The organism is Chroococcidiopsis sp. CCALA 051 (assembly GCF_003015105.1).
GTDB classification, from domain to species: domain Bacteria; phylum Cyanobacteriota; class Cyanobacteriia; order Cyanobacteriales; family Chroococcidiopsidaceae; genus Chroococcidiopsis; species Chroococcidiopsis thermalis.
Map to the genome: position 1 here is coordinate 1 of NZ_PYCI01000045.1, position 45205 is coordinate 45205.

The 45205-nt window shown below is 42.1% G+C and carries 33 protein-coding genes and 1 pseudogene; 28 read left to right on the forward strand and 6 right to left on the reverse strand.

Features of this window, described 5'->3' with window-relative positions:
- The first annotated feature begins 195 nt into the window (after positions 1-195).
- The 11 genes from C7Y66_RS13090 (at position 196) to C7Y66_RS13140 (ending at position 13455) form a co-directional block, all read left to right on the forward strand.
- A complete protein-coding gene (locus C7Y66_RS13090; protein WP_106545913.1) occupies positions 196-2514 on the forward strand; it encodes a polysaccharide biosynthesis tyrosine autokinase in 2319 nt (772 codons plus the stop codon).
- A 103-nt stretch (positions 2515-2617) separates the two neighbouring features.
- Positions 2618-3382 carry an aspartate/glutamate racemase family protein gene (locus C7Y66_RS13095; RefSeq protein WP_106545914.1) on the forward strand — a complete coding sequence of 255 codons (765 nt, stop codon included), beginning with the start codon at positions 2618-2620 and terminating at the stop codon, positions 3380-3382.
- 29 nt (positions 3383-3411) lie between these two features.
- Positions 3412-4473: a hypothetical protein gene (locus C7Y66_RS13100; RefSeq protein ID WP_106545915.1), complete on the forward strand. Its 1062-nt coding sequence runs from the start codon at positions 3412-3414 to the stop codon at positions 4471-4473.
- A 12-nt stretch (positions 4474-4485) separates the two neighbouring features.
- Positions 4486-5955, forward strand: coding sequence for an MOP flippase family protein (locus C7Y66_RS13105; RefSeq protein ID WP_106545916.1), 1470 nt, complete (start codon positions 4486-4488; stop codon positions 5953-5955).
- On the forward strand, positions 5952-6905 hold the full coding sequence (locus tag C7Y66_RS13110) for a glycosyltransferase family 2 protein (protein WP_106545917.1): 954 nt from the start codon (positions 5952-5954) through the stop codon (positions 6903-6905). The genes C7Y66_RS13105 and C7Y66_RS13110 overlap by 4 nt, the downstream gene beginning before the upstream one ends.
- A gap of 260 nt (positions 6906-7165) precedes the next feature.
- The gene (locus tag C7Y66_RS13115; RefSeq protein ID WP_106545918.1) at positions 7166-8437 is read left to right on the forward strand and encodes an O-antigen ligase; all 1272 of its coding nucleotides are present in this window, start codon (positions 7166-7168) and stop codon (positions 8435-8437) included.
- Between the two features lie 14 nt (positions 8438-8451).
- Positions 8452-9633: a glycosyltransferase gene (locus tag C7Y66_RS13120; RefSeq protein WP_106545919.1), complete on the forward strand. Its 1182-nt coding sequence runs from the start codon at positions 8452-8454 to the stop codon at positions 9631-9633.
- A gap of 364 nt (positions 9634-9997) precedes the next feature.
- Positions 9998-10270, forward strand: coding sequence for a Mo-dependent nitrogenase C-terminal domain-containing protein (locus C7Y66_RS13125; RefSeq protein WP_106168782.1), 273 nt, complete (start codon positions 9998-10000; stop codon positions 10268-10270).
- A gap of 88 nt (positions 10271-10358) precedes the next feature.
- Positions 10359-11567, forward strand: coding sequence for a glycosyltransferase (locus C7Y66_RS13130; protein WP_106545920.1), 1209 nt, complete (start codon positions 10359-10361; stop codon positions 11565-11567).
- A complete protein-coding gene (locus C7Y66_RS13135; RefSeq protein ID WP_106545921.1) occupies positions 11564-12322 on the forward strand; it encodes a WecB/TagA/CpsF family glycosyltransferase in 759 nt (252 codons plus the stop codon). The genes C7Y66_RS13130 and C7Y66_RS13135 overlap by 4 nt, the downstream gene beginning before the upstream one ends.
- Complete coding sequence (locus C7Y66_RS13140; protein ID WP_106545922.1) at positions 12319-13455, forward strand: endo-1,4-beta-xylanase; 1137 nt, start codon at positions 12319-12321, stop codon at positions 13453-13455. The genes C7Y66_RS13135 and C7Y66_RS13140 overlap by 4 nt, the downstream gene beginning before the upstream one ends.
- 38 nt (positions 13456-13493) lie before the next feature.
- Here C7Y66_RS13140 and C7Y66_RS13145 read toward each other — a convergent pair whose 3' ends face one another.
- The gene (locus C7Y66_RS13145; RefSeq protein ID WP_106545923.1) at positions 13494-14351 is read right to left on the reverse strand and encodes an SDR family oxidoreductase; all 858 of its coding nucleotides are present in this window, start codon (positions 14349-14351) and stop codon (positions 13494-13496) included.
- A gap of 1085 nt (positions 14352-15436) precedes the next feature.
- Between C7Y66_RS13145 and C7Y66_RS13150 the strand changes: the two genes are divergently transcribed.
- Positions 15437-15922, forward strand: coding sequence for an ankyrin repeat domain-containing protein (locus C7Y66_RS13150; protein ID WP_015154197.1), 486 nt, complete (start codon positions 15437-15439; stop codon positions 15920-15922).
- A gap of 93 nt (positions 15923-16015) precedes the next feature.
- Here the strand turns inward: C7Y66_RS13150 and fahA are convergent, their stop codons facing one another.
- Positions 16016-17332 carry a fumarylacetoacetase gene (fahA, locus tag C7Y66_RS13155; protein WP_106545924.1) on the reverse strand — a complete coding sequence of 439 codons (1317 nt, stop codon included), beginning with the start codon at positions 17330-17332 and terminating at the stop codon, positions 16016-16018.
- Here fahA and C7Y66_RS31080 point away from each other — a divergent pair.
- Positions 17306-17461, forward strand: coding sequence for a hypothetical protein (locus tag C7Y66_RS31080; RefSeq protein ID WP_158265918.1), 156 nt, complete (start codon positions 17306-17308; stop codon positions 17459-17461). The two genes, fahA and C7Y66_RS31080, sit on opposite strands and share 27 nt — an antisense overlap.
- Here C7Y66_RS31080 and C7Y66_RS13160 read toward each other — a convergent pair.
- Positions 17442-18305 (reverse strand): hypothetical protein, encoded by an 864-nt coding sequence (locus C7Y66_RS13160; RefSeq protein ID WP_106545925.1) that lies wholly within the window; start codon positions 18303-18305, stop codon positions 17442-17444. The two genes, C7Y66_RS31080 and C7Y66_RS13160, sit on opposite strands and share 20 nt — an antisense overlap.
- 314 nt (positions 18306-18619) lie before the next feature.
- On the opposite strand from C7Y66_RS13160, the gene C7Y66_RS13165 reads away from it, so the two are divergent.
- A complete protein-coding gene (locus C7Y66_RS13165; protein WP_015154194.1) occupies positions 18620-18892 on the forward strand; it encodes a Mo-dependent nitrogenase C-terminal domain-containing protein in 273 nt (90 codons plus the stop codon).
- A 326-nt stretch (positions 18893-19218) separates the two neighbouring features.
- On the opposite strand, the pseudogene C7Y66_RS13170 reads toward C7Y66_RS13165, so the two are convergent.
- Positions 19219-19402: pseudogene (locus C7Y66_RS13170) on the reverse strand (hypothetical protein).
- A 285-nt stretch (positions 19403-19687) separates the two neighbouring features.
- Here C7Y66_RS13170 and C7Y66_RS13175 point away from each other — a divergent pair.
- The 13 genes from C7Y66_RS13175 to C7Y66_RS13240 all read left to right on the forward strand — a co-directional run bounded on the left by C7Y66_RS13175 (position 19688) and on the right by C7Y66_RS13240 (position 41442).
- Positions 19688-20596 carry an NmrA family NAD(P)-binding protein gene (locus tag C7Y66_RS13175; protein WP_106545926.1) on the forward strand — a complete coding sequence of 303 codons (909 nt, stop codon included), beginning with the start codon at positions 19688-19690 and terminating at the stop codon, positions 20594-20596.
- The gene (locus C7Y66_RS13180) at positions 20593-20952 is read left to right on the forward strand and encodes a translocation/assembly module TamB domain-containing protein (RefSeq protein ID WP_071925431.1); all 360 of its coding nucleotides are present in this window, start codon (positions 20593-20595) and stop codon (positions 20950-20952) included. Before C7Y66_RS13175 ends, C7Y66_RS13180 begins: the two co-directional genes overlap by 4 nt.
- 257 nt (positions 20953-21209) lie before the next feature.
- A complete protein-coding gene (locus tag C7Y66_RS13185) occupies positions 21210-22661 on the forward strand; it encodes an efflux RND transporter periplasmic adaptor subunit (RefSeq protein ID WP_106545927.1) in 1452 nt (483 codons plus the stop codon).
- A 52-nt stretch (positions 22662-22713) separates the two neighbouring features.
- A complete protein-coding gene (locus C7Y66_RS13190) occupies positions 22714-25890 on the forward strand; it encodes an efflux RND transporter permease subunit (protein WP_106545928.1) in 3177 nt (1058 codons plus the stop codon).
- A gap of 1259 nt (positions 25891-27149) precedes the next feature.
- Positions 27150-29483 carry an NACHT domain-containing NTPase gene (locus tag C7Y66_RS13200; protein ID WP_106545929.1) on the forward strand — a complete coding sequence of 778 codons (2334 nt, stop codon included), beginning with the start codon at positions 27150-27152 and terminating at the stop codon, positions 29481-29483.
- A gap of 645 nt (positions 29484-30128) precedes the next feature.
- On the forward strand, positions 30129-31517 hold the full coding sequence (locus C7Y66_RS13205; RefSeq protein ID WP_106545930.1) for a hypothetical protein: 1389 nt from the start codon (positions 30129-30131) through the stop codon (positions 31515-31517).
- 88 nt (positions 31518-31605) lie between these two features.
- Positions 31606-32847, forward strand: a complete 1242-nt coding sequence (locus C7Y66_RS13210) for an O-antigen ligase (protein ID WP_106545931.1) — start codon at positions 31606-31608, stop codon at positions 32845-32847.
- A 136-nt stretch (positions 32848-32983) separates the two neighbouring features.
- Entirely contained in the window at positions 32984-33988 is a 1005-nt protein-coding gene (locus C7Y66_RS13215) for a glycosyltransferase family 4 protein (RefSeq protein ID WP_106545932.1), read from the forward strand.
- Entirely contained in the window at positions 33952-35235 is a 1284-nt protein-coding gene (locus C7Y66_RS13220) for a lipopolysaccharide biosynthesis protein (protein ID WP_106545933.1), read from the forward strand. Before C7Y66_RS13215 ends, C7Y66_RS13220 begins: the two co-directional genes overlap by 37 nt.
- Positions 35236-35257: 22 nt before the next feature.
- Positions 35258-37126, forward strand: coding sequence for an asparagine synthase-related protein (locus tag C7Y66_RS13225; RefSeq protein ID WP_106545934.1), 1869 nt, complete (start codon positions 35258-35260; stop codon positions 37124-37126).
- Entirely contained in the window at positions 37108-38970 is a 1863-nt protein-coding gene (locus C7Y66_RS13230) for a hypothetical protein (RefSeq protein ID WP_106545935.1), read from the forward strand. Before C7Y66_RS13225 ends, C7Y66_RS13230 begins: the two co-directional genes overlap by 19 nt.
- 52 nt (positions 38971-39022) lie before the next feature.
- Positions 39023-40081: a glycosyltransferase family 2 protein gene (locus tag C7Y66_RS13235; protein WP_106545936.1), complete on the forward strand. Its 1059-nt coding sequence runs from the start codon at positions 39023-39025 to the stop codon at positions 40079-40081.
- A gap of 548 nt (positions 40082-40629) precedes the next feature.
- Positions 40630-41442, forward strand: a complete 813-nt coding sequence (locus C7Y66_RS13240; RefSeq protein WP_106545937.1) for a family 16 glycosylhydrolase — start codon at positions 40630-40632, stop codon at positions 41440-41442.
- 92 nt (positions 41443-41534) lie between these two features.
- Here C7Y66_RS13240 and C7Y66_RS13245 read toward each other — a convergent pair whose 3' ends face one another.
- Both C7Y66_RS13245 and C7Y66_RS13250 read right to left on the reverse strand, forming a co-directional pair.
- Positions 41535-42500 carry a glycosyltransferase family 2 protein gene (locus C7Y66_RS13245; protein ID WP_106545938.1) on the reverse strand — a complete coding sequence of 322 codons (966 nt, stop codon included), beginning with the start codon at positions 42498-42500 and terminating at the stop codon, positions 41535-41537.
- Positions 42501-42598: 98 nt separating this feature from the next.
- Entirely contained in the window at positions 42599-43759 is a 1161-nt protein-coding gene (locus C7Y66_RS13250) for a WecB/TagA/CpsF family glycosyltransferase (RefSeq protein WP_233222668.1), read from the reverse strand.
- 1265 nt (positions 43760-45024) lie between these two features.
- Here C7Y66_RS13250 and C7Y66_RS32465 point away from each other — a divergent pair.
- Positions 45025-45205 (forward strand): hypothetical protein (locus C7Y66_RS32465; protein WP_233222669.1); only part of this gene is annotated, 181 nt, incomplete at its 3' end.

Genomic DNA, 45205 nt, shown 5'->3' on the forward strand with positions numbered 1-45205 from the left:
GATTAAATCTCATCCCAACTACCAAAGTCTACGTTCCTACGGCACTATCGCCGCCTGATTCTGTCCGATGTATTGATATAGAAAACTGGTCTTTGTGGTTGGATTTACAGATTTTGCTAAAAACGATTGTGACTGTAGCTCAGAAAACAGGAGCTTACTGAAACATACTTATCGCTCGTGTATTAAAAAGATCTTATGGAATATCAAGAACATCTTAATTTAGATTTGCAAAAGTATTGGGAGAGCCTAAAACGCAATTGGTTACCTGCTGTAGCTACTTTTGGATTAGTTTCTGTCCTTGCAACCTTAGTAGCATGTTTGCAACAACCTGAATACGAAGCTCAAGGAAAACTACTATTAAAAGTTAGCCGTACTCCTTCTCTAACAGGAGTAGGTCAACAATTTGAAGAATTAGATCCTCCTCTAGCAGCAAAGAGCAGTCCTCTCAATACAGAAATAGAGATTATTCGTTCTATTCCTCTGGTACAACAGACGATTAGTACCCTTAACTTAAAAGACCAAAATGGCACTTTTCTAGACCCACAAACAATTATCAAACAACAGCTCGATGTAAAAAATATTGGAGCAACAGATGTGTTAGTAATTTCTTATAAGAGTCATGATTCTACACAAGCTGCGGTAGTAGTCAACAAACTCATGAACCTTTACATCTCTAGAAATTTACTTACTAATCGTACTGAAGCTGTTACGGCGAATAAATTTATTGCCAAGCAATTACCTATAGCTGAAGCTAGTGTCCGCCAGGTAGAAGCAGCTTTGCGCCAATTTAAGGAAAAAAATCAAGTCGTAGCTTTGGATGAGGAAGCTAAATCGGCAGTCAAAATTATTGAGGAGTTAGAAAACAAAATCAAACAAACTGAAGCTGACCTTGCTGATGCTACTACTCGGTCGGTAAATCTTCAACAGAAAGTAGGTATGACTTCAAAGGATGCCTTAGCTATAAACTCTCTCAATCAGTCTTTAGGGGTGCAAAAAGTTCTGGAAGAATTACAACAAGTAGAAAGCCAAATAGTAGTCCAACAAAATCGCTTCTCAGATAATAATCCTACGATTATCAATCTAAAGCATCAAAGAGATAGCCTCAATTCATTATTACACGATCGCGTTCAACAAGCGCTTGGGACTCATACGCAAATATCCAATCGGAGTTTACAAATTGGAGAAAGTCAACAAAAACTGATTGAAGATTTTGCTGCTACGGAAGGAACGCGCTTGGCTATACATAGTCGTTTGACTTCATTATCTAAAGCTCAATCTAGCTTTAAAAAACGACTCACGACTCTACCCAAATTAGAACAGGAACAGCGAGAGCTACAGCGAAGACTAGCAGCAGCTCAGTCTACTTACCAAACCTTATTGCAGAAATTTCAAGAAGTGCGGTTGGCAGAAAACCAAAACACAGGTAATGCTACTATAATTGAAAACGCCTTAGTTCCTACAAAAGCTTCTATTCGCAAACCAGCTTCGATCGTCATTTTAGGAATTTTATCAGGAATTTTTCTTTCTACAATCGCCGTTCTAATTTTAGAAATAACGGACAAATCTATTAAATCGCTTCAAGAAGTCAAAAAAATTTTTGGCTACGCAGTAGTAGGTGATATTCCTCAGTTTGGGCAAAAAGTTAATAGTCATCGTCAGGATGAACAGCAAAATATTCCACCAGTTTTTGTAAGAGAAATGCCTGATTCTTCTATCAGTGAGGCATTCAATATCCTTCAGGCTAATCTAAAATTCTTTCATCTATTACATCCAGCAGATAGTATATCGATTCAAGCCACTCACGCAAAAAGGAAAATTAAGCCATCTCTCAGTCTCGGAACTTTTATCAGTAGTTTGAAAAATTCCAATAAAGCCTTCAAAACAATTGTGGTAACAAGCTCTATCTCTAGAGAAGGTAAATCTACAATTTCAGCTAATTTAGCCGCAACCATGGCAGAAATAGGACGTAAAGTTCTGCTAGTAGATGCAAATATGCACCATCCAATACAGCACCAAATTTGGAGATTATCTAATACATCTGGTTTAAGCAATATTCTAAGCGGTCAAGCTGGATTTGAGGTCATAGAAAAGTCTGATGTGGCTAATTTAGATATTTTGACCGCTGGAGTCATACCTCCTAAACCTATAGCTCTGCTAGACTCTCCACGGATGGCTTTATTAATTGATTATTTTGCTGCTCGCTACGATTTTGTAATTATCGATGCGCCTGCTTTCAGCTATGCGGCTGATGCTCTCACTTTGAGTCATATGAGTGATGGCGTTTTATTTGTAGCACGACCTGGATTACTTAACTACGTCAGTGCTGATGCTGCTAAGGAGTTATTAGAGCGTTCTATTCAAAAACCTCTGGGTTTAGTCATTAATAATTGGAGTAAAGAAGAAAAATTCAATCATTCCTTAGTCTCTTTCAGAAAAATGAATTTAAAAAACAATAACATATCCTCTAAAAAAAATCCTTTTAAATACAATGGCTATACTCATAATTCTACATGAGGATTGACAAAGTTTTGGAAGACTAAGTACTCGATCGCAAAAATCATTGCCAACTAGTAAAACAAGCAAAATTGTTGAACCTTAGAAAAAAGTTGAGGAGCGTATGAAAAAAGTTTTAGGAATATTGGGGGGAATGGGTCCTCTTGCGTCTGCGGAGTTTTTAAAAACAATCTATGAGTTTAATCTTGCTGATAGAGAACAAGAAATGCCTGCATGTTTTCTTTACTCCGATCCGACAATTCCCGATCGCACAGAAGCGATCGCTAATGGCTTAGATGATTTATTACTTAACGATCTAATTACAGTTCTAGAAACACTTTATTTATTGGGTGTTGATAAGATTGTCATCCCTTGTATAACTATACATTATTTTCTTCCCAAGGTTCCATCAATTTTGAGAGAGAAGATCGTGTCTTTGGTCGATTTAATTCTAGAAGAAGTCTTAAATAGGCAAGAACATCAACTTTTACTCTGTACGCAAGGAACGCTGAATACATGTATTTTTCAACAACATAGATTGTGGAAATGGGCTGAACCATACATAATTGTTCCGCAAGCAGAGCATAAACAGATTCATAATCTGATTTATCAAATAAAAAAAGAAGGTATTCAGAAATCTGCTTTGGTTTTCCTCAATACATTACTAAATAAATATGAAGTAAATTCTTTTATTGCCGGATGCACTGAATTTCACTTGCTTGCAAAGTACCTTATCCAACATAATGCTCGATATTATCGCGTCGTAGATCCGCTCTTAATTATAGCAACAAATTTAAGAAGATTCATCGATTTACAACCACACGATGCAGATTTTACAACTATCGATTCGAGAAGGCGATCGCCTATTTATTCCTTCAATGAGCGTTAACCAAAACCAGTTTTTATTGGACGGTCAATATGTCACAAATACATAAATCACAGGGTAAGTATGCGAAGGCAGCTTTTGCTCTACTACGCTTGTTTGGGTTCAAATCAATCCCAGCGATCGCCAAAATACTACAAACATACATACCTTTTCCCTTACTTCATTTATATAGAACGTACAAGTATAATCTTTCTACCGTAATAGATCGGCAGCTATCAAATTTTTTCCGAAATCAAGTAGCAACAACTAAAAAGTTAATTGCTAATAGAAAAACAATCTTGTTCTACCCAGAGTTTCCTACTTCTGGGGCAATTTACTATATCTGCCTCTTTCTAGGTTATAACGTCACTAATAACCCCGAAGCAGCTTTCGATCTATGCATTAAGTGGAAAGATGCAACTTTTTCCCCAAAGGATTACGTACTATTTCGATTATCAGTTCAAAATCCAATTCTTAGCATTGTCAATATAAACTGCGAAAATATTAGCAAAACATATGTAGATCGAGTATTTCACACTGTGTTTGGTTACAGCGTCACTGTAGATCCGCTGACATATACCGGACAATGCGTGATGAAGTCCGACCTAAACGGTCAGCACGACGGCAAGATAATTTCTTGTCCGATTGACGCAGTAGAACCAGGTATTGTTTATAACAAACTCATCGATAATGAAGTAGAAGACGGCAAAGTACTACTACTAAGAGTTCCGGTATTTAAATATATAATTCCCTTTGTTTATTTAAAATACTTCCCAGTCGAACATCGCTTTGGTAGATCTTTTGCTCACCTAATTTCGGTACGGTTAGCGGAGGCTCAAGACATTTTTTCTGAAGTAGAAATGAGTAAAATTTTATGTTTTTGCCAAAAATTAGGTCTAGATTATGGCGAATTAGACATACTCAGAGATAGAAGAGATCGACGATTGTACATTGTTGATGCTAATAATACTCCCTCTGCCACTATGATTTACAATCCTCTCGATCTACCTCTCGATAAGCAGAAATGTTTTCTGTCTCCCAGCGATCGCCTAATTGCTCTGCAAAAGCTAGCTCAAGCCTTTAAAACAGCACTGTTAAATCCATCAAAATTGTAACTAGGGTATCCTATGATGGACATCCGGCAAAAAGTAGTCAAAGGTGTAGTTTGGTCTGTGATTCAGCACTGGGGTAGTCAGACAATCTCCTTTGCTGTATTTTCTCTCCTAGCTCGCTTACTTAAACCAGAAGAATTTGGTCTGGTTGCTTTAGCTAGCGTTTTTATCGCTTTGATGGAAATCTTTCTCGACCAAGGATTATCTCAGGCGATCGTTCAACGCCAGCAATTAGAGCCAGAGCATCTAGATTCTGCTTTTTGGGCAAACTTGACAGTTGGTATATTACTAACTATATGCAGCATCATTTTTGCTAAACCAATTGCTAATTTATTCAACCGTCAACAACTAGCACCAATCTTGCAATGGCTGTCGCTGAGTTTTTTGTTGAACTCCTTCGGTTGCGTACAGCAAGCAATTTTTCATCGCGAATTGGCTTTTAAGTTTGTCGCAGCGCGATCGCTCTTGGCAACTCTAGGCGCTGGTACGATTGGCATTACTATGGCGGTTGCTGGCTTTGGTGTTTGGAGCCTTGTCGGTCAAAAGTTAGTGGGTGCTTTAGTAGGAGCTGTGGTTTTATGGAGTGCTAGTGGCTGGCGACCAAGATTTTGTATTTCTGTAAAACACTTCCAGGAATTGTTTGCTTTTGGTATTAATGCGATCGGATTAAACGCAATCAATTTCTTTAATCGCCGCACTGACGATTTTTTAATCGGATATTTTCTCGGTCCTGTAGCACTAGGGTATTACACCATTGCCTATCGAGTGTTATTGGTCATGACGCAATTACTAATTACCGTCACTAACCAAGTTGCATTACCTACTTTTTCTAAACTGCAAGCAGAACCCGAACGATTGCAACGTGCGTTCTACACTGTGACGCAACTAACAAGTCTCGTCGCTTTTCCAACCTTTATCGGTATGGCTGTGTTAGCGCCTGAAGTCGTACAGATATTATTTGGCAGTCAGTGGCGATCGAGTATTCCAATTATGCAAGTATTAGCATTTGTTGGCATTCTCCACTCGATGTTTAACTTCAATTCCACTGTAATGATGGCTAAAGGTAAACCAGCTTGGAAATTGGGGGTAAACTGTCTGACTGCTGTAGTTAATATTTTAGGTTTTATATTAGTAACTCGTTGGGGAGTTGTAGCTGTTGCATTAGCTTATGTCATTGGTAGCTATTTGACTTTTCCAATTTCTATATATGTAGTGCGTAAATTAATTCCTTTACAACCGATCTCCTATCTACGTCAATATGCGATCGCGATCGCGGCAACCTCGGTTATGGTAAGTGCTATTTTGGCAGCCAAATATTTTTTGCCTAGTTTGCTCTCTCTACCAGCCTCACTAGCGATCTATACGCTAATCGGTGCTGTTTTTTATGCTCTAACAATTTTCATACTCGCTCCAAAGTTATTTTGGCACATTCTGAGTTTCATGCGTCAGCTGATTCGCTCTGACAGAGAAGGTAATGAGATATGAACGATCGACCTTTAGTTAGTATAATTATCAATAATTGCAACTATGGTTGTTACGTTGACAAAGCAATTGAAAGTGCTTTAAATCAAACTTATTCTCATCTGGAAGTTATTGTAGTTGATGATGGTTCTATCGATGATTCTCGCGAAGTCATCGCTCGTTATCAAGATCGAGTCATTCCAGTTTTGAAAGAGAATGAAGGTCAGTCATCAGCATTGAACGTCGGATTTAACATAGCTAAAGGTGATATTATTTGTTTCCTTGATGCCGACGATCTGGCTCTATTAGAAAAAGTTTCAGAAGTTGTCAATGTATTTAAAAATAACCCAGATATCGGTTGGTGTTTTCATAGCATTAAGGTAATGGATATGAAAACGGGTAAGTTGCTAAAACGAATATGCCATGACAATGTATATGTAACTATCACAGAGGAAACAAAGCAGTCGCGATCGCAAAAATGCGATTTTAGAGCGTCAATGCTCGAACAAGGAAAAGTAGATTTTATTATACCTCCGACCTCTGGTTTGTGCTTTACACGTTCTCTGCTCCAGCAAATTTTTCCCTTGCCTCAGTATAAAACTCATAAAACCTCAGCTGACCGCTGCTTGAAATTTTCGGCGATCGCGTTAAGTCCAGGTTTTTTCTTAGATCGAGAGCTAACTATTCAAAGAGTACACGATTGTAACGCTTACACTGCTAGGAGCGATCGACAACAATATATGGCAAGATCGATTTTAATTATGGCTAACTGGATGAGAGTTAGATTTCCAGAATTAGCAAAGTTTACTAATAAATCTTTCGCCAAAGGACTTAGCATTTACTGGCGCACTGGCGGAGTGGAAGCATCAGCTAAAGAACTTGTCAAAAAATATCTGGCTTCAATTTCAATTCTAGAAAGGCTGGGAATTAGTTTAAGAGCAGTTTACTATAGTTTAAAAATTTGGGAGCGATAATAATTCATGTGTTCGTTGTTGCAGTCGCTTGGTAGTCGATCCCCCAACCCCCTTAACAAGGGGGCATTAGTTCCCCCCTTTTTGTTGCAGTTGCTTGGCAGTCGATCCCCCAACCCCCTTCAAAAGGGGGTATTAGTTCCCCCCTTTTTTAAGGGGGGTTAGGGGGGGATCGAGATCTGAAACTTCAAACGTTTAACTTCTATATTTTTAACTACAAATCTGTAAGAAATAAACATCAATTAAACTCAACTCAATAGAAGATGAAACTACAGATTGCCATCCAGAAAAACTTATTTGAAAAAGGATTTGTAGTTTTAGCTCTACTACTTTTCTCAGATGCTTTGATTTCGCTTTTCCGCCGTCAAGAAGGATTTGTACTTGATGCGACTGAAGGCGATCCAGTCATGCAAATTTTTTTATTTGGGGTCTATGCAGTCACCTTCTTCCTGATTCTGCTGCGGTGGAAAAGTGTTATGCAACTCGTACTTAAGGAAAAGCTATTAATCCTGCTAGTCGCGATCGCGCTTTTCTCCGTGCTTTGGTCTGTTGCACCAATAGTCACTCTTCGCCGTAGTGTAGCACTCGTCATGACAACTTTATTTGGGGTGTACTTAGCGACGCGCTACAGTTTAAAACAGCAATTGCAGTTGCTCGCGTGGACTCTAGGTATAGCAATAGTACTCAGTTTTCTGTTTGCGATCGCCCTGCCAGCTTACGGAGTTCACCAGGAAGGGGGACACATCGGCGCTTGGCGAGGAATCTTCGTGCATAAAAATGCCTTGGGTCGAGCTATGGGTTTAAGCGTGGTGTTGTTCTCGCTTTTTGCTCTTTATAGCTACAGATATCGATGGATTGCATGGACTGGTTTTGCACTTTCGGTTGCCTTAATGCTGCTGTCAACGTCAGCAACACCCCTTTTGTCTTCCCTAATTGTTCTCGCTCTATTCCCACTCTACAGCCTGTGGCGGTGGCGCAATCCTCTATTCATGCATTGTGTTGTCATGACAATGACGCTTGGCGCAGCTATGGTTCTATGGCTTTTGAGTCAAGTGGAAGCAATTCTCGCTGCTACCGGACGGGATTTAACTTTTACCGGACGCACAGAATTGTGGTCTGTTTTGCTGCAAGCAATCCAAAAATCTCCCTGGTTGGGTTATGGATACAGTGCCTTCTGGCTGGGTTGGCAGGGCGAATCTGGAAGGGTATGGAACGTACTGATTTGGGAACCTACATACGCTCACAATGGTTATTTACAATTAGGACTCGATTTAGGCTTACTAGGTATTGCAGTATTCGTCTTGGGATTCTCGATTTACTTTGGGCGATCGCTAATCTGGGCGCGTACTAACCAAACTGCCACAGGAATGTTTCCATTAGCATTTTTAACATTCTTGTTGCCGTATAACATGACCGACAGCATTATCTTGCAGCAAAACAATATTTTTTGGATTTTTTATGTTTCCACGGTTTTCTCAATGACGATTCAGCCTCAGCCAGCTAAACCGCCTGCAACTCGGAAATTTTCAGCATAGGAAAACAATCAAATATGCTTCACAAACCCGTCGTCCTAATTTATAGAAATAATCTCCTGCCAGCCTCAGAAACCTTTGTGCAAAAACAAGCAGAAGCCTTACGGGATTTTATTCCTTATTACGTAGGCTCTCGTCTCGTACAAGGTTTGCAACTTCCTCAAGAGCGCCGGATCGCCCTCAACCAAGGTGGATTGTTAGGCTTGACAAATGAGCTGTCTTATAAGTTATGGGGGAAAACATCTGTCGATTTTGTGCGATCTTTACAGCGACTTCATCCCGCACTGATTCACGCTCATTTTGCCCCAGATGGGGCGATCGCTTTGCCACTAGCGCAATGTTTACAAGTCCCGCTCGTAGTTACGTTCCACGGTTATGACGCTACTATGCACGATAAGTATGCAAAAGCCTCCTTCTGGAGTCACCGCGTTTATCTGCGTCGTCGAGAGCTACTAAAGCAGAAGGCACGGCTATTTATTGCGGTTTCTGAGTCTATTAAGCAGAAGTTACTAGAGCAGGATTTTCCGTCAAATAAAGTAGTTGTACATCATATTGGTGTCGATACAGAAACTTTTCAACCCGATCCATCCGTGCAACGTCGTCCAATCGTGCTGTTTGTGGGACGGCTAGCTGAGAAGAAAGGGTGTAAATATCTGATTCAAGCTATGAATCAAGTACAAGCAGTAATGCCAGATGTGGAACTGGTGATAATTGGTGATGGACCGTTAAGGGTTGATTTAGAAAACATGGCAGCGATAAAACTGCGTCACTACCGTTTTCTCGGAACGCAACCGCCACAAGTCGTAAAAAACTGGATGAATCAGGCGCTTTTGCTGGCTGCACCAAGCGTAACGGCTGCTACAGGAGACTCAGAGGGGCTTCCTATTGTTCTCATCGAAGCTCAAGCAATGGGTTTGCCAGTTGTCAGTTCGATGCATTCTGGTATCCCTGATGCTATATTACACGGTCAGACAGGTTTCCTGGCTAGAGAACGAGATTGGAGGACACTAGCTGAATATATTTTGCTCTTACTTAACGACCGAACCTTATGGCAGCAACTTAGCCAAAACGGTCAAGAACGAGTCCGCACCCGATTTAATCTTCGCAGTCAAACTAGTATTTTGGAAGATATTTACTACACTACTTTGCGACCCAAGGTAAGGACACAAATAGTTCATAACTCAATCTCGCAATCCTAACTTTTCCCAATTTGTTACCTTTTTGTTCCTAGTTTGACACTTTTGTTGTTGTAAATTAAACATCAAGGTTGAAGATAACAGCTTCTGAGATTTACTATCAGGTTTGCCAGTTTATTTTCACCGAAAAACATCGAGTTGGATGTAACACTCTTCCCACCATGTAGTAGGGTGGGCATTGCCCACCTTTCCCTAAAGCTTAAATTGCTAAACACTAGTATTAACCATCTATAGCATTCCGATCGAACTGTACAACACGCAAAATGAATGTCATTACTCGTTTGTGATTTCGTAATGACAACTTACGACTTACAACTTCCAAATCTTATGCATCGATCGCAAGTGCTACAGATAACAAGGAGTGAAAATGATGATGAAACTTATCAATCTAAAAGAACTAGTTTGCTCTTGGTTGGATGGAATTGAGATTCGTGACTCTAAAAAAGCCCATTTATTGTGTAAGGCAATTCCATCCAGTTGTCCGTTTGAGCGCGAAATCAAGTTCTTCAATCGCATCCTAGTTCATATTCCGCCCCTATGCAAGTTAAATCCTTTTTACGAGCAAGTGGTAAATCTTCGCTTTAAAGCCCTATGCTATCTAGCGGACGAATGCGGAGAGGATATAGCAATATATTGCTAGTACTTAACGCTGTCAAAAAATTAGTTAAGCAGTCATTGCAATTTTTGCAGAATTTAAGGACTAATGACAGTGTTTTAGAACTGTAAATATGGAACACAAAAGTGTGATATGCAGGCTTGGCTACTTATCTGCTGCCCCACGAGCCTCTACTCGTCCTGACGCTGAAGCAGGCGGACCGCGATCGCATATGTTGGGAGTGATGAGAGCTTTTGCAGCTCTCCAATGGCAAGTTCATCCTTTTATTGTAGGCGATCGCGTCCCGCGTAGTTGGGTGACAAAAGGCTCGGAGCGCGCCGTAACAGCAGGATTTGTTCGGACTCTTGGATCGGATTTAATCCGCTTGTACATGAGTAACCTCAATGCAAGACGAGCTTGGCAAGAATTAGCTCAAAAGGTAGATTTGGTTTACGAGCGTCGTGCTGCGTTGCAGTCTCTAGGTTGGATCTTCAAGCAGCACGGTATTCCCTGGATTTTAGAAACTAATTCCCCTTTATTCTATGAGACAAAAGCAGAGCGCAAGAATGTTGTTTTAAGCGATCTCGAACGTCAATTAGAAATTCAAGCCTACCGAGAGTGCGATCTGCTGGTCTGCGTTACCCAAGCACTCAAAGAAATTATTGTTCGAGAAGCAGAGATCTCACCAGAGAAAGTCATTGTCTTACCCAACGGCGTAGATACTAGTGTTTTTGACTCCGAGGGTCGTCATCCCAAACGCATATTCGATAACTTCACAATTGGATTTGTCGGTAATCTTTACCCTTGGCAGGGTTTAGACGATTTGCTAGAAGTCCTTAACGACTTGCAAACAGATGGCTTCGATCTGTCTCTGGTCGTTGTAGGAGACGGTCAGATGCGACAGGAGTGGGAATCTAAAGCTCGTAGTTTGGGTTTATCAAACCGGGTCGAGTTTGTCGGTCAAGTTTCCTGGGACGAAGTACCCGATTATATCGCCGGATTTGACTTAGGATATTCCGGTCATGTCAAAATGCAAATCGGTACAATGTATCATTCGCCGCTCAAAATCTATGAGTACATGGCGATGGGCAAACCAGTTTTAGCTTCGGCTTTTGAGGATGCTAAGTTCGCGCTGCGAGATGGGAAAACTGGATTTTTGTTTCCTTCTGGCGATAAACAGGCGCTTAAATCGGCATTGGTCAGAGCTTATGAGTCGCGGGTAGCGTTACCAAACATGGGAGAGCTAGCTCGACAAGAGATCCTCACTTACCACAGTTGGACTGCCCGCGTTCGGACATTAATTGAAACAGTTGAGCAAATCTTTAGGGATAGGGAACAATGAAGCAGTCCTATTACCTGCTTGGAGTGTGGGTGAATGCATTGACAATCTCGGATCTCAATCGCCTCATTGCCGAGGCTGTTAAGCGTGACGAACGATGGATTATTGCCAATCACAATTTACACAGTCTTTGCATCTACCACAAAGACCCAAAGATGCGTGCCTTCTACGATCGCGCTGACTACATACATGCTGATGGTATGTCTCTAATTTTGCTGGGGCGGTTGCTGGGCTTGCCTCTTAGACGAGAGCATCGAGTTACATATGTAGACTGGACAGATCATTTGATGGCGGTAGCCGCGCAGCAAGGTTGGCGCATATTTTATTTGGGAGGTAAACCAGGAGTCGTCGAGCGGGGTGCTAGTATACTACGACAGCGATTTCCTGGCTTGCAATTAGCTACAGCTCACGGTTATTTTGACGTGCATCCGAGCAGTTCAGAAAACCGAGCCGTTTTGGACGCGATCGCCGCTTACCAACCGCACGTACTGATGTTGGGTATGGGTATGCCTCGACAAGAACACTGGATACTAGATAACCTCGATCGACTGTCTGCCAATGCGATTTTGACTGCTGGAGCTGCTATGGACTACGTAGCAGGAGCCGTACCAACTCCCCCTAGATGGGCGGGACAATTCGGTCTAGAGTGGCTGTTTCGTTTGCTGGCTGAACCGCAACGGCTCTGGCGGCGCTACTCAATTGAGCCTTTGTTGATCTTGAGGCTATTAGCCACCGAGTTATTAGTTAAAGAACGATGACTGGGAGACGTAGGTTTTTGTTAGGTTTGGGTGCTTTAGCAGGTGTAGGTGCTGGCGCTAGTCAAGCTCAGTCTGGGTACGATCGGCAGATATTAGCGGCAGATACAGACGCGGCGATCGAGAATGCTTCTTTACGCGAATGGGCAGCAGCGAAGGGATTAGTCTATGGAGCCGCTACGCAAGAATACATGCTGTCATCCAATCCGCAATTTGCCAGCAGCTTTGTTCGAGAGTGTGCCATGCTCGTGCCAGAAGACGAATTGAAGTGGAAAAGTCTTCGCCCTAGTCCAAACCGTTTTGACTTTACGCGCAGCGATCGCCTAGCTCAGTTTGCCAAAACTCACAATCTACTTTTTCGCGGACACACCTTGTTATGGCACGCCCGATTACCATCATGGTTTAAATCGACGGTCAACCATCGGAATGCCAGACAGATAATGCTGGAACACATCACAAAAGTTGCTGGGCATTATGCCGGACAGATGCATTCCTGGGATGTGGTCAACGAGGCAGTTTTTCCCGAGGATGGACGGTCTGATAGTTTGCGAATTACGCCGTGGTTGAGGTTTTTGGGTTCCGATTATCTCGACATAGCATTTCGCGCCGCCTTCGCAGCAGACCCGCAGGCATTGCTAGTTTACAACGATTATGGTATGGAGTATGACACACCTAAAGATGAAGCAAAGAGAACTGCTGTTTTAAAGTTACTAGAGCGTTTGAGATCTCAGGGAACTCCCGTGCAGGCTCTTGGTATTCAAGCTCACTTATGGGGGGGAGAGACTCGCTTTAACCCTAGTCAATTAAGGGCTTTTCTGAAGGATGTTGCAAGTCTCGGTCTGAAAATTCTAATTACCGAACTGGATGTGACAGACAAACACCTGCCATCAGATATTCATCTCCGCGATCGCCTAGTTGCCGGAGTTTATCAAGATTATCTGTCCGTGGTATTAGATGAGCCAGCGGTCATTGCCGTCATCACTTGGGGACTGAGCGATCGCTACACTTGGCTGTCCCAGAAGCAAGCACGCCGAGATGGGGGAGCGGTACGTCCCTTACCACTTGATGCAAACATGAGACGCAAGGAGGCGTGGAAGGCGATCGCCCGTGCTTTTAAGCAAGCGACACCTTTATAGCAGGGTCTCATTCTCAATTACAGTTGGTGCTGGCTTTGTCACATCCAACTGGCTCGATAATCCCGCACGAACTCTTCCATACTAATAGGCGATCGCTGCAACAAATGTCTGACATCTTCGGTAACTTTTGCTGCCAACCCCAAACGTGCTGTAGTGTAAATTCCCAGCATTACCACAATCAACTCAGGCTGTAACCCTCGAATATACATTTTCCGGGCAAATTTTAAGATAGAAGGATGAGTGTAAACGATTTGTCTTCCTAAAACATTTGTAAAGATCTCGGCGATTTCATAATAGTCCAGTGCCTCGCTTCCAGTCAGCGGATATGCCCGATCCTCATGTCCTGGTTCAGTCATCACTTTTACGGCGATAGCGGCAATGTCCCGCACGTCAATAAAACTTGTCTTACCTTTACCTGCTGGGACAAAAATCTCGTTGCGATCTCTAATATCCTGACAATGCGTTGTACTCAAGTTCTGCATGAAGAAACTTGCCCGCAGAAAGGTATACGCTAGACCAAGAGATTTAATGTAGGCTTCGATCTTAGCGTGGGGAACGATCGCCATGCGTTCTGCTCCCAGGAGAGATAGAAAGACAACGCGATCGACACCTGCTGCTTGGGCTATTGTCAGCGCGGGATAGATATATTTCTTCACCTGCGAAATCGCAGGTGGTCTGACCAAGAACAATGTATTAATTCCCCGAAAAGCAGGCTCAAAAGTCTGGGTTTGCTCAAAATCAAAAGCAACAGACTCTACACCAGAAGGTAGGTGAATGCGCGAATCAGAATGACTTCGTACAGCAGCTTTGACTGAATATCCCCGTTTGCTCAGCAAACGCACAACTTCAGAACCAACATTGCCTGTAGCGCCCGTTACCAAGATGTTATTACTCATTCCCGCATTCTCTCAAATGTTTGGAGAAACTGCAAATGATGATGTGTTGTCTTCACAGCATTAAACTTTGGAATGTCTATAGTAAAAATATTGAAGATTGCATTACTTCTCTATTGAAAATTCAGTAATTATATTGTATTTATCTATTGAGTAAGTTGAATTACTCATAGTGCAGTTTTGCCTTGCAGTATGGTTATCTTTCCTATGATTTAAATTCGATTGCAGGCAGAGAAGAAAGCAAAAGAATGCGAACTTACTCCGAAAGATTTAGCCTTGCGATCGCTTTTTATAAACTCTAAACTTATGAAAAGAAACAGCACTGTATGAGCGTTATACCGTTGTGGCTCAGGAGCGCGCATTGAAGGAGAGCGATGTCAAATGTGCGAACAGTGCAAATTAAGGACATCGATGGTGTGGAGTTTTTATCGCTTCCTCCACTTTGTTACCGTCGAGGGGAGGCGCAATCCTCCATCAGAGCGGTCTTAGATGGTTTACGTCGAGTGTCCTCCTTCATTAATCGTTAAAAGCCGAAAAGATTGCCTTGCTGACTGGAAGCAAGCGATCGCATTCCATTGGAATCTCCCTGAACAGTTTTGCAACATTTACTGCTGACGAGATAGACCCTGGTTAACTGCTCGTACAGCAGTTTGTTTGTTTCGGTCGGTAGGTAATCAAGGTAATAAATTTCAAGTTCGCTGCGGAATTCTTCATATATTGCAGTCGAACTTCAATTGAGTCTTCAGTTCTTTTAAATCTTTAGTTCTAGAGGAATCCGGTTTGATTATCGAAAAAACCTCAATATGGGTAGGGTGTGTTACGCGCTTGCGTAACACACCAAAAACTGAGAGTGATGCGTTAGCCTTTGGCGTGACGCATCCTACGTAGATTTCAAAAATTAAATATGAGTTCTATAGTTATCTACTTTTCGTCTTTACTGTATACCGCATACAGTCAAAAGAATGCTAACTCACTCAAAAAGTTTCACCCTAGCAACCTGGCAATCTTCTGTCTTAAGATTTTTTTAAGATTTAATTTGCACTCTTAAATGTGTAGTGTAAAAATTCGTCAAACATGAGGACAAACTGATGAAAACTAATTTAGTTACGAGTACCAGTCTGGTTGCTGCCGTGAACGACAATAACCTCGAATTAGCAAAAAAATTGATTGCTAGCGGAGCGGACGCTAACCAAACGGACAGTTATGGAAATAGCCTGCTCATAATTAGTGCTGCCAATGGTGACTCTGAAATGGTCAGGCTGTTGCTTAACTCTGGTGCTAATATTCGTGCGGTTGACTCTAGCATGAAAGGAACTGCACTTCACGCCGCTTCTTATCTGGGGTATCCAGCAGTGATGAAAGTTCTAATTGAATATGGGATCGATCTCAATGCTCAGGGTCCCTACAACGGGTACTCTGCTCTCCACGATGCGGTTGTGCAAAATAATATTGAAGGGGTTAAGCTACTCGTAGATGCGAGCGCACAGTTAAATACTAGAAGCAAGTATGGGGATACCCCTTTGGAGCTAGCAATGAAATGTAGGCGTAGAGAGATTGTTAGCATTCTCGCATAGGTAAAAACCCAATCAATGCTCGAATGGACAACTGTTAACTACTCTCAAAGATACGTCGCCATTCCAGCAAATAGACATAGTATCAATGGAATGTCAGCTAGTTGAGAGAATTCTACCTCGACACTCTCCAAAACCAACTCTGGCATAGCCTTCCTGCTCGCAGTATCCGCGCAGCTCAATTTCATCTCCGTCATTTAGGTAGGAACTTACCTCGCCTGTTGGCAGTTGAATCAACTTTGAGCCACGCTGAGTGATTTCGAGTAAACATCCTTGCGTTCCTGCTTCAGCGCCAGAAACTGTGCCACTGGCTAGCAAATCTCCAGAGCGGAGATTGCAACCATTACTTGAGTGGTGAGCAAGCATCTGAGCTAAAGTCCAATACATCGATTTGAAAGAAGCGCGACTTAGGCGCAACGGCTGCATTCCCATAACACGCATTTGCTCTGAGCAGACTAGTGCTTCTACCGTAAGGTCAATGCCACCTAGTTTAGTATCATGCGCTGAGGAAAGATAAGGCAGTGGTAGCGGATCTTCCTGGGGACGTTGAAAAGATGCACAACGGAATGGTGCTAGAGCTTCTAGGGTTACTACCCAAGGAGAAATTGTCGTTGCGAAGCTTTTGGATAAGAAGGGACCGAGGGGCTGATATTCCCAAGCTTGAATATCTCTTGCCGACCAATCATTCACCAAGCAAAGCCCAAATATGTGTTCCTCCGCATCATCAATTGAGATGGGGTGACCTAGCTGATTTCCATTACCAATGAAGAAACCAACTTCCAGTTCGTAGTCCAAATGTTGAGAAAATCCGAAACTTGGCACTGACTCCCCAGAACTTCTCCTCTGACCCTTGGGACGCGCGATCGCAGTCCCGCTAGGCACGATGGAAGAAGCACGACCGTGGTAAGCGATCGGGACGTATTTGTAGTTAGGCAGGAGTGGATTGTCGGGACGAAACAACTTACCAACATTAGTGGCATGAAAGATCGAAGCATAGAAATCAGTATAATCGCCGATATCCGCAGGTAATAAAAGTTCTGCCTCAGACATCGAGTAAAGAATTTTGCTTTCTAAGGGGGGATTTTGGGCATCGGCTCGTAAGAGCTGACTCAAGCGATCGCGCAATGCTGAGGCTGCTCTACTTCCCATCACCATCAATTGATTTAATTTAGGTGCAGTACATGCAGCTTGTAGTTCCTGGGGAAGTTCTTGCAGCAATCCAGCTTGGCAACACGCAGTTAAATCTAAAATTCGATCGCCAATCGCCACCCCAATTCGGGAATTATTGCTGTTCCGAGGTCGAAACACGCCAAACGGCAGGTTTTGGATCGGAAAATCAGTGTCCTTTTGATTTGCCGATTCAACCCAACTGCGTAAATTTGGATTGTGGGTGCGATTGATGGGACGGATCATGCGGGAGACAAGGGAGACACGGGGGACAAGGGAGCAATTCAAAATTCAAAATTAAATCGCGCACCACACAATTACCAATTACCAATTACCAATTACCAATTACCAATTACTAATTTAAAACATGCTTGAGGTCGTTGACTGGCTCTTGAAAGGAGCAGGAACCGAATGAGCGGAAGAAATGTTGTCGAGCTGCTTCTATCTCTAAAATATCTAAACAGCGATCGCGCCAGCAAATACTATCTTGTTTGAATTGGAAAGTGTTGCTGGATGCTTGGAGAAGTTCTAAGGCTTCTGTTGGCGTGACTTTTTGCCAGTATGCGAGTGCTGCTAAAGTTGCCACATTCAAGAAGCCATGCATTAATGTGGCAGGACTGTCTGGTTCGCTAGTCAAGGGATATTGAGCTGGTAAGGGGTGGTGCAAACCTGCGGTTGCTTTAAAAGGAACTTGGGCTTCGGCAAATGAAAAGATGCATTGGCTCAATTGAGTAACGCTGGGAAAAGCATTGATGGTTGCGCCGCCAGTGCGAATTTTAGCTGCTGCACCAGTATGCCGCAGAACCTTTAAATATGGCTTTAAGTCGCTATTAAAGGGAATTTCAAAAAATGCTTCAACTTCAGTAGGAAGATCGGACGACACTCTTTCTATTTCTGGAGGTGAAAGAGCAGAAAATTCAAGAGCTGCGATCGCTACCTTGTTGCCAATGTGAAGGGATTGCACCTGCTCGATTTCCGATTCCAGTCCCGAAAGAATTACACTGAGCGACCAATGCTTTAAAGAAAACGCCGACAATAGTTCCGCGAACTCCGACAAACGGGAAATTGGGATGACAAAGCGACTCAGCATCCAAGCGTAGGGTGATGCCGAGTCTTGGACGTAATTTTCCATTGCTTGTCGCAAGTCAAGCTTTGCTGGGGGAAACAGTCCGGCATAGTCTACAACTGAGGTGAGAAGTGCTTTTAGTGATGCGAGCATTAGATCTCATTTCCTCCTGACGCTCTGATTTAAAACGCGCCTCTGTTGCTGTCCGCTGCTGTGTAATCTCTACTCTTAAATTATCCCCTACCGCTGGCAGAAGTTATACACGAAGTTATACATCTGATTGAACTCGATCGCAAACAGACAGCTTTCATACTATGAATACTAATCAATAATTGATTAGTATTCATAACTCAAGGAGTGTAACGCGAAAAAGTGGAGTCAGACCAATTTTTCGAGAGTATGCATCTTGATATGAATAGGCTCAAAAAACCAAGCATGATTCAACTGGATTACAAGGAGCGATCGTTATGGTGAAACTTCTCAATCTACGGGATTTGGTTGACCAATGGTTTGATAAGATAGAAGTGCGCGATCGCAAGATTGCCAAATTATTATGCCAGTCGATCCCAGCAAGTTGCCCTTTTGAACGAGACATTAAGCTTTTTGGGCGTACTTTATTTCACATTCCACCTCTGTGCAAGCTAAATCCTTTTTACGAGCAATTGGTTAGCCTGCGGTTCAAAGCTCTGTCCTATCTAACGAATGAATCTGATAAGCATAAAGCACTATATTGCTACTAATGAGAGTGCCTTACGGCAAACAAGTTTTACTAAGCGATCTTTTGAAGCAATAAAGATCTCCCCAAGCTACTGCCGCAATTGTAGACAGTCAGTCGGTAAAACTGGAGTTTAGACTAAATAGCCGAAAACAAAGAAAGATAGGGGATGCACTTGAACACAGTTCCCCTATTAGCAGAATCGCCAGAACAGTATGATGTGCGTTAGCGCAGTTATCACTATTCTTCTGACCCCTACCGCTAATCGAAAAGTCCCAGTTGCTTCACTGGGACTACGCTCGGATTTACCTAATTAGCTGTAGCGTATAGATATAGCCTCAAGCTTTAACTTCAAACGGGTGCTTCATCTTCCCCTAACTGCTGCTCTACTTTACCAATCGCCGCATTAATGCCTGCTAGTTTTGTCTCTAGATCGTCTCGCATCCACTTGAGAAACCAAAGCCTACGTTCTAAAAAGCTTTTGCGAGACATAGGTTCGCGCTCCTTTGCAGCTACTACCCCAAAAAGGAAACATAGCTTACCTCAAAAAGTTATTTCTATTTATTATTGTGTCTCTATTCGCACTGCGGCGGGTAGGAAAATCGTAGAGAGAAAACCGATCTATGTCAGCCTGTCCCCATCGTAGCTTCTTCGTCTTCATCGCGATGCCGAGGGTGAAACGCGCTTGTCGCGACCATCGCCCATATACCAGCAGTCTTTCTCGCATTTCAAACCACCAGAAGGGGGTTTTTGTGGCTCAATAATATATAGCATGACAAGCAAAAATTTTTAATGTCCCCGATCGCTTTTCCCTAATGACATGGAATCAAAAATTGGTAGGATTTTGCTAATAGGAGTGACTGGCGGCACTGGCAAAAATGCAGTCAAGGGATTTCTCGATACTGGAGTGACTGACTTGCACGCCATTACTAGAAAAATCGACCTGAGCCGCCCCAATTTGTCAAAGATAAGTGATGCAGGCGTTGAGCTAGTTGAGGCTAACTTGGATGATGAAGCATCGCTTCAAGCAGCTTTGAAGGGAATTTCGGCTGTCTACTGCCACGGTTTGTCTGCCGATGCTGCTAAACCCGATCCACAAGAGATCGAGAGAGCGCACCGACTGGCACGAGCGGCTGTTGATGCCAAGATCCAGCATTTGGTGTATAACTCCGCTGGTGGAGCAGATAGAAATTCTGGAGTCAGCCATATCGAGCAGAAGTATCAGGTGGAGCAAGTTTTCAAACAGGCTGGCTTGCCAACAACTATGCTCAGAGCTTGTCTATTCATGGAAGAGTTTTGGAAGAAGTACACGCGACCATCCATCCTCAAAGGGGTCTTCTCCTTTTCGCTTCAGCCCGACAGACCGCTACATCTAATTACAACTAGGGATATGGGACGCATTGCTGCTTATGTGATGAAAAATGCACAAAAGTACATTGGTCAAGAAATTGAGCTGGCAGGCGACGTGCTAACTCCTTTACAAATGGCGCAGAGTTTCTCAGAAGCACAGTCCACGCCAGTTGTCTACAGAGAAATACCTGCATGGATATTTCTACTTCTTTGGCGATGGGAACTATTTGCCCTGATTAAGTGGTATCGTACGCAAGGCTATCAAGCCGATGTTAGGCGCTTAAGAGAAGCGGAATTTCCCAGACTCCTGACTACATTTAGTGAATTTCTGGCAGAAACTCACTGGGCAAACAAAGAACTTACTTACGAAAATCTGTGAGCAGAGGCGATCGCTTCCTATCCCTTCTAATCCTCTCATCAAGCTTCGGCACTTTCCGCACCGTGCGCGTGGAAGCAGTGGTAGAGGGTTCTGCAAGTGAATTGGCGGATAAGCTAGAACTGACTAGCGAACTGAATCGCAGCGAAGCAGAGAGCGTCGCGCTGTTAAGCGGTTCCTTTATCAATACTTTGGGTAGAGGAAATCCTACACTAGGACTTGCCACAATAGCAGGTTCTACCCTATCCAACTTCCAAGACAATATTACCGAGATTGGTGAGGTTTTGAGCATTGATGAATTACGCTTTCCTACCGCAGCAGTAGAAATTGGAGCGTGGCTTTTTTTGAGACTTATGTAGCAGGTTCGCAGCAATACCGTCCCTATCTGAGTGCTGATTATGCTCGGTCTATTAGTCAAATGCCTTTAACTCTAAGCTTAATACAATCTCTACCTTCAGATAGTTTGACTCAATAAATCAGACGATATCTACCGTTTGGCTGCACCAGTTTTCCACTATTTCTATGTAAGCTCGAAGGGGACATTTGGCTGGTGAGTTACTTGGCATAAATTACTACGCACTCGAAAGAAAAAATTCTTAAAAAAAGTATCAGATAAATGAGCCATTCGGATTCTAAACGCACGGAACCAGAATATCAAACGATAAAGCAAGAGGACGATACACTATCTCGCTCTAGAAATGTAGTATCGGTCGAAAAAACTGGTGAGGTGCAAGACAATTCCCCTCCCGAGCGAGTACGGACAAAACCTTCCTCTAGACAGAAGCGCCAGTGGTTATCAATTATAGGCGCGATCGCTATCCTTCTGGGTGGGGGCTTTTTGGGTTGGCAGTGGTGGCAGCGTCAAGAGCAAGGTCAGTCACCACCAGGACAAAGCCAGCCGCGTGCTGTCCCCGTCAACACGGCAACAGTCACATCTGGCACTATAATTGAAAGCTCGGAATTTATTGCGAATTTGGAGTCGCGGCAGTCGGTGACTCTTTTGCCACAAGTTCAGGGACGAGTCGCGCAAATTTACGTCCAACCAGGTACTCAAGTTAAAGCTGGGCAACCGCTGGTGCAAATCGATCCTGACGAGCAACAAGCCTCTGTATCGGGTGCAGTTGCGGCAGCAGCAGCGGCTCGCGCTCAAGTTGCAACGGCGCAAGCTACATTGCGATCGCTCAGAGCAGAAAGGCAAGCTACTCTATCCGATCTAAGGCTGAGCCAAGAGCAGTACAAACGATATTCTGCTCTAGCTGGTCAAGGAGCAGTATCGCGAGAGACAAGAGACCAATATTACAATCAACTGCAAACAGCTCGTGCTAATTTGAATGCGATCGACAAGCAAATCGAAGCGCAGACATCGGCAGTCGCTCAAGCTCAACAAGCCGTACAGCAAGCAGAGGCAAATACTAACCAAGCACGAGTGCAACTGCAATACTTCCAAGTCAACGCTCCCTTTGCAGGTACGGTAGGCGCGATTCCCGTCAAAGTTGGCGATCTCGTCACACCTTCGACTCAACTAACCACCGTGACTCAAAATCAACCTTTAGAAGTGAACGTCTCTATCCCACGGGAACGGGTGGCACAAGTAGAAATCGGTACACCAGTAGAATTATTAAACGAACAAGGAGAGCAAATCGGTACGAGCAAGGTATTTTTTATCTCGCCCCAAGTGACAAACGATACGCAATCGATCTTAATTAAAGCATTATTTGCCAATTCCCCTACCCAACTCCGAGCCGATAGTTTTGTCCGCGCCAGAGTGATTTGGAACCAGCGACAAGGAATTTTAATTCCCACGACAGCAGTATCGCGGGTTGCAGGGCAAACATTTGTCTATGTGGTGCAACAAACAAAATCCCCAGAAGGGCAAACTCAACTAACGGCTCGACAGCAACTAGTGAAGTTAGGAGACATTCAAGACGATCGCTACCAAGTGCGATCGGGATTGCAACCAGGAGACAGGATCGTTACCTCTGGGCTGCTCAACCTCAGAGATGGCGCTGCGATCGCCCCCGTGCCAGAGCAGGGAGCAGGGAGCGCACGAGCAGGGGAAGAGAGCTGAGCGAGCAGTTTTCTACCAACTACCAATTACCAATTACCGATTACCCCTCATCATGTTCGTAGATTTCTTCATCAAGCGACCTGTCTTTGCTAGCGTTTGTACCATTATCATTCTGTTAGCAGGAGCGATTAGCATTCCCACACTACCTGCTGCTCAGTATCCCGAAATCAGTCCGCCTCAAGTCAATGTCACGGCAAACTACACTGGAGCTAGTGCAGAAATTGTCGAAAATACTGTCACAACTGTATTAGAGCGGGAAATTAACGGCGTTCGCGGTCAGAGGTACATTAGTTCTAGCAGCAATAACGATGGTAGCAGCTCGATTTCAGTCACGTTCGAGCCGACTCGCGACCAAGATTTGGCAGCCGTTGACGTACAAAATCGCGTATCCGTCGCCCAGGCACAGTTACCAGAAGCAGTACAACGCACGGGAGTGACGGTAACAAAGCGGTCTAGCACTCTGTTGTTGGCACTTGGGCTGTTTTCCGAACAGAACAAATACGACCCGATCTTTTTAAGTAATTATGCCGATATTTACCTCGTAGATGCCCTGAAAAGAATTGAGGGCGTTGGCGATATTACAATTTTTGGCGAACGCAGATATGCGATGCGCGTATGGTTAGACCCTAACTTACTCGCCAGTCGCAATCTTACAGCACAAGATGTAGTTGCGGCGCTCAACGAACAAAATATTCAAGTTGGTGCGGGGCGCTTGGGTCAACAGCCGCTCCCTAATAATCAACAATATCAAATCGACGTGCGAGCGCAGAGCCGCCTGCAAGATGTCTCCGAATTTGAAAACATCGTCCTCAAAACTGGTGCAGATGGGACGTTGGTGAGGTTGAAAGATGTCGGACGGGCAGAATTAGGAGCAGAAAACTACGATTCCTTCTTGCGATTTAGGGGACAAGATGCTGTAGGTTTAGGTGTCTATCAGTTACCTGGTAGTAATGCCTTGGAAGTTGCTAGTGCAGTTAAAGCTGAAATTCAAAGACTATCGCAAAGTTTCCCTCCAGGCATGAGGTATGATGTTGCCTTTGACACGACTTTATTCGTGCAAGAATCGCTTTCTGAAGTGGTAATTACGCTATTAATTGCGATCGCTCTAGTTATTACTGTAATCTTCTTGTTTCTGCAAAACTGGCGAATTGCCGTCATTCCTGCGATTACAATTCCTGTCGCTTTGATCGGTACGTTTGCTTTTATCAAAGTCTTCGGATTTTCGATTAATAGCTTGACGCTGTTTGGCTTAACTTTAGCCACAGGGATGGTAGTAGACGATGCGATCGTCGTAGTCGAAGATATTTCCCGCTTGTTGCAACAAGAAAACATGGAGCCGCGTCAAGCTGCATCGGTAGCGATGCACGAACTACTAGGTGCAGTCATTGCCACGTCTTTAGTGTTGATGGCGGTGTTTATTCCCGTAGCTTTCTTCCCAGGCACTACAGGGGCATTGTACCGTCAATTCGCGCTGACGATCGCCTTTTCGATCGCTATCTCTACCTTTCTTGCTATTACGATTACGCCTTCTTTAGCAGGTATTTTACTGAGACGAGAACAAACTACAGGCGGCTGGTTAGGTCGAATTTTCCACCAAATCAATCGTTTTCTTGACTGGTTGCGCCGCGGTTATCAAAAAATTCTCCATCGCCTAGTCAGAATCAAATACATCGTTTTGGCGCTATTTGCTGCTGCGATCGCCTTTACAGCTTGGTTGTTCGTGACTGTGCCTACTGCCTTTTTACCGGAGGAAGACCAAGGATATTTTATTACATTGGTGCAGGGTCCACCTGGAGTTTCTTTAAACTATACAGATGATGTAATGCGGCGAGTCGAGACGCAAATTCTCAAAATTCCCGAAGTGCAATCGACTTTTACTGTCGGTGGTTTTAGTTTTAGCGGCAATACTGCTAATAATGGAATTATTTTTACCTCGCTCAAACCTTGGGATGAACGTCAAGGTACGGGGCAATCAGTCCAAGCGATTACGCAGAAGTTAGGCGGACAATTAGCAGCAATTCCGCAAGCAAGAATTATTCCCACAAATCCACCAGCAATTCCTGGTTTGGGTAGCATTGGTGGCTTTCAATTTCAATTACAAGACAGAGGCAATGTTGGTTTAGATACCTTATTACAAACAGCTAATCAATTAATCGGTAGAGCCAGTCAAACAGAGGGATTGCAAAGAGTATTTACAACTTTTACTGCTAATACACCACAGGTCATAGTAGAAGTCAACCGCAACCAAGCTAAAGCACTACTGGTTTCTATTGACGATATTTATAACACGTTGCAGACTTTTTTAGGTTCGCAGTACGTGAATGATTTTAATTTAGAACAGCGCAGCTATCGCGTTTACGTACAAGCAGATGGACAGTTTCGGAATAACCCCGATGATATTCGCCAGCTCTACGTGCGATCGGCACAGGGAAGGATGATTTCCTTGGCTAATTTAGTGAAGATTACTCCGACAACCGGAGCGCAAACAATTAATCGTTACAATTTATTTCGCTCGATTGAAATCACTGGTTCGGCGGCTGAAGGCTTCAGTTCTGGCGAAGCAATTGACAAGATGGAGCAAATTGCCACTGAGGTGCTACCACCTAATATTGGTTATGAATGGTCGGGAATTACAGCGGAGGAATTAGAGTCTGGCGGACAAGCACCGATCATTTTTGGCTTGGGAATTGTTTTTGTCTTTCTAGTCTTGGCGGCTCAGTATGAAAATTATCTCGATCCGCTAATTATTCTCTTAGCTGTACCGCTAGCTGTTCTGGGTGCATTATTGGCTCTCACTTTACGCGGTTTTCCCAATGATGTTTACGGTCAGGTTGGATTGGTAATGTTAATTGGGTTGGCAAGTAAAAACTCAATTTTAATTGTAGAATTTGCTAATCAATTGCGCGATCGCGGGTTGTCAATTACGCAAGCAGCTTTAGAAGCAGCTCAAGAACGCTTGCGACCGATTTTGATGACGGCAATTTCTACTTTAGTAGGAATTTTCCCCTTAGTTATAGCTACCGGAGCGGGAGCGGGTAGTCGTCAATCTTTAGGTACGGCTGTATTTGGTGGAATGCTGGTAGCTACGGTTTTGAGTTTGTTTGTCGTCCCGATTTTGTACATCACATTTGAGTCATTTGGCGATCGCTGGTTTCATAAAGGTCGCAAGTCTAAACGTTCTCAACAACAATTATCAGATCCAGCACGGGAGTCAGAAGTCACTCGCTAAGTTTTACTTGTTTAATTACCACCTTCAAAGGTAGTCATTAAGTCTGACAGCAACGTATCAAACCTAACTTATACCAATTCTATTTATCCTTGCACTAAATCGATCGCTCATAGCCCCCCTTGTTAAGGGGGGTTGGGGGGATCTTCCGTGGCGCAGTCAGATCAAAATGGTATTAAGAGAAATTCTAAAAATTCTAGTTGTTTACTACTCGATGTAGGGTCATACCTGGAAACTAGCGCAAGCGGTTGCTGAAGGAGCAAACAAAATTCCTGGAGCTGAAGTCATGCTGCGTCGGGTTCAGGAATTTGAAGCAGTCGATCGCATCATTGACCAAAACGAAGCGGCTCGCTAAGTGAGACAGCAACAGCAGGACATTCGATACTTGCTTGAGGCACGACCCTTTCAGCAATGATGCATTACCATTTGCTACAGACGAGCGTTCAATGATGCACTGCTACGCGTGACACCTGAAACACGCGAGCTGCAACGGATTTACTCATACCATAATCGATCTGCATTCACGACTCGATACCGCAGTGCTTCTTGTGCTGATGCTGACAAGTGGCGAGCGTCTTTGAGTTTTATAGCATACTCTCGACGTAGCTACACTTACTACGTTAACTAAGCTCTGCTCTAGCTAGTAAGAATTAAAAGACGTTTAAGTATCTTAAGTAAGAAAGTAGTAGTGCTTGGTATTTTTATACGGCTTAGTATCTTAATACCAACTTTTTACTATATAATGGCAATAATAATACATGTTATTGCAAATAATTTAAATTTTTGTTACGCTGTTTATCATTCGCTTGGACAATATTCTGTGGGGGGGTATTCTAAAAAACAGAAGAGATGTACTACTAAAACGAAAAGAAAATTACTAGTTTTAATATATTCATGAGGTAGAATTTCATCACAAGTATCGCTGAATACTTGATTACCATACTGATTTCTGGTATCTAACGCTGCCAAAAAAACAATAGAGTATGTCATGAAATGAAGACATCAATTAAAAAAATCAAAAAACAAACAATAAAAATTTCTATACTGTAGTTGATATATTGGCTATTTAATTTAGCTAGTGGCTCGCTTTAAGACAACTAATTGCTTTGTCTGGAAATGCTTGCTGCAATCCAACTAAATTTGCGATCGTTTTAAATCTGTCTACATGGCTAGGAATTTCGCCAACTAGTCAAATGGCTCTTTGCAGATTTTTCATAACTATTCAATTCAACTCAATTTTTATTCCTTATATTTATTGACATATGGCACGACGATCCCTACAAGCATCTACTACAGGTATTGAAAAAGCGAAAAGGGCTTTTAGACATACGCAATGGACGCAAGAAGATCTAGCATGTGAAGTTGGAATTGAAACACGCCAACCAATATGGAAGTTTTTCGCAGGCAAACCGATTGAGCGACAGACATTTCTAGAAATTTGCTTTCGTCTAGGTTTAGATTGGCAAGAGATCGCAGCTCTACCGACTGATACCATATCGGCAAATAAAGAGGATGAGAAAGATGAGAAAGCGAATCTCGATGCCTTAGTACGAGCAGCGCGATCGCATTGTCACGATAGAATTCAAGCAGAGTATGGCGCTATACGTTTATTAGATACAGCCCGACCAATAGAGTTAGAAAATATTTATATTAAAGTTGATGTATTCGAGAACGTTACAAGTAATAGACGGTTAGACAAATCTCATTTAAATTGCTCTAGCGTCGAAGATTCGAGCTGCCAGATTTGTAATGAAGTTCGTCAAAAACACGTCTCAGCAGCACAGGTAATTGAAACTTATTCTAAGCTGACGATTCTAGGTAAACCAGGGTCTGGCAAAACCACACTTTTGCAGTACATTGCTATTCAATGCAATCGGGGTGGCTTGTTTCCAGATCGACTACCAATCTTTATCCGACTAAGAAGCTTTGCCGAGGAGACCAGCAAGACTCAACATTTTAGTTTATTCAGCTATATTAGTCAAGAGTTATGTAAAATCGGGTTTTCTGAGCCGCAGATTGAAACTTTACTTCATCACGGTCAAGCATTGTTTCTACTGGATGGCTTAGATGAAGTAGAAGAAGAGTATAGAGCAGAGGTTCAGCAACAGATTAGTGTTTTGTCAAAAGATTATGACAAAAATCAGTTTATAGTTTCCTGTCGCACTTCCACACCGTGGTACTGGCTTGAGAAATTTACTGATGTTGAGATAGCTGATTTAAACTTCTCTCAAATCGAAGCATTCGCTCAGCAGTGGTTTGTAAACGTCAGTAATAACCCCAGAGAACAAGGGTTAGTACAAGCAGATCGGTTTCTAAAAGAACTAAAGCTGCCTGAAAATCAGTCAATTTATAGTCTTGCTAGAACACCTCTTTTTCTGCACCTAGCTTGTTCTCTATTTCAAACTAATTTAAGCTTTTCTGCTCAACACGCTGAGTTATACAAACAAGCATTAGATATTTTGTTAGTTCGGTGGGATCGCGTGAGAGGAATCAAACCAGATAAAAGCCTCTACCAGTTATCTTTACCTCATAAGATAAAATTACTCAGTCAGATTGCTGCTATTACCTTTGAGCAAGACAACTACTTTTTTACACAGAGTAATCTCTTGCACTATATCAAAGACTATCTTCGCGCTTTACCCAATACTCCATCTGATTCAGAAGAACTTTACTTCATTAGTGAAACAGTGCTAAGGTCGCTTTTGGTAGAACATGGAGTCATAGTAGAACAAGCTCAAGCAATCTACTCATTCTCATATCCCACTTTTCAAGAATATTTCACGGCTAGAAATATTGTTGCTAATCTTGAGCCAGAAGCTTTAAATAGAAATCTGAAGCAGTTGACTATCCACATGAGCGATCCTCGCTGGCATGAAGTGTTTCTATTCGTTATGGAAATGATAGAAGATGCCGATCCTCTAATTCAGTTAATGCAACAGCGTAGCGATGAGCTGGTAGATGCTGATGAGAAATTGCAGCAGTTTCTGATCTGGCTTCAGCAGAAATCTCTTTCAGTCGAAGTACCTTACGAACCTGCCGCAGTTCGTGCTTTTTATCTATCGTTGGAGCTTCACGGCGAATCAGAACCAGTTTACGACTTGTCTCTCTCCATTGAGATCGATCCAAGACTTACGAGTAAACTGACTTACGATCTATATTTGGATCTAGCTTTGAAACGCTTGCTATCCATAGGACTTACTATCTGCGATCGCCCGTCTGAGGAACAAATCCTTGCTATAATCTCTGCTTTTCCCTATAAGATAGACCTCGATTGTCACTCCAAATTGCAAAATTTACTCCAAGAACTGAGAGAACAGCTACCCACCCCTCAACAAAGCCAAGAAAAGCTCAAGGAATGGTGGAGTATCAATGGTCAAACTTGGGTTGAGGAGATGAGGTCTCAGCTCCTCTGGGAGCGTAATATCGGTTACCAGTGGCAGTTTAGCGAATATCAGAAGGCATTACTTCAGCAATACTACGTTGCTAAGTACTTAGTAGTAAAGTGCCTTAAAAAGAGTCGTGAAATCAGTTTTACCGTACGAGCAAAAATTGAGGAAATATTGCTTTTACCAGCATTACTGAAAGTTTTGCAATAGGGGATAATCTTCTGGACTTGTTACTGAGTTGTATTCTACTGTTAAAGGTTGTCTTTAGGACACGTTACAGATAATCAAAATTAGCCGAAAGAACAGAAGCGGCGAGGAATAGAATAGCTCAACTGCTGAAGGCAATAGCGGCAGGGGTAACAACAGTGTATTGTGCATTTTTTAGGTTCTACCTGTCGGTAGTGCTACCTATTGTGTTGAGCCAATACCTAATTCTCCTTGTCCACTTCAACAGGGAGAATGTTGACGATATCAAGAGCGAGTGCTGAAAAATTTCGAGAAAAAAGCTCAAGCCTTTGGCATAGAACTCATTTTTATTTCTCTATCTACTGAAGGTTTTTCTTAAAATGCTACAGCAGTAATGCAGCTTTTTATTACATTCGATACAAAAAATCAGCAAAATCTTCTCTGAAACCGCTCGATATTTGAGAATCACTTAACTCAAACAAAAAACAAACAACTCATACAAGTTGTACATAAAGTCATTCACTTTCTGAGACGCGATCGCGAATAGGCTGTTTGCATACTGTTATAAGTAGCGTACTACCGAGCAACAAGCAGTAAATTAGTTTATACATTCGCAAGCTTGGTAATTTAACACATCTTTTCTTGACTATACCAAATTTATACTGCCTTATGTCTATAGCACTTCCTAAGTTAAATCCTCATAAATCATTGACCAATCGTGGGCGTTGGCAATTTTATTTAACCCTTGGATTAATTACTAATGCAACTATTTGGATTTCTGCTTTACTTTATCTCAAGTTTGTGCCGCCGACATATACTAGTCATTCAGCGATCGCCGTGCCTGGAGAGGGTTCATCTGTTAATGTTAATTTGCCTAACATTGGAGAAGCTTCTTATCAAAATTCTACTCCGTACTCTGGCGGTTCTACTCAAGATCCAAGAGAAAATTACAAATTTATAGCTGAAAGCCTACCTATACTGAAAGAAGCAGCGCAGCATCTGAGTATGTCTTCAAAGCAGTTTGGTAAGCCACAGATTAAGCTAGTAGTCAATAGTGCTATTATGGAGGTAAATTTTAAAGGTGCTAGTCCGCAGGAAGCTCGAAATAAATCTTTGGCTTTTTACCAAGTTTTTGAAACAAAGCTCGATCGAATTAGAAGTCAAGGAGTAACTCGAAGAAATGTAGCTTTTCAAATAGCTCTTGATACTTCTAAAAAAAAGCTGGAAATTGCTCAAAAACGTCTTTCAAATTATAAAATTCATTCAGGATTAAACTCTAGCGAGCGACTCAGAGAGCTTTTAGGAACTATTGAACAATTACGTAGACAAAAAGCTGAAGTTTTAGCTCAACAGCAGCAAGCCAACGATCGTTTGAAACAAATATCAGCCGATCTAAATTCATCAGCTCAACTGGTAGCAGATGCTTTGACCTTGAAAACAGATCGAGTATTTCAGCAGAACTTAAAAGATTATAGTGAAACGAAGGCTGCTCTGGATGTTTTAAGCTCCAAGTTTTTGCCTAATGCCCCTATAGTGGTCGAACAGGAAGCTAAGAGAGAAGCAGCTGAAAAAGCCCTTCTAAACCAGAGTCAGTTTCTCTTAGGAAGACAAATCAGTTTGGCGAGCCTGCGGCAGTTGGATCTTAGTAGCAACTCTGACTCAGCACGAGAGCAGTTATTCCAGCAATTAATGATAGTTCGCGCAGATCGAACAGGGCTTCAAGGTCAAGCTCAGAGACTAGACAAGCAAATTATTCAATTTGAAGACAGACTAAAAAAATTGACAGAGCAAGAAAATACTCTAGATGCTCTCAAGCGAGATGTAGAAGTTGCTAAAGCAGTTTTCTCCTCTAACCTAGCAAAATTAGATCTTGGAAAATCAAACATTTTTGGCTCCTACCCATTAATGGAAATTGTTACAGAACCTACTTTAGCTGATACTCCCAGTTGGCCGAGACAGGAATTTGTTTTGGTAGGCACGATATTATGCTCCTTGTTTGTAAGTACGGGACTAGGATTGCATTGGTTGCGCCAAGGTAAAACATCAACAGGCAAATGAGTTTATTCTGTGCGTTCAAAGCATATACAACTGCGATTAAGCTCCAACTCATTACTAAAATTTTACAGGGAAGGGAAATCTCCTGAAAATGGCACCTCAAAACTTTGAAGAAAAAGTAGTTTGGTACTCCCTAATAGGAACGTATATATTCTTTTTATTGGGAGCGCAATATGTTGTCATACCCGCGATCGCTTGGTTGCTGACGTTATATGTATGTAAAAAACTTTGGATTCAAACCGATAAGACTTTAGAAGAAGAAAAAATTGTTATTCCCCTTTCAATTTGGATTTGGCTTATTTCTATAATCATTATGGGATTGGGCATGATTGTTGGTCACGTAGACTTTGAATTAGGGTTATTTAAGATAATTGCCTCAACAGCTAACTGGGCTAGGCGGTGGTCTCTCTGGGCACTATTTCCTCTAATTAGTTGTCTCAATATCAGACCAGCACTGATTTACCGAGGAGTTTGTATCCTTTGTTTACAAAGCTTAGTTATAATTCCCATTGCATACATATTAATAGCTTTAAATATCCCAGATAGTGCATACATCTCTCCACTAAAGTTTTTAGGAGGTGGACCTATGTATTATGCAATATCACTTCATAGTTTTGATATTGATACTAACCAAATTCGTCTATCCCTGTTTGCTCCTTGGGCTCCTGCTTTAGGATTAGTTGCTAATATCTACTTCTTACTTGTGCGTGAAGAACAGAATAAAAGATGGCGATGGATAGGCATAATTAGTTGTATTGCTATGATTGTACTTTCAGTTTCGCGATCGGCTATTTTATGTCTTTTTATCATTCCATTTTTAACTTTGGTTCTAAAAAAAATCAACCAGCCTCTAGTCCACGTTATTCTAGGAATATCAAGTTTCTTTGGTGCCGTTTTTGCGAGTCTAGCGATCGAACTATTGGAACTTTTTGAGAAGCTATTTAATAGTAGTAGAGCCAGCTCTTCAAAAGTTAGAAAAACTTTAAGTGACATGGCTCTATACAAATGGGAAAAAGAGGCTCCTATTTGGGGACATGGAGCTACTGAAGAAAAAGGTCCTATTATTGTAGCATCTATGCCTATTGGTAGTCATAGTACATGGTCTGGTCTTTTATACGTTCAAGGACTAGTGGGTTTTATCGCGTTTATATTTCCTCTTTTGTGGAGCTTTATAGATCTGCTAATGAAAGCACAAAGGACTAAGAGTGCCGAGATTGGATTGAGTATATTGTTAGTATTATTTATATTCACTTTTAGTGAAAATATAAGTGATTTGGCTTATCTTTACTGGGCAGGTTTATTAATAATAGGAATTGCTTTTAAAGGTAAATAAATGATAAATTGTATTCTCGATCGTGCAAACAATTTATAGATCGCGATTTCTATTACGCAGAAAAGTATTGTAAAAACAAGTCGCGTATACCTGAAACATAAACAAAAATAGAGCTGACTTTGAAAAACTACTAAAAATGAAACCTAAAATACTTCAGATTGCAGGAGATAACCAGATGGGTGGAATTAAATTCACCCTTGATGGATTAGTGAATTCTTACTTATCTAAAGAGTTTGAGTTTAGTGTTTTGTCTCTTAATTCAAATAAGTCGATTTTCAAGTGTTTATGTTTAAAGCCAGATGTCATTATGTGTAGTCAGGCTTCTCGTCTAAAAAATTTGCCAGTTTTAAGACTGCTAAAACTACTAAACCCTCATGCTAAAATCATTATCCGCGAACACCATTATTCCCAAGGTTACGAACAGTTTAATGTCTCTAATAGAATCCAGTTTCATGAAATGTTGAAACTAAATTATGGCTTATCAAACCAAGTGATAGCAATTTCACAAGCCCAGGTAAAATGGATGGCAAAAAATTCTTTAGTTTTACCTAAAAAGTTAACATTGATTCAACAGTGTACGCCTATACAGAAACTTTTTACAATTACTCAAAAACCTAGAGACAAAACTCTAGTTTTAGCAGCATATGGAAGGTTTTGCTCGCAAAAAGGATTTGATATTTTGCTCAAGGCTTTAAAAATGCTTCAACACATCCCAATCAGACTATACCTTGGTGGCGAGGGATTGCAAGAAAATGAACTCAAGCAATTAGCTCGCGGATTAGAAAACACTAAATTTGTGGGACGTGTTGACGACCTATCTAGTTTTTTGCTGAGAGCTGATGTTGTAGTGATTCCCTCCCGTTGGGAACCTTGGGGCAACGTTTGCTTAGAGGCTAAAGCAGCAGGTAAGCCAGTTATTGCTTCCAATATCGATGGCTTAACCGAACAAGTTCAAAACTGTGGTATTCTCACGCCTCCAGACAATCCTCAAGCATTAGCTCAAGCAATTCAGTATTTTGCTTCACTGCCACAAACTCAAATAGAAACCTGGGGAAGTAAAGGTCGAGAGTCGGTTAAAGGAGCTTGGGATCGATATTTAAGTCAATGGCGAACTTTGCTTTGGGAGGTTCTAGAGCTTTGATTAACTTACTATGGCAGAAATCATCGAGTCCGTTTCTTCGTAATATGAGTTGGCTAGGAGCTTCAGAACTCTTTATTCGTATTACCCGCCTACTCACTGTTATTGTCTTAGCTCGTTTACTTAAACCCTACGATTACGGTTTAGCCGCACTCGTACTGACAACAAATGAATTTGTCGATGTTTTCACTCATAATGGAGTTTGGGCTAAGCTAGTTCAAGTCGATGCAAAAGATTTAAAAAACTTTTGTCAAACTGCTTTTTGGCTAAATTGGTTGATTTGTGGTTTACTATTCATCGTTCAATGCCTAGTTGCCTTTCCAGTTGCCTGGTTCTATCGTGACAATCAAATTATTCTGCCTATTTGTGTTTTAGCTTCCATCTATTTAATACTTCCCATTTCTCTAGTTCAAGCAGCGCTAATTCAGCGAGAAAATCGTTTACATGTGAGTGCAATTATCAGTGGCTTACAAAATTTAATTGCCAGCATACTATCTGTTGTCTTAGCTTTTTTAGGTTTTGGTATGTGGGCTATGGTTTTACCAAGAGTTTTAGTAGCTCCTATTTTCGTTGTCGGTAACTATATTTATCACGACTGGCGACCTTCTCGAATTTTGACCGTGAAGCATTGGCAAGAAATTATTAAATTTGGTCAAACTATTCTTGGGATTGAACTATTGAACACTTTGAGAAATAATTTAGATTACATTATAGTAGGACGTTTTCTAGGAGTTCAAGCTTTAGGAATCTATTACTTTGCTTTCAATGCTGGACTGGTACTTACTCTTAGTGTAGCTAGTGCTATAGATCGAGCGCTTTTTCCTCATTTATGTGATGCTCGCACAAACTTGAAACAATTTCGATGCCGTTATCTCAGTAGTTTAAAAACAATTGCTGTAGTTATCGTGCCTTTGATTCTATTGCAATCTAGCCTAGCTCCTTTCTACGTTCCCATTATTTACGGGCATAAATGGATTGCTGCAATTCCCATTCTAATCTTAATTTGCTTGTCAGGAATTCCTCGTCCTTTCGCCACTGCCGCCTCGTTGAGTATATGGGCACTAGATAAGCCACACTGGGACCTCGCATGGAATTTTTTCTTCACGGCAATTTTCGCCTTAGCAGTATCCATCGGTACTCACTGGAACATTTTAGGAGTTGCGGCAGCAGTTTTGCTAATTCATGTAACGGCTCTACCAGTTTATACGTTTAGAGTGACACGGTATGTTTTCCGAAGAACAGTTTATTAAATTAGCAAATTAGGAAGGAATAATGGCAGGACTATATGCAGTTATAGGGAATGTAGAAAGAAATCGGATTGTCAAAGCGGCACAACGCCTCAGCTTTTTTTCCGATGAAGACACGCAGATAATTCACGAGAGTGGCATTGCAGTGGCTTGGGTCAGCCACGACGACCCATCTCTATTTGGTTCGGCGTGTGACCCGCAAACAGGGGTTCGCGTCATCACCTCAGGCAGAGTCGCTTGGGACGAACCAGATTGGCAAAGAGCAGAAACCATGCATCAGTATAAGGGTGGCTTGAGCAATCGCCTGATTCTCGAACGCTATTTATCTGGTGGCGTAGCGGCAGTCGAACGACACAATGGTGCCGCAGTAGTGTTAATTTGGGATCCCAGACAGCAGTGCATCCACTTATTGACCGACCATTTCGGCTTCCATCCCGTGTTTTTGTATCGCCCCCAGGTTGTAGAAGGTTGCGTCATCTCGACATTTCCCGATGCTATAGCCGACGATCGCGCCGTGCAGACAACTACCGATTACGTCTCGATGGCGGAGTTTTTACGGGAATGGCAAGCCACCCCTCCCCACACTTACTACAATGAAATCAAATACGCCGGAGCTGCTAGTCATTGGTGTTGGAACATTTCAAATCATACGTTTAACTGCCGCGAGTATTGGAAGCCTTTTCAGAATCCACCGTCACTCAACTTTGAAACAGCTGTAGAAGAACTATCTGAAGCTGTTACCAACGCGATTCGGATTCGGACTCTGCCTCGTTTAGCCCCTGTAACAATCTATACGAGTGGTGGTCTAGACTCGCGAGTTCTCCTTTTTTCTGCTGCTGACAAGTCCTGCGTGCATGGTGTCAATCTCTACGATGCAGTCAATCAGGAAGCTAACTTAGCTCAACAACTGTGTGACGCAGCCGGGGTCAAATACGTTGGTTTTGCCAGAGATGATGATTATTATCCAAGATGGATGCGCCAAGGCGTTCGCCTCTCTGGTGCAATGTGGTCGGCGGAGGATAATCATTTTCTGGGAACTCGCGATCTCATTCAACAAATCGGCACTCGCACTGTTATGTCAGCCTGCGCAACTGACCTACTATTTAAAGGCTATACCCTCGACAAAGAGCATAGGCGCTTGATGGGACGAACTTTACCGATTTTCAAGTATAAAAACAGCCGAACCAACAGCTTTTTACCTTACCCTGAATATCAACAACCATCCTCACCTACTAAATTCAATCAACAGATTGACGGGCGTTTTAGAGAGTGGTTTGAAGGTACGCCGTCCATTCTCACTTCTGACGAGGATCGACTCAGAGTTGAAGACAAAAGATCTCGTCCAGTATGCTATGTTTCGGCACTTTCCGGTCAAGTGATGTTCCGCATTTTTCCTTATGATACTTTCCTCGCGGATCGAGCAATTGCTGACTGCTACAGTCGCATACCTGCTCAGTGGAAATTGAATACTAAATTGTGGGGAACGGTGGTAGCTCGGATTTGTAGTTCTGCTAACGTGACTACCAGTTATGGCTGGCGACCGAATGCTTCTCATGTAGAAAAACTTCTGGTTCGTGCTAGAAGTGGAATGCAACGACGACTGGGATTAACGCCTAAGATAAACAATCAAGGTCCTGCCACAGATGGTTCTTGGCCCAACTTAGGTTGGTATATTTGCCACAGTTCTACACTGCGGCAAATGTGGGAAACCACTCCTTTAGGCGATCGCCAATTAATGACAGATTTGTGGGGAAGTAATCCATGGCAAGTGCCTTTGGAGCAGTGGGCAAAATCTCCCTATGATTTCTTTCGCATAGTAACCCTACTCAACTATTGGTCTGTTCGCTACGAAACAAAGTACTGTGAGGAAATGGCATGGCAGGACTGTATGTAGTTGTAGGGAATGTAGAACAAAGACGCATCAACAAAGCGGCAGAGCGTCTAACCTTCTTTACAGATGAATACACGCAGATTGTGCGCGAGCCGGAAATGGCAGTGGCTTGGGTCAGCCACGACGACCCATCTCTATTTGGTCCGGCGTGTGACCCGCAAACCGGAGTTCGCGTTATCACCTCAGGCAGAGTCGCTTGGGATGAACCAGATTGGCAAAGAGCAGAAACCATGCATCAGTACAAGGGTGGTTTGAGCAATCGTCTGATTCTCGAACGCTATTTGTCTGGTGGGATAGCGGCGGTCGAACGACACAACGGTGCCGCAGCAATGTTAATTTGGGATCCCAGACAACAACAACTGCACCTGTTGACAGATCATTTTGGCTTCCATCCCGTGTTTTTGTATCGCCCCCAGGTTGTAGAAGGTTGTGTCATCTCGACTTTTGCCGATGCTATAGCTGACGATCGCGCCGTGCAGACAACTGCCGATTACGTCTCGATGGCGGAGTTTTTACGGGAATGGCAAGCCACCCCTCCCCACACTTACTACAACGAGATCGAATACGCTAGAGCTGCTACTCATTGGTGTTGGCAGCTGCCAGAGCGTACTTGTCGTCAGCGTCAATACTGGCAGCCCTTTCAATATGGCTGGTTTCCAGATCTACAAACAGCTGTCGAACAACTCTCAAATGCTGTTCGTCACGCCATTCGCATCCGTACCCTTCCCCGCCTTGGTCCTATTGTCAGCTACACTAGTGGCGGCTTGGATTCACGCCTAGTTCTCTTCTCTGCTGCTGATAGATCCTGTATATATGGCGTAAATCTCTACGACACACCCAATCAGGAAGCTAACCTAGCTCAACAACTCTGTGAAGCAGCAGGAGTCAAATACGTCGGTTTTGCTAGAGATGATGACTATTATCCTAGATGGATGCGCCAAGGTGTACGTCTGTCTGGAGCAATGTGGTCGGCTGAAGATAATCATTTTCTGGGAACCCGTGACTTGATTCAGCAAATGGGTGTTCGCACCGTACTAACAGCTTGTCCGGTAGATATGGTGTTGAAGGGAGATGCCTTAGAAAGAAGTCTTCATCAGTTTTTTAGAGATCGCATTCCAATTTTCAAGTTTGATAATCGGCGCATCAATGGATTCTTGGCAGAGTATCCTCAGCGAAAGTCACCACCAGAATTTTCTATGGAGATCGAGCAACGCTTGAAGGAATGGTTTGGCGATACACCATTAGATTTAATTTCTGACAAAGACCGACTGTTAGTAGAAGATAAACGTATCCGACCAGGATGTTATCAAGCAGCTACAGTCGATAGTTTGATGTTTCGGATATTTCCTTTCGATGTTTTTATGGCAGATCGAGCAATTGCAGATTGCTACAGCCGCATACCTGCTCGATGGAAGTTGAATACTAAATTGTGGGGATTGGTAGTAGCTCGGATTTGTGGCGATAGAATTACAGATGCTAACTTCGGTTGGCGACCGAATGCTTCTCATGTAGAAAAGCTATTGATTCGAGCTAAAAGTCGAGTATGGCGAAGATGCCAATCAACCTCTAGAAATCGAGACCGGGGTCCCGCTACAGATGGTTCTTGGCCCAACTTAGGTTGGTATGTCACTCACAGTAATACTTTACGCGAAATGTGGGAAAGTACGCCAGCGAAAGAACGACAGTTAATCTCTGTTCTTTGGGGTAGCGATCCTTGGAGCGTGCCACTTTCAAATTGGGCTAACCCACCAACACCACATAAAAAAGGAACAATCCATATTAATTCACCCTACGCTTTGTTCCGTATTCTAACTTTATTGAACTATTGGGCAGTGCGTCGGTATTAACAGCAGAAGCGTTTACATACAAATCTTAACATTTACAATGCATAAACTCAGTATGAAAAAAGTTTCCGTCATTCTACCTGTATACAATGTCGAGCAATACGTAACTGAAGCGGTTAATTCTGTATTAGCACAGACTTATCCATACTTTGAGTTAATTGTAATTGATGACGGTTCTACCGATCGCAGCATGACAATTTGTCAGCAATTCACCGACCCAAGAATTAAATTCATTCACCAGCAGAATCGCGGCTTAGCCGGAGCTAGAAATACTGGTATTCGTTATGCTCAAGGTGAATATTTAGCTTTTTTAGATAGCGACGATCTCTGGTTACCGGAAAAGCTAGAGAAACACGTTGCTCATTTAGACAATTCGCCAAATGTGGGGGTAAGTTTTAGCCGCTCTGCTTTTATCGACCAGCAAGGCAAACCTTTAGGTTTATATCTTTTGACTGAAATTGAGGGAGAAATGACTTTCCGTCGTATGCTTTGCCGAAATCCTGTTGGTAACGGTTCGACAGTTGTGATTCGCCGAAAAGTATTTGAAGCTCTTCGTTTCCGAGACAATCTTTACGGTACTGAAGAAGATTTTTATTTTGACGAACGCTTCCGCCGCTCGGAAGATTTTGAGTGCTGGCTGCGGATTACTGTCGCCACGAATTGGCAATTTCAAGGTATCCCTGATGCTCTAACCCTATATCGAGTCAATCTAGAAAGCCTCTCAACTGATTTGCGCGAGCAGTTGCGATCGTGGGAACAAGTGATGGAAAAAGCACGCTCTTATGCTCCAGAACAAATCGCTCGCTGGGAAAAGCCAGCTAGAGCTTTCAATTTCAGGTATCTAGCGCATAGAGCAGTGATGTTGAAAACAGGCTCAATGGCTGTAGAGTTTATCAATCGAGCTGTGGTAAGTTACTGGCATATCGTACTTGAAGAGCCAGGTAGAACACTGCTAACTCTAGCGGCTGCTTATTCCTTATGGTTGCTACCTCAGCCTTTCTATTGCCAAGTTGAAGCTCTTGCCATAAAAATGAGAGCTACTTGGCAAAAACGTCAAATTCAAAAAGAGCAGTCTAGAAGATTGGTAACAGTAGCTGTCATTGCTGAGTCTTGACAAAGATAGACTTGTAGATTGCGATCGCTAGCCTTGTAGAGCGCGATCGCTCATTAAAACTTCTTTATTGAAACTTCCTAATTACCACAGAATTCAGGGTGATGTACGCATTAGCAAGTAGCTGTTTTTAAGAGCATTACCTCTTCTTTGCGTATTCATACTGTATCCAATTTTAATATATCTATTTCATGGTGATTGACCTTACTACAGATTATATTCGATCGTCTTCAGCAAAATTGCTGAAACATAAATCAGTGAAAATTATCTTAGAAAGATATGAAATATTGCATTATTTTTATTTTATGTTTGCTGATATAAAATAAATTATGAAATACTAATAAGTTAGATTGAAAACTGCTACACTATCACATTGCTATTGAATATTTATGTGCGGTGTGAATGGATTAATCGCTATTTTTATACGAAATAGTTTTGCAGGTTTATAACTCTATCGCTCGGATTTATCATAAACATTTTGCAAAAGCGATTGTTACTGAATTTGACTATTAAAGCAATTTCTCATTTTCTAATTGAAATCGGAGTACGTCATGATAAAAAATTGCGTTTGTCTGCAAAAGTGGCAGAAACTGGCTTTGCAAGTCATCATTAATATATCTGTATTATCACTTCCAGGCTGCGCGATCGCCAAACCTCCTGGAACAGGATGGCAGATGACATTTCATGATGAATTCAATGGTACGACACTCAATACTCATAAGTGGAATACCTGCTACTGGTGGGCAACTACGGGCTGCAAGCTCAACGGAGATATGGAGATTCAATGGTATCAAACAGATGACGTAATAACTCGAAAAGGAAAACTGCGTTTACGCGCTCAACGGCGTAGTATGAATGGCTACAACTACACTGCTGGAATGGTCTCCTCTCATGACAAATATTCATTTAAATATGGCTATATAGAAATGCGAGCCAAAATGCCAAAAGGCAGTGGTCTTTGGCCCGCATTCTGGCTCATCCCACAGCGAAGAAATGTGTGGCCTCCAGAGCTTGATGTTATGGAATATCTCGGTCACGATCCTCAAGGCGTTTACATGACCATCCACTATAAAACAGCTAACGGCAAGGCAAACTCAGGTACCTATTGGAATGGTCCTGATTTCTCTGCAGACTATCATACATTTGCCATGCAATGGGAGCCAGATCGCATCGTCTGGTATATAGATGGCGTGGAACGCAAGCGATATGAAGTTGCTGCAAACATTCCAGCAGAACCCTTGTACATTGTTGCCAACTTAGCAGTCGGTTCTGCTTGGAAAAATATGCCTCCCGATCGCACTACATTTCCCAAGTACTATCTCATTGACTATATTAGAGTGTGGCAACGCAAGTCAGGACGATGATTGTAGCTTGCGTTGACTTTAGCCTGTAATAGAAACTCGTTTGGAGCGAGTTTTCACTTGCAATTAGCAAATGGCGGGGATGACTTCAAAAACTACTTTGCTGTCAATTTCGCCGTACCTAGTGTCTGCTTAATGACGAACTTGGCAAGCGGAGCTAAACGTACAGATACTAGAGTTAGAAGCGATCGCGGATCGCGGTAGAAAATTGAGCGATCGCAAGCTAGAGCGCGATCGATAAAATCGCAGGCTTGTGCTGTATCGCCAGATGTTATAGATAACCGAGCCAGATAGCGATACATATAAGCATATGCCGTTGAAAGAACTGGTTTCAATCGTTCTGGGGAGCGTCTATATGCATTCTCAATTGCGTGTTCGTAACAGAGTTGCATTTGCCGTACATCAAATGAAACTCCAGCGCGGCGAACTCGATAATAGCATAAGGTTTGGGGCAATCGATAGAAGTTCCAGTGCTGCATAGATGCAATTCTTAACCAGAAATCTAAATCCTCGCAACCGCGACCGCGTAACATTTCATTAAATCCACCTACTTGGTCAAATAAGCAACGACGAAAGACTGCGTTAGAGCCATGACCGATGAAATTCTTGTAAAGCAAAGCTATGAGGGGATCGGATGCAATCGGTTGACCGCTAAGGTATATAAAGGTTGGATGCCCATCCTCACGAATTGCCCGCGAAGCACTATATACAACTCCTACCTCTGAAATACTATCGAGTAAAGCAATATGTGTTGCTAGCTTATCAGGCTTGTAGACATCATCGGCATCCAGTAGAGCGATATAGTCAGTACGCGCATGGCGAACACCATAATTGCGAGCTGAAGAGAGACCACCATTCTGTTTTTGTAGCAACTGAAAGCGGCAGTCGCGTTGACAAAATGGTTTAACAATCTCTGCCGTATCGTCAGTAGAACCGTCATCAACAACAAGCACCTCAAATTCTTGCAAAGATTGACGCTCTAACGAAGTCAACGCATCCTTAATGTACGAACGAACGTTATAGGCGGGAACTACAACACTAACTTTAGGGGTAATCATCATGAAAAAACTCTACAATGAAATGTTGCGATCGAGCTGGTGATGTCCGATGCGGTTTGAGAAGTCACCAGCTATCTAATTGAACCAAGATCTCTGAATTTCTACAAAAGAGCGGTCGTTTTTGTATGTAAAGACGCTCCTAAAGACATAGAGCGATCGAGTAAAACCGCTTTTTCCTTGAAGTACTCAATCGTTTGTTGATTAAGCCATTTTTTATGTAGTAGAACTTCATCTAAGTTCATCCCTGTTGATTTTTGCTCAGAACGAGCAATCTCAACTTGCGCTTGAGTCAACAATCCCGCTTCAACCAAACAATGACCAAAATGCTTCGTGCTTGAGTAAATTTCTGCCGAAGAATCGTATTCTAGCTTGCAGGTTGATAATGCGTTTGAGCTACCTCGATCCTTCAAGCAAGAGTATCTCGTAGTTCGCATACATTCTACTTTTAGCTGCGAGCCGTACAACTTAGCTAAAGCAACTTGAAATGCAAACGCTGGATTGCCGAATAAATATCGCGCTGCAAGGCGTTTAGGTTCACAGCACAAGCGATATAACCACTCCAATCCAAGATTTGATAGCAATTTCGGGCAATCTCTGACAACACCTGCTAGTCTGTCAATAATTGCTCCGCCACACATAATTGCATGAACGTTGAGATAGTCGCGATGCAACCGAATCCAATTTTCTTGCAGTGGCATCCCCATACCCACTATTAAAATGTCAGGTTTTGCCGAGTTGATTTGCCGAATAACTGTCTCATTCTGATGAGGATCGTCCGTCTTAAAGTATCCATGATGTCCAGACAATTTGAGGCTTGGATATCGTTTCCTTAAGCGGTCGAGAGCTACTTCTAGATGTTGAGGCTTCGAGCCTAGTAGAAAAATGGAAAAACCATGCTGATAGCAGTGTTGCAATAATGATGGCATCAAGTCAGTATAAGAAGCTCTGTACTGTATGGGTAACTCTAATCCCATATACGACATTGCTTTTAAAATACCTGAGCCATCACAGTGAGCAATCTCTACCTCTTGGAGGAAATTATAAAACCAAGGAAGTTGCATTGAGAGGTTAAACCCGTGCGCGTTGTAATGTGCGATTACAATCTTTTTCTTTGTAAAGCACGCTGTATGAATTGCTTCAACAATAGCTGAAACAGTCATGCAGGTAACTCGTCGGTTCAACAGATACACGTTGAGGTTTGGAAGCTCTTCGAGGTTATGAATGTTTAATTGTTCGAGCATTTCAATTAATAGTTGATTCAAAAGATTTTGTCAGCAATACTCAATTGAAGCCACAGCTATTCCTTTGTTAGAGCTAAACTCTTAGCTACGATGTTATAAAGTGTGCTACATGGCTTCATAGGTGCAAGCCTCGACTCTACCTAATTCAATATTGGTTTATTTTCGGTTTTAAGTCAGAATTATCGCGGTGTCCTATTTTGAGTAAACATCTTGCCTAAATTCAAGTATGCCAGCAGCTTATTTGCGTTTGTGTTCAATAAAGTGTCTAACTTAATGTGTGAGTTGTATGAATTGTTTGCATTTTTGTTTGTTCTGAGCGGTTTGTAAGTACTAGATTAATTTTGGAAAACTTCGCTTTAACGTTCGCTCGAAAATGATAAATTTATGCTATTATAATCCCAGCCTTGCTATGAGAGTGAGGCAAATATTGTACCTACATAGGCTAGAAGCTTACACCAGCTCAATTTAAAATTATACATGTTGCTGACCCCGCCCAACCATCTGTATCCGCCTTACAAAGGAGGAAGAAAAAGAGCCATATGTGACAGGGTTTATTTTATGTAACCTCACAAAAAATTGCTCTCGCTCTACAAATCATTTAGAAGTACTATATGTTGCTACACGTAGTATTAGTGTAGAAAAACTGATACTATTTAGATTTATTGTTGTAACCTTTAATCTTGAATTGATAGAAGTAATAGTGCTTAATGGAAGGGTTCTCTATATAACAATGCCTTAAGCTATTTCTATAATTGTTTATAGGTACGTAGATATAGATTATCTGAAGACAACTATGCTAAAGAGACAAACGCTACTTTTCTTAATAATAGTTAGATTGTGTTTTGGCGATTCTTAGAACTATATCACTAGCTCGTATATTGTACACGAGTTAACCTATTTACATAATTAAATTTTATCATTGCATTTTTATGATTGTGCCATTAACTGATTAAGTAAAAAACAAGTTTAGACTTTGTTGATGATTGAAGCTTAATCAAAACCGAATAGATAACAAAAGATTTTATAGAACTTCTCTCAGTTTGTATAACTCACACAAAAACGAATACAAATCATACAACTTTTATAGTAAGTTATACCTATTTTTATACGCGATCGCAAACAACCTATTTGCATACTTGAATTAGAAAAAGCTGATATCTTGAACTCCTTGTCATTTTCAAAAAAAATTTATCAGCAAATGTTTTAAATAGAGCATTCTCTTAATGTAACTAGGATGCAACCTACCTAATTCAGAAAACATAACTATTGTATAGGTTAAGGAATTTATGAACAGTAGTAAATATCGTAATCACAGAAACTTAGCAACAATTATTTCCTTTATATTTAATTTCTTGACTTTCAAGAGCTGGAAAATTATTTCTAGAGATAGATATAGGAATAATGAAACAAAAGAGTCAACGACTGAAGCGATCGCCTCATCTTACTTCCCAAGTGCCTACTCCAATG

What these genes read in the sequence shown, in the direction of transcription:
- C7Y66_RS13090 (WP_106545913.1), top strand. Translation starts at nt 196, where the DNA reads ATGGAATATCAAGAACATCTTAATTTAGATTTGCAAAAGTATTGGGAG.
- C7Y66_RS13095 (WP_106545914.1), top strand. Translation starts at nt 2,618, where the DNA reads ATGAAAAAAGTTTTAGGAATATTGGGGGGAATGGGTCCTCTTGCGTCT.
- C7Y66_RS13100 (WP_106545915.1), top strand. Translation starts at nt 3,412, where the DNA reads ATGTCACAAATACATAAATCACAGGGTAAGTATGCGAAGGCAGCTTTT.
- C7Y66_RS13105 (WP_106545916.1), top strand. Translation starts at nt 4,486, where the DNA reads ATGATGGACATCCGGCAAAAAGTAGTCAAAGGTGTAGTTTGGTCTGTG.
- C7Y66_RS13110 (WP_106545917.1), top strand. Translation starts at nt 5,952, where the DNA reads ATGAACGATCGACCTTTAGTTAGTATAATTATCAATAATTGCAACTAT.
- C7Y66_RS13115 (WP_106545918.1), top strand. Translation starts at nt 7,166, where the DNA reads ATGAAACTACAGATTGCCATCCAGAAAAACTTATTTGAAAAAGGATTT.
- C7Y66_RS13120 (WP_106545919.1), top strand. Translation starts at nt 8,452, where the DNA reads ATGCTTCACAAACCCGTCGTCCTAATTTATAGAAATAATCTCCTGCCA.
- C7Y66_RS13125 (WP_106168782.1), top strand. Translation starts at nt 9,998, where the DNA reads ATGATGATGAAACTTATCAATCTAAAAGAACTAGTTTGCTCTTGGTTG.
- C7Y66_RS13130 (WP_106545920.1), top strand. Translation starts at nt 10,359, where the DNA reads ATGGAACACAAAAGTGTGATATGCAGGCTTGGCTACTTATCTGCTGCC.
- C7Y66_RS13135 (WP_106545921.1), top strand. Translation starts at nt 11,564, where the DNA reads ATGAAGCAGTCCTATTACCTGCTTGGAGTGTGGGTGAATGCATTGACA.
- C7Y66_RS13140 (WP_106545922.1), top strand. Translation starts at nt 12,319, where the DNA reads ATGACTGGGAGACGTAGGTTTTTGTTAGGTTTGGGTGCTTTAGCAGGT.
- C7Y66_RS13145 (WP_106545923.1), bottom strand. Translation starts at nt 14,351, where the DNA reads ATGAGTAATAACATCTTGGTAACGGGCGCTACAGGCAATGTTGGTTCT.
- C7Y66_RS13150 (WP_015154197.1), top strand. Translation starts at nt 15,437, where the DNA reads ATGAAAACTAATTTAGTTACGAGTACCAGTCTGGTTGCTGCCGTGAAC.
- fahA (WP_106545924.1), bottom strand. Translation starts at nt 17,332, where the DNA reads ATGATCCGTCCCATCAATCGCACCCACAATCCAAATTTACGCAGTTGG.
- C7Y66_RS13160 (WP_106545925.1), bottom strand. Translation starts at nt 18,305, where the DNA reads ATGCTCGCATCACTAAAAGCACTTCTCACCTCAGTTGTAGACTATGCC.
- C7Y66_RS13165 (WP_015154194.1), top strand. Translation starts at nt 18,620, where the DNA reads ATGGTGAAACTTCTCAATCTACGGGATTTGGTTGACCAATGGTTTGAT.
- C7Y66_RS13175 (WP_106545926.1), top strand. Translation starts at nt 19,688, where the DNA reads ATGGAATCAAAAATTGGTAGGATTTTGCTAATAGGAGTGACTGGCGGC.
- C7Y66_RS13185 (WP_106545927.1), top strand. Translation starts at nt 21,210, where the DNA reads ATGAGCCATTCGGATTCTAAACGCACGGAACCAGAATATCAAACGATA.
- C7Y66_RS13190 (WP_106545928.1), top strand. Translation starts at nt 22,714, where the DNA reads ATGTTCGTAGATTTCTTCATCAAGCGACCTGTCTTTGCTAGCGTTTGT.
- C7Y66_RS13200 (WP_106545929.1), top strand. Translation starts at nt 27,150, where the DNA reads ATGGCACGACGATCCCTACAAGCATCTACTACAGGTATTGAAAAAGCG.
- C7Y66_RS13205 (WP_106545930.1), top strand. Translation starts at nt 30,129, where the DNA reads ATGTCTATAGCACTTCCTAAGTTAAATCCTCATAAATCATTGACCAAT.
- C7Y66_RS13210 (WP_106545931.1), top strand. Translation starts at nt 31,606, where the DNA reads ATGGCACCTCAAAACTTTGAAGAAAAAGTAGTTTGGTACTCCCTAATA.
- C7Y66_RS13215 (WP_106545932.1), top strand. Translation starts at nt 32,984, where the DNA reads ATGAAACCTAAAATACTTCAGATTGCAGGAGATAACCAGATGGGTGGA.
- C7Y66_RS13220 (WP_106545933.1), top strand. Translation starts at nt 33,952, where the DNA reads ATGGCGAACTTTGCTTTGGGAGGTTCTAGAGCTTTGATTAACTTACTA.
- C7Y66_RS13225 (WP_106545934.1), top strand. Translation starts at nt 35,258, where the DNA reads ATGGCAGGACTATATGCAGTTATAGGGAATGTAGAAAGAAATCGGATT.
- C7Y66_RS13230 (WP_106545935.1), top strand. Translation starts at nt 37,108, where the DNA reads ATGGCAGGACTGTATGTAGTTGTAGGGAATGTAGAACAAAGACGCATC.
- C7Y66_RS13235 (WP_106545936.1), top strand. Translation starts at nt 39,023, where the DNA reads ATGAAAAAAGTTTCCGTCATTCTACCTGTATACAATGTCGAGCAATAC.
- C7Y66_RS13240 (WP_106545937.1), top strand. Translation starts at nt 40,630, where the DNA reads ATGATAAAAAATTGCGTTTGTCTGCAAAAGTGGCAGAAACTGGCTTTG.
- C7Y66_RS13245 (WP_106545938.1), bottom strand. Translation starts at nt 42,500, where the DNA reads ATGATGATTACCCCTAAAGTTAGTGTTGTAGTTCCCGCCTATAACGTT.